Genomic DNA, 57,671 nt, shown 5'->3' on the forward strand with positions numbered 1-57,671 from the left:
GTTCCACGCGGGCATCGGCTCGCGCGCAAGAGTTCGCTGGGTCCCGCCGATCTGCGAGGCGAACGCTTTATTTCATTTCCGCAGAGCTTCGATGCGCGTAGCGTGATCGACAGGGTCTTCGTNGACGCGGGGGTGACGCGCGACCTCGTGATCGAGGCGCAGCTTTCACAGGCAATTGTCGCGCTGGTGGCGAACGGTGCAGGGGTAGCGCTGATCGACCCGGTCACTGCCGCGTACGCGAGTGCGCGGGTTGTGGTGAAGATGTTCACGCCGGCGATGGCGGATCACTTCTATATCGTGACCAACCCATCGCAGCCATTGTCCGTCGTGGCCGAGAAATTCTGCCAGGACATGCGCGACGCGTTTGTGAGTCTGACGGGGCAGCACCGGTAAAGCCGTAGGGACCCGTAAAGCCGTCGAAACTGGTGAAGCGCGGCCACGACGTGATGGATGAGATGGTGCGCGAAGCATGCCCCAGCACGACTCGGCCCCACAATGTGTGAAACCGGCCGGTTCTTCAAGGGCTATCGGCGACAATCCTACCTACCAGGACGGACGACAATTCCAGGTGCTGCGCTCGCGTGATCGGATGCGGCCCAGTTTGCTCGAGCTAATCGAGCTTCGGTGTGTCGGCCGAAGGTCCGGAGTCACGCTCGGGTGCTCCGTGTGCGATTTTTCGTGATGGGATAGTCATCGCCCCGACTCCAGCGACGACACAAACCAGCCCCAACCACGCGGACCCGGATAGCGATTCCCCAAGAAACGCAATGCTTATCGCGACGCCAATGGGAACCCGCAGATAAGCTTGCGCCGTTGTACCGACCGAACCTAGCGTTTGCACAAGCCGAAAGTAAATGACGAATGCCATTGCTGTCGAAAAGATCGCGAGCGCCGCAAGCGCCATGAGAGACCGCAACGAAGGATGGAGTGTCCAGGGGCGGTCAACCACAAGACTGAGAGGAACAAGCAGGACCGCACCCACGATGAGCGAACCCGCAGCGGGAGCAGCCGGGGAAAGTCCCTTGAACGACCGACCGTAGATCGCCGCTGCTGCATAGCAAACCGTTGCTGCGACAATCGCCAATTGCGGAATAAGCTGCCTGCCAAGTCCCTCGAATGCGCTGACGCCAACAACCAGACATATGCCGGCAATGCCCACAACGACGCCGAACAACTTGCGAGGCGTAATTTGTTCATGGCGAGTAATCAGCCACGTTGCGAGAAACGCCATTACAGGCGAAGCTGAGTTCAGGATTGTCGCCAGCCCGGCTTCGACCGAACGCTCGGCCCACGCGATAAGCGTGAACGGAACAACGCTGTTCAACAAGGCTTGCACAAAGAATCGACGCCACACAGCCGAATCACGCGGCATGGGAATGCGCTGCGCGGTCATCCACAGCACAAGGAGCGAACCCGCAATAAGCGTTCTCGCCGCGATGAGCGTGAGCGGAGGAATAGTAGTGACGCCGATCCGGATGAATGTGTAAGAGGCTCCCCACAGTGTCGAAAGTGCCAGAAGCAGGATCAAGTCCAGAGACGGATTCGATCCACGTACATTCATTGCTCGTGCTGTAGGCAATTTGTTTTCGCCGTGAGGGGGCACAGTTCCCGGACTACGCGACACATGCCGGGCGGAATGTTGGGATTATGAAGGCGCCCCGGCGCGAATGTTTCAGGGTGAGCTGAAACGTGGATGCCCCCTGCGAAAACCAGATATTGACGCTGCGGGACGCGCCCAGTCTTGCACTGAGTTTGTCGGCGAGCCGCTCGAGTACCCTTTGTGAGCGACTTCAAACACGATACGCTGTGCGAACGGTGGCCCGCGGTGCTCCCTAAGCGCCGGTCATGTTGCTTAAACGATTTCAATTGCCAGGGCCGTGGCCTCACCACCACCGATGCACAGACTCGCGATGCCTCGCCTCTCGCCGCGCTGGCGGAGCGCGCTCAGCAGCGTCACGATGAGGCGCGCGCCCGTCGCGCCGATCGGATGACCTAGCGCGCAAGAACCTCCGTGTACGTTCACGCGCTCGTGCGCAAGCGCTAGTTCGCGCATGGCGGCCATGACGACCACGGCAAATGCCTCGTTGATTTCCCACAGGTCTACATCGGCCGCGTGCCACCCCACCTTGGCTAGCAGCTTCTGGATCGCACCCACGGGCGCAGTAGTGAACCAGGCCGGCTCCTGAGAATGTGTGGCGTGTCCGCGGATAACGGCCAGCGGTGATATACCACGCTCGTACGCGGCAGACTGGCGCATCAGCACCACGGCCGCTGCACCATCGGAGATCGAGGCCGAACTCGCCGCCGTGACTGTGCCGTCCTTTCCAAAGGCGGGTTTGAGGCTGGGGATCCTGGTCAGGTCTGCCTTCGCTGGCGCTTCGTCCTCGTCGACGAGTTTTTCGCCGCTGCGGCCCGGCACTGTCACGGGTGTGATCTCCCACCGCAACAAGCCGTCACGCTGCGCCTGTTGCGCGCGCAGCGTGGAAGTGGAAGCAAAGGCGTCCTGTGCATCGCGCGTGAAACCGAAATGGCGCGCACAGTCCTCGGCGAAGGTGCCCATAAGGCGGCCACGGGAGGCGAGGTCGTAGTGATCCTCAAGTCCGTCGAAGAACATGTGGTCCAGAACCTGGCCGTGTCCAAGGCGCTGGCCGGAGCGGGCCTTAGGCAACAGATAGGGCGCGTTACTCATGGATTCCATGCCGCCGGCCACTATCACCTGTTGGCTCCCAGTCAGCAGGAGGTCGTGCGCAAGCATCGTTGCCTTCATACCGGAGCCGCAGACCTTATTGATCGTGGTGCACCCCGCCGAAAACGGCAAACCGGCTCTCAGCGCCGCTTGACGTGCGGGTGCCTGCCCCAGGCCGGCGGGCAGCACGCAGCCCATGAGTATTTCGTCTACCGCTTCTGGCCGCAACCCTGCGCGATCGAAAGCGGCGCGAATGGCGCTGGCGCCGAGCTGCGGAGCGGTCAGCGACGCAAAGTCGCCCTGGAAGCCGCCTAGCGCCGTGCGGGCGGCACCGACGATAACGACGGGATCATCCGAGATCGAAGAGATAGGCATGCGAGTCTCCATCTGCCGCTCCACGGCGGCGTTGCGAGGGGTGGGGAAGTCTGGTGGTCCAGAAATCATCGGAGCGCTTGCGGAGTCGGCGATTCGCCGAAATCAAGCAAGGCGGTGCCCGGAGTAACGACGTGCACTCGAGACGTTGAGTTCACCTAGCCGCCATACGGATGCCGCCATCAAGGCGGATCACCTCACCGTTGAGGTAGGTGTTTTCAAGGATGTGCACCACGAGGCCCGCAAATTCTTCTGGCCGGCCAAGGCGCGCGGGAAAGGGGACCATCTTGCCAAGGGCGTCTTGTACCTCGGTGGGCATGCCTTTGAGCATCGGCGTCTCCATGATTCCAGGCGCGACCGCAAGCACGCGAATACCATGGCGGGCCAGTTCCCTCGCGATAGGCAGCGTCATCGCGACGACGCCGCCTTTGGACGCAGCATAGCCCGCTTGCCCAATCTGGCCATCGAAGGCGGCGACTGAAGCGGTATTGATGATCACCCCTCGCTCGCCATCGGTCTCGGGCGTGTTTCTGGCCATGCAGGCTGCGGCCAGCCGTACCATGTTGAAAGCGCCGACCAGGTTGACCTGAACGGTGCGTGCGAAACTCTCCAGCCGGTGCGGGCCTTCGCGTCCGAGCACTTTCTCTGCAGGGGCAACGCCTGCGCAATTGATCAGCCCATGCAATGCGCCGACGGTGTCGCAAAACGCGTTCAACGCACGCTCGGCGCTCGTCGCGTCGGATATGTCAGCCTTGGCGAAGTGCGCATTGCCGCCGAGTTCCGCCGCGAGCGCAGTACCGGCGTCCTGGTCCAGGTCTACAAGCAGCACGGAAGCGCCGCCCTCCACCAGACGACGCGCCGTCGCGGCGCCCAGCCCTGAGCCGCCACCCGTGACGACGAATCCCTTATGTTGAATCTGCACTGCTGTCTCCCAAAACTAATGATCCGGACGCGCAACGGCGCGGCCGTGCTTCACCGGAAGCTCTGAATTTCAGAGCCGGGGATGCCCTTTGCACGGGTCATATGATGTGGCCGCCACGCTGTATCGCCGTGGCCGGCAATCCACACTGGCGAAGATGAACTGAGTGGCCATGGTAAGCGGCAGACGAGCGTGCGCACATGCCCATCGACCTCTTGATGCGTGGGCCCGCCGGACATGTTGGGCGGGCATGGGGCGCCCGCCCCCGTTCTTCGGCCGATGACTGTCCGCATTCGGTCGGATAAGAGGTTTCGCTTGTGCCCGGCAGCGATTAACATCCGTACACCTTCTGTAGATGAGCCTGACCATGAATGACGCTCAAGACAAGGGCACAACGTCGATAAGCCTGGTGCGTGAGGCAATTCTCGTGGCGACGCAACGGAATCTCGATGTGTCGGCCGTCCTTCAGCACGCTGGAATCGCCGCAGAATTGCTGGATGCGCCGAGGGCCCGTGTGCCGGCGTTGGCCTTTTCGCGCCTGTGGGCGGCTCTGGCCGATTTGATGGACGACGAATTCTTTGGTCTCGACAGCCACGCGCTGCGCCGGGGTAGCTACGCTCTGATGTGTCACGCGGTGCTGCATGCGGACAATCTGGAACACGCGCTGCGTCGCATGCTGAAGTTCCTGCGTGCCGTTCTCGACGACATTCACGGTGAATTGCGCTGCGAAGGCGAGCATGCAGTGATCGTCCTGCATGACGATGGGCGTACACGCCGGCTCTTTGCCTACGGGACGTGGTTCATCCTCGTGCACGGTTTTGCATGCTGGCTCGCGCGCCGACGGATTCCACTGATTGAGATGAGATTTCGCGCGTCCGCACCGAGCGATGACAGCGACTACCGTATGCGCTTCTGCGAGAATGTCACATTCTCCGCAGAGGAGACGCTGATCCGGTTCGACCGCAGTTTCCTTGGCCTCAAACTGTCCGGGACGGAAGCGAGCCTGCGTGTATTCCTGGAGAATGCACCAGCCAATATCCTGGTCAAGTATCGCAATGAATCGAGCACTACGGCCCTGGTCAGGCGCCGGCTAAGAAACCAGGCACCGGACGATTGGCCCGACCTCGACGCGCTATCGCGATTACTGAATCTATCTGCGGCCACGCTGCAACGCCGTCTGCTGGCCGAAGGCACGAACTACCGGCAACTCAAAGACGAATTGCGCCGTGACATCGCCATCGAGTTGTTTTCCAGCAGTTCTCTCACTGTCGCTGAAGTGGCGGCACGCACTGGTTTTCAGGAAACCAGTGCTTTTCACAGGGCGTTCAGGAAGTGGACGGGGGTCAGCCCGGGAATGTACCGCCACGGCAGGCCGGACTCTTGACGTTTGCACCCGTACTGGTGCCAAAGCGAAATTCCAGCGTCCCGCCCCTTGTACGTCTAAGCGATCGAAACGCTCGATCCTCGTTTTCAAACGCGCGTTGCGCTAAAGCATAGTCGCCGAGGCCAGGCAAAGCCGAGCCGTGCAACCGATCAATCGCATATAGCCGGCGCCGAAGCGGCGTTCCGCTCATCCTCACATGAATTGCCGGGGAATGGGCAGCCTGCACGCGAAGCGGAACGAACGCCCCGCGTGTCCACACACCTCATGCAAACTGAGGTCGGCGGGCATGGATTGGTGCCCCAGCCAGGCTGACACTGCAATCGCGTTCGGCAAATCAGGACAAGCCTCGCGCCTGGTTGCGCAGAGTAGCCGGTGTCGGCTCCTCGAGAGCCCCGCACCTGATAACCACCGCAAAGTAAGTGATTGCATATTTGGCAGCAGTTTTCCTTCCAACCCGTCATCAGATGAGCGCCGAGACAGAAGAATTGCCCTCGATTAGCAGCGCATTGCGGTAGCAAAAAATACATGGAGACGAGAATGAGAACCCGGTTCAGAAGCCGCCGAAGCCCGGCTATTGTGATTGGTATATTCGCAGCATCGGCCATTACCCTATCCGGTTGCGGCGGCAATGACGCGGCGCCGCCAAACGCCACCGCCATGACGCCAGCCGCAAAGTGCAGTGCGTTGGCTGGTATGACTGTTCCTGCCAGCGCTATCGGGTTGTCGACGACGGGTGCCACTGTCGTGTCCGCGACGCTCGTTACCGATACCGATTCTGCTAACATCAATGGTGAGTACTGCAAAGTGCTCGGCACTATTCATCCGGTCGATTTCAATGCGCCCGACATTCGGGCGGAGGTCGACCTTCCCACTAACTTCAATGGAAAAGCGATCCACTTTGGTGGCGGGGGATTTGACGGCACTATTGCCTATACTGAGGGTTCGCCCCTTGATGGGTTCATGGGAGGGAAAGAGCCCGGGGGTGTCAGTACGCCGCTGCGCAGGGGTTACGTAACGGTGGGAAGCGACAGCGGGCATGAGGGAAATGCCTTCGACGGTTCGTTTGCAACAAACGATGAGGCTCTCGCCAACTATGCTGGCGACCACATCAAGAAGACTCACGATTTTGCAGCCTACGTTGCAAAGGCACGATATGGCTCGGGCTACACGCACAGTTACTTTATCGGCGGCTCGAGCGGCGGACGACAAGGTCTGATTGCGGCACAGCGGTTCCCGCAAGACTACGACGGCATCATTTCGACCTTTCCCGCGTCGGGAATAACTGGGCTATGGCTCCAGATGGGCAGGATCTCGCAATCTTTGCTGGCACCTGGAGGATACATCACGCCGGCAAAAGGCAAGGTCGTTCTCGCTGCCGTCATGAAGCAATGCGACGGTCTGGATGGCGTCGCCGACGGCATTATCAGTAACCCCGCAGCATGCGTGTTCGATCCCGCAGTGATTCGCTGCCCCAGCGGGGGCGACGCCGGTGATAGTTGCTTGTCAGACGCGCAGATCAATACGATGACCACCGCTGGCACGCCGCTTGACCTTGGTTTCAATCTGGCAAACGGAATTCAAAATTTTCCGGCATATAACGCGTTCTCCGGGGCGGACTTCTGGACCATCGGCATAGCTTGGGGCGCATCAGCCGCCGATGCGGTGATAGAGCCGGGGGTGATCGGCGAGAGCGCATTTTTTTACACGTTCCCGAACGACATGCTGCGGTTTGCGGTCGCTCGCGACGCTGCGTCGAGCATTCTGAACTTTAATCCTGCGAACCCGGGACCATTAACCTCGCGCGTCCAGGCGGTAAGCGCGCTCATGGACAGCACCGGCACTGATTTGAGTCAATTCCAGAGCCGCGGCGGCAAGATCATCCTCCAGCACGGGCAATCCGACCAGCTTATCCCCGCGCAATTGTCGATTGATTACTATAACCGGCTGGTATCCCGATTCGGGCAGGGGCCACTTAGCCAATTTCTGAAGTTCTACCTGGTTCCGGGCGCGGCACACGGCGCCGGCGGACAATTCAATGGTTCATATGACGGTCTGACGGCGTTGGACAACTGGGTGACGAAAGGAATCGAGCCCAAAAATCTGACTATCACCGACCTGACTCCGGCAACAGCCGGACGTACGAGACCCTTGTGCGAATATCCACAGTGGCCCAAATACATCGGTGGTGACCAGAATCTGGCGGCGAGCTTCTCGTGCTCGAATTAGTCCGGCTCGCGGTGCGCTAATCGGTGTGCCGGGCGGTGCTCTTCCGCCCGGAATTGCCGGTGCCGATGCGACCGGGTCCGCACGTTTCCGCCCGATGTAAATCACCCCGATAACGATCTGCAACGGCACACCCGGCTCCGCTATATCACCGAGCTTTCCCGCAGCGTCGATCTTTACGCCCCTGACCCAGAGCAATAAACGAATAGCCAGTGCAATGCGGACAGTCGCAACGTTCGCGTAGTTTGTCCCACGGAATGCGGGAATCCGTCGTTACGAGAAGCGATTTTTCCGACGGCAAATCAGGGCGCTCGCCTAACAGAGTCTGGGTTGCCGCCGGTAGCGTAACGCCGCAAAGATGAGTGTTCTGTTACCTCATTCAGATTGAAGTTCACGGACATGGACTGCCGGCCGCGTCCGCCTGACACTGGTTGCAGCACGACGGCAACGGTCGGTCGGGGCGCAATTGGGCCGCACCGTCGACGGCGCGCTCAGATCGCGCGGATTTCATGCGCGACATTAAACCCAGGAGACGACATGAACCAGATAGACGTGTACTCACTCGCCGGTCAGGCCAGATTCAATCGATTTCATACCCTTGTCCTGTTCTGGTGTGTCTTGATGTTGATACTCGACGGCTATGATCTTGCCGTCGTCGGCGCCGCGTTGCCGTCGATCATGAAAGACATGAACATCGGCGCGACCAGCGCGGGCATCATGGCCGGCTCGACGCTATTTGGCGTGATGCTCGGGGCCATTTTCCTCGGCACGCTGGCTGACCGTTTTGGACGCCCCATGATGATGTGCGTTTGCGTGGCCCTGTTCAGTCTTTTCACTGCGGCCGCCGGGTTGACGAGCGATCCCATCAGTTTCAGCGTTACGCGCTTCGTCGCCGGTTTGGGCATTGGCGGAGTGTTGCCGATTGTCACCGCGCAGATGGCGGAGTTCTCGCCCAATGCCTTGCGTACCCGATTGGTCACGCTGGTGTTCGCAGGCTATTCGATTGGCGGAATTCTGGTGGCGCTGACTGCAAAGCAGCTTATCAATAGCTACGGCTGGCAGTCTGTCTTTTTTGCCGCGGGCCTGCCTGTCCTGCTGATCCCATTCATCATCAAAACTATGCCTCATTCGATGACATTTCTGCTCAAAAGCGGCCGGCACGATGAATTGCGGACAGTGATGAAGCGGTTGGTGCCCGACTATCCGTTGAGCGGTCGAGAGCAGTTTGCGGGAGCTTCATCAGCCAAAGCCAAAGACGCTTCGGTGCAATTACTCTTCCAGGATGGTCGGGGTTTCAGTACCACGATGATCTGGGTCGCGTTCATGACAGGCCTCTTCATGGTCTACGCGCTCAGTTCGTGGTTGACCAAGCTGATGGCCATGGCCGGATATAGCCTCGGCTCGGCTTTGAACTTCGTGATTGTTTTCAACGTCGGCGCTATCGTCGGTGCGATCTTCGGTGGTTGGCTTAGCGACAAGGTCAACATCAAGCGGGTGCTGATTGCGTTTTACGTCGTCGGGGCAGTTGCGCTGTCACTGATGGGCTACACGAAGTCGACCGTATCGTTGTTTGTTGTTGTATTTGTTGTCGGCGCATCGACGCTGGGTACGCAACTGCTTGCCTACGCTTATGCGGGTGACTTCTATCCTCATGCAATCCGGTCTACCGGTGTTGGCTTTGCTTCTGGCGTGGGCCGGATCGGCGCGATTGTGGCTCCGGTGCTCATTGGTTGGCTCGTGTCCCTGAAGCTGCCGCTGGAACAGAACTTCATGGCAATCGGCCTGGCCGGTCTCATCGGCGCGGCGGCGGTGACGCTGATCAACCAGACACGTGCCGACTCGCATCGCTCAAACAGTGCGCCTGTTGCCGCGGTTCAGGGTAGCGCAGGGCGCTGAGCTGCTGCCATCACAGCTGGGCGGCGGAGATTCTTGCGAATAACGCCGCTCGTATGAGCTCAACCTCGACAAATGCCACGTGGCTCAGTGCAAAGCAACTTTCAACGCCGGCATCGAAATGAACCGTCTATCTCCTTCTCCCTTGAACTCGTTTGGCGACGTGGCCCGAGCCGTCGATTGGGCACTCGTCACACGGCGCAGCGTCCGTGCTTTCCTGCCCACGCAGGTTCCTCGCGAGCAGATCGAGGCCATCCTCGACGTGGCTCGTTTCAGCGCAACTGGCGTCAACATTCAGCCCTGGCATGTGCATGTCGTGACTGGCGCAATGAAATCCCGCCTTTCTGCCGCCATCAACGAAATCAATGACGATCCAGGCCGTAGCTCCGAGCTGGACGAGCCTTACGATTACTATCCGCGCGAATGGATTGCACCCTATGTGGATCGTCGGCGTGCGGTTGGCTGGAACCTGTATGGCTTGCTCGGCATCGAGAAGGGGGACAAAGAGCGGATGCACGTGCAGCACGGTCGCAACTACAACTTCTTTGATGCACCCGTGGGCCTGTTCTTTACGGTTGACCGGGTCATGCGTGAAGGGAGTCTGCTCGACACGGGGATGTTTCTGCAAAGCGTCATGATCGCCGCCCGGGCGCGAGGCCTCGACACCTGCCCGCAGGCGGCGTTCAACAAGTTCCACCGTGTCATCGCGAAAGAGCTGTCCATTCCCGACAACCAGATGTTGGTCTGCGGAATGAGTCTGGGTTATGCCGATCACAACTGCATCGAAAACACTCTGGTAACAGAGCGCATTCGTGTACGCGATTTCACTACTTTTTATAATGAATGAACGGAGACAAAGTCATGAGTGCAACGGCCTATTCTCGAGGACTTGAGAAGAACGCGGCAAACCACGTTCCATTGACGCCCTTGACCTTTCTCGATCGAACCGCCGACGTTTATCCGGATCGGACCGCGATCATTCATGGCGACTTCCGGCAGACGTGGGCGAAAACGCGTGAGCGTTGCTATCGCTTCGCGTCGGCGCTCGTTCGGCTGGGGATCGAACCGGGCGACACGGTGTCGATCATCGCGCCCAACACCCCGGCCATGCTTGAGGCCCACTTCGGCGTCCCTCTCTCGGGGGCCGTTCTCAATGCCATTAATTGCCGCCTTGATGCTGACGGCATCGCCTTCATTCTGCGCCACGGAGAATGCAAGCTCTTGCTGGTGGACCGCGAATTGGCCCCGCTCGTCGAGAAAGCATTGCGGTCGGTTCCCAACCCACCGCGCGTGATCGACATCAACGATCACGAAGCGCCCGACGGTCCCGCCATCGGCGAGACTGACTATGAGTCGCTGCTGGCGAGCGGTGATCCCGCATTTGCAGGCCGCCGGCCGGTTGACGAGTGGACGCCGATCGCCTTGAACTACACCTCGGGCACCACTGGGGATCCGAAAGGCGTTGTTCCGAGCCACCGTGGCACCTATCTGATGAGCCTGCTGCAAATGACGAACTGGCCGCTCCCACGTTGGCCGATTTACCTGTGGACGCTTCCTATGTTCCATGCGAACGGCTGGTGCTTCACGTGGGCGATTACGGCCGCGGCGGGAACGCATGTCTGTTTGCGCAAGGTGAATGCCGCGAACATTCTCTCCGCCATTGTCGAACATGGCGTCGATCATTTTTGTGCGGCGCCGATCGTGCTCTCAGGCATTGCGAGCATGCCTCAATCGGAACGGCAGGCGCTGCCGCGTCGTGTGCGGGTGCTTACCGCCGGTTCGCCAGCGCCAGCAGCGATTCTGGAAGCCGTTGGCGCAATGGGTTTCGATGTCGACCATGTGTTTGGAATTACCGAGATTTCCGGTACCCCGATCAGCTGTGCATGGCACGACGAGTGGGACGCGTTCTCGCCGGAGCAACAAGGAAAGTTAAAAGCGCGGCAAGGTGTGCGTGCAGCGGCGTTCGAGAGCATGTCGGTCGCTGATCTTGCGACGCTCGAACCAGTGCCTGCTGATAGCGCGTCTTGCGGCGAAGTTCTAGTCCGGGGCAATACCGTAATGATGGGGTACTTCAAGAATGCCGACGCAACGGCAAAAGCTTTCGCCGGCGGTTGGTTTCATACCGGTGATCTTGCGGTCGTTCATCCAGACGGCTATATCCAGATCACGGACCGCTCCAAGGACGTCATCATCTCGGGTGGAGAAAACATTTCGTCCGTCGAGGTGGAGGAGGTGATTTATCGCATGTCGGGCGTGCTTAACGCGGCCGTGGTCGCTCAGCCGGATGACAAATGGGGCGAAACGCCTTGTGCTTTCATCGAACTGAGACCCGATGCCGCTAACGTCACGGAGCAGGATGTCATCTTGTTCTGCCGGGAGCGATTGGCGCATTTCAAATGCCCTCGTCGGGTGATTTTCGGCGAATTGCCGAAGACTGCCACAGGCAAGATCCAGAAGTTCCGTCTCCGGGAGCAAGCGGGCAGCCAGGTAGCGATCACGAGGCTGGCGGGATGACGCTGTCGGTCCGCTTGACGACCTCTGCGCTGTCTCGAAGACGATGTCGGCCTGCAATCGTCGAGAACGACGATGCGGACTGGTCCTTTGGACACGACCGCGCATGGTTCATCACCTGAGACTGACACCGCGTCGGCAGTTGGGCGAAGTTCTATCAGACGCAACCATCCTGAGGTTCGGCAGTAATTCCCGTCCGGGCTCTAGCGCGGTCACAGGTGGAAGCGCTTTTGCTGGTTGTCCTCTGAAGAATATGGAAACTGTCCGTTGCGGTCTCGCTCGAGTAACGATAGGTGCCAGCCCCAGGAGCCCACGGACATCGGCAGACGTCGAACAAACCTCCAGACTTGTCGTCATCCAAGCGCCAACTTCGGTGCGGCGCTTCGGGCGATGTCGCGCTATCGAACTCCCCGATTTCCCGGAAACATTCGCTACGCTAGCAGGGTTACTGAACTTGCCAGCGCCTCTCTGAACACCGCTGGCGTTGATTGTGGGCGCCAACAGCAAGGAAGCAAAGAGGGCAATCGACGACGGAGAGCAAAGGGGCGCTGCGCGCGCTCGAAGATGACAAGCTTGTAATGCGCTCGTCAGCGTTGGGTCAGTGCCCATTGCCCACAATCCGTTCAACCCTTCACGAATCGCAACGGAGGGAACCCGGGCCGCGCTCATCGTGAATGTGGCCGCAACTCACAGACAGGTGAATGATCATGAAAGCACTGCTCAACGTTGTCCTCGTTTCCTGCGCACTGGCCGCGCCCGCGCTTTCTTTCGCGCAAACCGTCCATCAGCCGGTGACGCGTGCGGAAGTCCGCGCCGATCTCGTACAGTTTGAAATGGCCGGATATCGTCCGGTCGCGTCGGACGCGCAGTATCCCGCGGACATTCAGACCGCCGAGGCGAAGGTGTCCGCCGCACAGACTGCTACGTACGCGACGTCGGTAGGAGGAGTGTCGATGAACGGCTCGTCGCAAGCAGGCGCGCCGGCATCGGTGGACGGTGCCGGGCACATTTACTTCGGACATTGAGCCGCGTTTGCGGTGTCGTGTGCAACCGCCGGGCGGGCAAAGAATGCGTTTCCCGCGATGCGGGCCGCCCGGGTTGTCGCTGGTTGCCGGTGCTTGCGGCCGGTAACCGGAAAGCAATGTTCGACGGCTTCTTAACGAGGCTTTACCACTGCTGATGGACAAACGGCGCGATCTTTTGCAGATACAGCGCGCGAAGGACTTCCATGGCCGAATCTGTCAGGGGCGGCAGTTCGCTCGCCTCAGCGTTTGCCTTGGCTTGCGCTGCGTTCTTCGCCCCTGGGATGACAGTCGTCACGCCATCGTTCATGAGAATCCAGCGAAGCGCGAACTGCGCCATCGTGGCGTTTTGCGGGACCAGTGAGCGGATTTCGTCGACGGCTTCCAGAGCGACGTCATAAGGAACGCCGGCAAACGTCTCGCCTTTGTCGAAGGCCTCGCCGTTACGATTGAAAAGGCGATGGTCATTGGCCGCAAACGTCGTCTCGCGCGTCATTTTTCCGGTGAGCAGGCCCGACGCAAGAGGCACCCGGACGATAACGGCGACTCCTCGCTCACGAGCTTCCTGAATGAAGCGGGCAGGCCTTTGCCTGAAAATGTTGTAGATGATCTGTACCGATTTCACGCCCGGATATTCGATCGCTTTCAGACCTTCTTCGACTTTCTCGACCGACACACCGTAGCTGCTGATCTTTCCCGCTGCGACCATGCGGTCCATTGCATCGAAAACCTCTGGCCGGTAATACACCTCGGTCGGTGGACAATGAAGCTGGACGAGATCGAGCCGCTCCATCTCCAGGTTCTTCAAGGACCGGTCGACAAAAGCATTCAGATTCGCTGCGGTGTAGCCTTGCGCCACGTGCGGGTCCAGTCGCCGACCAGCCTTGGTCGCAACGAAGGGTCGCGGTCCTGAGCGTTCCTTCAGCACGTCCGCGATGATCCGCTCCGAGCGGCCGTCGCCGTAAACGTCCGCGGTGTCAATGAAGGTCGTACCGCTATCGAGCGCTGCGTGCAGAGCCGCCTTTGCATCGCTCTCGGCGACGTCGCCCCATGAACCTCCAATGGCCCACGCGCCAAAGCCGATTTCAGAGACGCTCTTTTCTGCGTGTCCGAACTTCCGTTCTTTCATCTTGATTCTCCGTTCATGGCATGAGTTGTCCGCCGTTGACCTCGATGATCTGCCCCGTGATGTACCCCGACATGGCGGGAGACGCGAGGAACAGGAACGCCCCGACGCACTCCTGCGGCAGGCCTTCTCTGCCCATCGGCACCGTGGCGGTCTGCGACGCCCAGATTTCCGGCGGCGTGTATTTGTCGTGGAACGGCGTCTGTATGAGTCCGGGTGCTACCGCGTTGACCCGGATTCCGTCGTTTACAAATTCTTTTGCGTGGCCACGGGTCAAACTGCTGACGAAGCTTTTTGACGCCGCGTAAAGCACCGCTCCTGCGCCGCCGCCGGTACGTGCGGCAACGGACGAGGTATTGATGACGTAACCACGTGATTCCTTCAGAAAGGGATGGGCAGCCGAGGTTGCTTCCCAAACCGACCTTGCGTTCAGATTGACGACGCGTTCGAAGTGGCTGGCCGAGGCGCCTATAGATGCCAGCCGACCTAACATGGCGCCGGCGTTATTGATGAGCCCATTGAGCCCGCCTAGCAGTTGCGCCGCTTCCTTCACAACTCTCGATGCTTCGCCCGGCTCGCTGACGTCGCCCTGGACAAGATGAATGCGCTCCGGCCACTCCGCACGCAGCGCTTGCGCAGCCGCTTCGCTCTCGTTGAAATGCGCGACCACGTGCGCGCCTTGAGCGGCAAATGCGCGAACAACAGCCGCTCCAATTCCAGTCGACCCGCCCGTGACGAGAACTCTCGTATCTTTCAGATCGCCGATCTGTATTTGTTCAAGTCCATGCATGGAATTTCCTCCGAATGGATAAACATGAGCGGGGCATACGCCGCAGCGCTCCGGGTTCTCGACGAAGAAAATGATTACATACCGTAGAATGAAGCGGATTCACTGGAACGATGAACGGCATTCATCATGGCAAAGAACGACCGGATCGATTTTGCGGACTTAAGGCTGTTTCTTGCGATAGTCAGGTGCCGGAGTTTCCGGCTGGCTGCGATTGAACTCGGGCAGACGCCGTCTGCAGTCAGTCACGCGATGCGGCGGCTGGAAGACCGCCTCGGCGCAAAACTGCTGAACCGGACGAGCAGGGCGGTTTCGCCCACGGAGGCGGGGCTCGATCTCGCTTCCCGGCTGGAAGAAGGCTTCAATCAGATCGGTTCGGCTCTCGAGAGTTTTGAAGCGCCCGGTACCGCGCGACTCGGCTCTTTACGTCTGAATGTTTTCGCGGATGCCGCCCACTTGCTGATCGCACCGGCATTGCCGGAATTCGCACGCCTGTGTCCCGAAGTGCAGCTTACCGTGGTGGTCGATAACCGGCCGATCGACATCGTTGCAGAAGGATACGACGCCGGCATTCGCTACGGTCATCACGTTCCCGAAGACATGGTTGCAGTGCCGCTTACCGGCCCGCAGCGATGGGTGATGGCCGCGTCGCCCGCATACCTGAAGAAACACGGCACTCCTCGTCACGTCAGCGAACTGGCCGATCACAACTGCCTTCAGCTTTTGCTCGGTGACAATTCGAGCTACCGTTGGGAATTGAGCGTAGCAGGTAAAACAACCCCGATCCGAGTGCCCGGGTCGATCACGATCAACGATACTGCCACTACGATTAGCGCGTGCAAGGCGGGAATGGGCATAGCGTATCTGCTCGAGGCTCGAATCGCCGATGAACTGGCGCGGCGTACCCTGAGGGTTGTGCTCGCCGACCATGCGTGCGCTGAGGACCCACTCCACATGTACTACAGTGGTCGTCGATACAACCACCCGGCGTTGCTTAGCTTGATCAATATCATCCGGAAACAGCAGTCACTCGCGAAGATTTCAAGGTCGCGCGAGTAAGCCGGACCGGGGCCGCTAATTGCTGCGCTGAAGGGGCGCTCAGCTTACACGGTACTCACGCAAGTGCGCTGCGTCCGCAATGCACTTAGCACGGCGTCCACGACCCGCTCGACGCCGGGCCAGTTTTTTTCGTGTTGGCCTTCGATATAGACCTCCGGTGACACGCTCTTGTAGTGTTCCGGGTAGCCCCAGATCGCATCGTGAACCGTTGGCCTCGTGATGCTGCCGCCGAGCACTGCGACCGTTGGCCGGTGGAACGCAGCAGCCACATGCATCAGCATCGAGGAGTTTGTCAGGACGGCATTTGCATTTTCGGCGAGCGCAAAGACCGTTCGCATCGGCACGTCGCCGGTGACCGAACGCACTGGGACATTGGGTCCCGCGGCGACGATCGCTTCATTGGCGCGCGCCTTGTCGGCCTCGCTACCAACTATAAGAATCTCGCAGCGGTCGCCGGACCGTTGCAATGTGGACGCAATCTGCGAGAGCGCTGCCCCAAACTGCCGGGGATCCCAAGCCTTGGTGGGAACACCCGCTCCGACGCCGACCAGCACTCGCCATGTCGAGCCCGCTTCCGGGGAGTGATTTGTCCAGATCCTCTTGGCGCTTGCTCGTTCGGCTGCCGTGAGGAAAAGCTGAGGTCGAGCGTCGGGCAGCTCCGTTGCGCCGAGCAGCTCAGCTTGCGCGAGCGCGGCGCGGCCGGATTGGCGGCGCGCAAAGTCAATGTAAGCGTGACACCCGCTGTGGCCGCCGCGATAGCCGCGCACGCCGATGCGATATCGCACACCAAGCCGCATCATCAGAAGCGCCCCCATATAACTGCCGAGGACGTCGATTCCGACGTCAAACCCGCCCCGCTTGCGCAGCGCGGCGACCTGCGGCGATTTCAGCAGGAAACGCACGACGTCACCGGGTGAGCGGTTCTCGACGATCTTGTTGTTCCATGGTGCGTCGATCTCGACGATTTCATCGACGAACGGATTGTTTTCCAGAATCGGACGCCCCCAACTGCCGATGCCGGCAACGATTCGGGTGGCCGGGAAGCGTTTTTTGAGCGCCTCGAAGATCGGTGTCGCACTCAGCAATTCCCCAAAATCGTTCGGTCGAAGGACAAGAATTTCACGCGGCGTACTGCGACGAGGGTCATGCCGGGACGGGGTCAAGCGGCCAATCATCCAGACCGGGAATTCAGTAAGCAAGCTTTTCCATTCCATTGCATATCCACGAGATGAGGTGAGTGCCGAGCCGCGCGCAGCGACGCACCGAGTGTGCATGGAAGGAGGTGCCCGGTCTGTGGGCCGCCATACGAAACTGGCGCGTCGCGAGCGCTCGCCGGTATGGCGCGTTCGCGAGCTCGCAGCTTTCCGTCGCCGGTGTTGAGCCCGGCGGACTTCAGTTCACGGGTTTTCTTCCTGACGCAACGTCAAGACGCGTACACCGTTTTGGGCTTGCCCTCTTGCAGCACCAGGCCGGTTCGCGGCTTTCCCCAATGCAGCACCTGAGGAGGCTCGTGCATTTCGCGTCCGATGCCGTGTCCGCAATACTTCTCTTACGACGTGGCGCCCGACTGGGCGAAGAACGCTGCCTCCCTGAGGCCAACGGCACGACAATGACCAACGCCCTCGGTTTCCCGAAGCCGCGCAACTGCACGCAACGCATGGTCAACGATCGAAGAAAACGGCCAGGGCTGGTCATCTTGCCTCGATGCCAAACTTCCTCGTGCCGCGACTCAACATCGCTATCGGCGGTATCAGTGCAACGGCGTCAGGCAGAGCATCAAGCGCTCTCAGACGGTGACAACCCGAAGCAATAGCCACCTGACAAGACTCGCTGTACCGTGGCTCAGTAGCCGCCGAATCTGCGTCCCCCGAGCGGGAACGACGCGACAGCGACGTCGAGGGCTCAAACGGCCAATGACCCGCCGTCCACGAACAATTCAACGCCCGCGATATAGCTGCTCTCGCTCGACGCCAAAAAGAGCACGGCGCGCGCGACTTCATCCGGCTGGCCCAGACGCCCCAGCGGCACCAGCTGGTTCAGCATATCTTCGACCCCCGGCCGCGCATCGAGGTAGCTTCGCATCGGGCTAGTCTCGGTCCCGCCCGGCGAGACCACGTTCACGCGAATGCCTCGCTCTTTCAGGTCGGTCGTCCAGCTTCGCGCAAACGACCGCACAGCCGCCTTGCTTGCGTTGTAGAGCGACTGGCCAGGAAAGCCTTTGCTGCCAGCCACCGAGCCATTGAGGACGACAGCGCTACCCGACGAAAGCAGCGGCAAGGCCTTCTGCACAGTGAAGAGCATGCCGCGCACGTTGAGGCCGAAAAGCCTGTCGAAACCCTCCTCGTCAATAGTGCCCAGCGGACGCGGTTCCACTTCGGCAACGCCTGCATTTGCGAAGACCACGTCGAGCCTGCCCTGATCGCGCTGGATGCGCTCATACAGTCGATCAAGGTCGGCGAGGTTACTCGCGTCCCCCCGAACGCCCACGGAACCATTGCCGATTTCTTGTATTGCCTCGTCCAGTCGACTTTGCCTGCGCCCCGTAATGTAGACTCGCGCGCCTTCCTTTGCGAAAAGCCTGGCGCTCGCAAGGCCAATGCCCTCGCTGCCGCCGGTGATCGCCACAACCTTGTTCTCGAATCGCTTTGCCATATGCTCCCCTTTGTGTAAGTGGATGATTGCTCCACTTAGTATATGGAGGCATTATCCACTTATCAACAGAAATCAAGGCAAAGATGAACAGAAAGTGTTCTACGACCGACGAAGCACCGCTGCGCGCCGATGCAGCCCGGAACCGGGAACGCATTCTCGACGCGGCGGAAGCGCTATTTCTCGAACGCGGCGCCGAGGTTTCGCTTGACGATATCGCGAGGCGCGCCAACGTTGGTATCGGCACGCTCTACCGCCGTTTCCCGACGCGCGACGCGCTCCTCGCCGCGGCCAGTGATGCGCGCCTGCTGTCGCTTGCCGAAGCAAGCCGCGCACGCGATGGCAAGCTCGAACCGATCGCTTCCATACGCGCCTTCGTCAAAGAGCTCGTGAACCACGCGAACCACTATCGCGGGCTAGCTGCGTTGCTCGGAACGGTTTTGCAGGAAGGGACTCCTGGCTGCCGCGCCGGCAGGGAAGAAGGACGCCGGCTGCTCGAGCGGGCCCAAAAGGCGGGGGCGGTTCGAAAGGACGTCTCCATCGACGATCTCGTGTGTGTAGTGACGGCGATCGCTCTCGCCGTCGAGCAAGGCGGCGCAACCAGGTCGCGCGTCACCCACCTGGTTGACCTCTTCTTCGACGGCATGGGCAATACCTGAGCGCGGCACCAGCGACGTCCTGACGGTAGATCATGCTCTTCAGGCTGCCGTGCGGAGCTGAGCTGCAACGGCGCACGATGCGAGTTCATGCATGCGGTTGATAGCATGTCTGGGAGGCGCGCGAGCACGTAGCGTAGATGCGCCTCAGGATCGATGCCGTTGAGTTTTGCGGTGGCAAAGGCTGTAGACCGGGGCGGCACGTTCGCCGCCGGAGTCTGCGCCAGGGAACACATAGTTGCGGGGTCAACCGCCACCCGCGTAACGGGCGCTCGACTGGTTGATTGTCGACCTCCAACTGCCCGTCATCGCAATAGCGTGTGAGCGCTTTCCATCGTTTCAACGCATATAGGATCGCCTGACTCGTGTCCGCAGCAAGGAACCGGCGGCGCTACATTTCAGTTCCAGGTAACTGGGTACGCAGACCAGCGCTGACAGTTGCATTGTTCACTCAGGGGAGCTGGTGGCTCACGCGAGCGCAGCACACAAGCCCGCTTCACTCGATGAGCACCAGGGCCACGCGGTCCCGCATCGAAGATCAGTCGGCGGGCAGGTTCGACCGTGCTGGTTCGTTGGCCATGCCCTCGGCGAGCTTGCCCATCAGGCGCACCAGCTCATCGAGGTCCTTGCGAGACCAATCGTGGAACAGGCTTAGCGCCATAGTCTCGCGGGCGGCATCGAGGGCGTCGGTTGCCGACTTTCCTCGCGGAGTGATAATCGCCTCGCGCACGCGCTTGTCCGCCGAACCGGCGCGACGCTTGACGAGGCCGAGTTCTTCCAGTCGCGCGACCTGGCGACTGACCGTAGTGTAATCGCGGCCAACCCTCGCTGCGAGATCGACGACCCCGATCGGTCCCTTGCGCTCGACGAAGACGAGCAGAGGAAAGAGCGCACGCTCAAGCGTCAAACCCGCCAATGCCAGTAACTCCTCGTCCCTTTCCGGCCGGTTCATCACGGAGACGATTTCGAGCAGCGATGCATGCAGGGAGGGAAGCAGCGCCTTAATATGTGCATTATGCACTTTATTTGTTGACACCAGTCGAGTCCTCGTTAATATGTGCATTATACACATTGGAGGTTCGAATGAAGGATCAAAGCCTGTCGGCAGTCCTGATTTGCGGTGCCGGCGCCGCCGGCCTGACCCTCGCCATCGACCTGGCGAGACGAGGCGTGCCGTTCCGGCTGATCGACAAACTGGACCGTCCGTTCGCGGGCTCGCGCGGCAAGGGCATCCAGCCGCGATCACAAGAAGTATTCGAGGACCTCGGGGTGCTCGACCGGCTTGTTGCCGCTGGCGGCGTCTACCCGCCGCCGCGTACATATAACGATGACGGCAGTTACACCGATACGCCCTTCGAAATCGAACCGCCGACGCCGGCCGAGCCGTACCATATACCCCTCATGCTCCCGCAGTTCCTGACCGAGCGACTGCTGCGCGAGCGCCTCGCCGAGCTTGGCGGCCGCGTCGAGTTCGGCTGCGAACTGGTCGGCCTCGAGCAGGATGAGGACGGCGTCGTCGCGCGTCTTGTCAGTCGTGCCGGTGAGGAGATGATCCAGGTTCCGTATCTGGTAGCGGCCGACGGTGGACGCAGCTTCATTCGCAACGCGCTCGGCATTGACTTTCCCGGCAAAACGCTGGGAGTGCGTGCGATGGTGGCTGATGTCGATCTGGTAGGGCTGAACCGCGACGCGTGGCATCAGTTTCATGCCGGCGACATGCGGCGGTTGATGTCGGTCTGCCCGCTCGCCGGGACCGATCTATTCCAGATTCAAGCCGCAATCTCGCCGGAAGGCGAAGTGGACCTCTCCATCGACGCGCTCAACGCCATGGTGTCGGAGCGATCCGGACGCGTCGATATCCATGTTCAGTCGGTGTCGTGGGCCTCGGCGTATTCGATGAGCGCCCGCCTGGCGGACCGCTACCGCGTCCGTCGCATATTCCTGATCGGCGATGCCGCGCATGTCCACCCACCCACTGGCGGTCAGGGACTCAATACGAGCGTTCAGGATGCTTATAACCTCGGCTGGAAGCTGGCGGCGGTGCTAGGCGGCGCTCCCGATAGGCTACTCGATACATACGAGCAAGAGAGACGGCCGGTGGCGCAAGAGATGCTGGGCCTCTCAACCCGGCTGCTCGAAGCGCAGAAGCGCGGCTCTATGCGCCGCGGACGCGAAGTCCATCAGCTCGACATCGGTTATCCAGAGTCGGCGCTCACCTTCGAGCCGTCATCACGGCCCGGCATCCTGCTCGCGGGCGACCGGGCGCCGGACGCGCCGCTGCGTGGGGCGGCTGGTTGTCCCCGACGCCTGTTCGATCTGTTCGCCGGTGCGCACTGGAGCCTCATTGGCTATGAAACGACCCGCGAAATCGTAGCCCCCCGAAGCAACCTCCACATCCATCACGTCGGAGCCGGACACGAGCTTTCAGACGACGGCGGCCATCTGCGCGACGCCTATGACCTTGCACCTGGCGAGTGGGTGCTGGTTCGGCCTGATGGTTATGTCGGCGCGATCTTCCGCTCCGACGAAGCCGTTGCGCTCGAAAGCTATCTCGGGGAGGTCGGCTTGGTGTGTCGACCGAACCGTCATGGCTAAGCCGGCGACAGTATGCGCAGATGTCCGTGCCGGCAAGGTTGGGCGCCGTGAAGCCCTGCGCACCCACGGGCTGTCAAACCTGTTGCAGATGTGGTCACCGCAATATGACCGGGGACGTGAACGAGGAGGTTGCTGCGGCCAGCGTGGTGCCGGAGTATGAGGCGAAGATTGCTGCGCTCGAAAGGAACGTCGGGCAACTGACGATGAAAGTTGACCTCCTCGAAAAAACGCCGCGCCTGCATCTCGTGATGCGACAACGAGAGCTTATCGATCAAGGTGCTGCGCTCAGCCCTTCAGCGTAGCCCCGAACCGGTCTGTCCAAGCGTGTCGCTCACGAGCCGCCTGAACCACCGATGTCCGGCATCGTTGTGATGCCGCGCGTGCCAGAACTGCTGCACCGTGAGATCGGGCAGGGCGATCGGCAACGGGAACACATCGACGTTCGCGAGCCGCGCGAACAGTTCCGCGAGTTCATCCGGCACAGCGGCAACGAAATCCGATGTCGCGACGAGACTCGGCACCGCGAGCAGATAGGGGACGTCGACACCCACCTTCAGCTTCGCGCCCAGCCGCCGCAATTCTTTTTCAAGCAGTTGATTCGTCAGCGCCAGCGTGCCCGCGACGACATGCTTGCGCGCAACGAACTCATCGAGCGACATGCGGACCTTCCGCCGTCGCGTGCCGCCCTTTACGATGCCGACGAGCGAGCGCCGGAACAGCGGCTGCTGATGCAGGTTCTCGCCCATTTTGCCGAGATAGCCGACCGCGAGATCGAGCGCGCCGTCCTGCAGCGCGCCGGCGAGTTCGAGCGAAGGCAACTGGATCGGCTTCAACACGGCGTTCGGCGCCCGCTCTCGCAGCGCCGCCAGCAGACGCGGCAGCAGCACGATCACGCCCATGTCGCTGAGACACACGGAAAACGCGCGCGTGGTGGTCGCGGCATCGAAGGCCTTCGCGCTCCAGATCTCTTCCTGCACCACCGTGAGCACATGCGCGACGCCCTCGACGAGCCGCTCGCCCACAGGCGTCGGCGCCATCACGGAGCCCGCGCGCACGAACAGATCGTCCCCAAAAAGCGTACGCAGTTTTCCTAGCGCGTGGCTCACGGCGGGCTGTGTGAGCCCGAGACGGTCGGCGGCGCGCGACACGCTCCGCTCTTCGTCGAGCGCCTGCAGCACGTACAGAAAGTTCAGGTCGGGCGTCTGCATGTATGAATCGAATTCATTCCGGATATGAAAGTCATTGTATAGATTTATACAGTCAACGCGTTTAACTTCGCATCAGGCTTCACTAAAAACAGGAGACGGAAGTGCTGGATTGCGAAGTCATCATCGTGGGCGGGGGCCCCGTCGGGCTGTTTCTCGCCGCCGAACTCGGGCAGCGCGGCGTGAGCGTCGAACTGTTCGATGCGAAGCCTGGGACCAGTCGCCATCCCGCCGCCAACGCCAACAGCGCACGGACGATGGAGCACTTCCGGCGCATCGGCATTGCGTCGAAGGTGCGCTCGCTCGGCTTGCCCGCGGACTATGCGCCGGACGTCGCGTACTTCACGTCGATCGCGGGCCACGAGCTGGCGCGGCTGCATCAGCCCGCCTCGCGCGATGCCATCGAATGGGCCAAGGGGCACGCCTTCACCTGGCCGACGCCGGAGCCGCCGCATCGCTGCTCGCAGCTCTATGTGGAGCCCGTGCTCCTCGATGCGGCGCTCAAGGCCGGATGCGGCGTGCACTTCGCGTCACGCGTCCTGGACTTGTCGCAAGGCGGTGATTCGGTCACCGCCACGGTGGAACTCGATGCCACCGACACGCGTCCCGCTGCGACGCGCACCGTGACGGCGCGCTATCTGATCGGCTGCGACGGCCCGCGCAGCTTCGTGCGCAAATCGCTCGGCATTCGTCTGGAAGGCATGGCCGGTGAGAAGCGCGAGTTCATGGGCGGGCAGATGGACGCGGTCTATTTCTACGCGCCGGAGATCTATCGCCGCAGCGCGCACGCTCCCGCCTGGCAGTACTGGACCTTCAGTCCGCGGCAGCGCGCGCTCATCATCGCGGTCGATGGAGCGGGTCATTTCATCATGAATGTGCAGTTGCGCGACGGCGAAGTGGCCGACGACGACACCGTGAGCCGTCGCATCGCCGAGGCGATCGGCGCGGACATTCCGTTCGTCGTGAAGAGCAGTTCGACGTGGACGGCGGGCTTCGCTCTGGTTGCGGAGCGCTTCGTGGACCAGCGCGTCTTTCTCGCCGGCGACGCCGCGCATCTGTTTACGCCGACGGGCGGCCTCGGCTACAACACGGGCATCGACGACGCAGCGAATCTCGCGTGGAAGCTCGAAGCGATGGTGAAGGGCTTCGCGGGCGCTGCGCTCGGCGCGAGCTACGAAGCCGAGCGCCGCCCCGCTGCCTTGCGCAACACGGCGTTCGCGCGCGGTTTCGCCGACGGCATCGGGCACGTGCGCCTTCCGGCCGTCGCTTACGAAGCGGGCGCGGCAGGCGATGCGGCGCGCGCGGCCATCGGCGATTACCTCGCGTTTCATGCGACGGGCGAGTTCGTCATTCCGGGCGTGCATCTCGGCACCCGCTACGAAGCGTCGCCGCTCGTCAGGACCGAAGAGGGCGCGCCGCCGCCTGACTCCGCGAACCTCTATCTGCCGAGCGCGCGCGCCGGACATCGCGCGCCGCACGTCTGGCTCGCCGATGGCCGCTCGCTCTACGACCGCTTCGGCCAAGGTTTCACGCTGCTCTGCACGAGCGCGAGCGGCGCGTCTTTCGATCACGAAGCCGTGCAGCGCGCCGCGCGCGCGTTCGTGCAACTCGCCGTCGTGCGCATCGACGAACCCGGGGTCGCGCGGGCCTACGACGCCGCGTATGTGCTGATCCGGCCGGACCAGCACGTCGCGTGGCGCGGCAACGCGCTCGATGGCGAATTCGAGGCAGCGGCCTGGCGTACCGCCGGGCACGCGCAGCCAGAGACGGAAGCGGCGCTTGCCGCGCAATAGCCGCAGCGACGCATACGCCATAAAAAACACACTGGAGACGACAATATGCAAGCGCAATCCGTTGCACCCCGAAGTATCGCCGACGCCTCGAAGGCGTCGCCGCTACAGGTGCTCACGCTCTTACTCTGCTTTCTCGTCGTCGCGGCCGATGGCTTCGATGTCGCGTCGGTCGGCTATGTCGCGCCGCTGCTGAAGTCCGAATGGTCGCTCACGCCGGCGCAGCTCGGTCCGATCTTCGGCGCGGGCCTGTTCGGTCTCACGGTCGGCAGCTTTCTTTTCGGGCCGCTCGCGGACCGGATCGGGCGCAAGCGCGTCATCACGATCTCGCTGGTCCTGTTCGGCATCGGCAGCCTCGCATGCGCCTATGCGCCGTCGGCGGGATGGCTCGTCGCGCTGCGCTTTCTGACCGGCGCGGGACTCGGCGGCGCGATGCCCAACTCGATCACGCTCTCGTCCGAGTTCAGCCCGCCGCGCGGCCGCGCGATGCTCGTCACGCTGATGTTCTGCGGCTTCACGCTCGGTCTCGCGGGCGGCGGCGCGGTCGCGTCGCTGCTCCTGCCGGGCTTCGGATGGCAAGGCGTGTTCGTATTCGGCGGCGTGTTCCCGCTGCTGCTCGCGCCTGTCATCTGGTTGTGGCTGCCCGAGTCGATCCGTTTCATGGCGGGCAAGCCGCGCTATGCGAAGGAAGCGCGCCGCGTGATGGAGCGCCTGACCGGCGACGCCGACACGCCCTTCGAAGCCGTCGCGCCCGAAGACGCGAAGCGCGGAGACCGGCAAGAAAGCGCGGTCGGCGTGCTGTTCTCCGCGCAGTATCGCGCGGGCACGCTGCTGCTGTGGCTCGCGTTCTTCTGCACGCTCTGGGTCTACTACCAGGTGAGCAGCTGGCTGCCGACGGTCATCACGAGCGCGGGCATCGACGCATCCCACGCGGCGCGCGTCGGCGCGATGCTGCCGCTCGGCGGCACGGTCGGCTCGCTCGTCAACGCACGGCTCATGGACCGCATGAATCCGTTCTTCGTGCTGACCGGCTCGTATGCGATCGCGGCGTTCGCGATTGCGCTGATCGGCTTCGCGATCGGCGATCCGCTGCTCGTCTACATCACCGTGTTCATGGCCGGCTTCGGGCTCTCGGGCGCACAGACCGGGGCGAACGTGCTGGTCGCCGGTTTCTATACGACCTCGGCGCGCGCGACCGGCGTGAGCTGGGCGCTCGGCGTCGGGCGCATCGGCTCGATCATCGGCTCGATGACGGGCGGCGTGCTGCTCGTTGCGTTTCACTCGCTGACGACGGCGTTCGCGGTGTTCGCCGCGCCGGTCGTCATCGCCGGACTGGCGATGCTCGTGAATGGCTGGATGTATCGCGTGAGGAACGCCTCGCAGGCGTGACTGCACAACTCAGTTTCTCTGCAAAAAAGGATCAAGACATGCGGCTGGTGAATTTCATGAACGATGGACGCGCCACGCTCGGCGTGCGCGATGGCGACGACGTGCGCGTGCTCGGCAGCGAGCCGCTGGAATCCGTGCTGGCGCGCGGCGTCGATCTGGTCGAATGGGCGCGTGCGAACGCCACCGAAGAGAAGCTGCCGATGGCGGGCCTGCAACTGCTGCCGCCGCTGCAGCGTCCGCCGAAGATCCTGTGCGTGGGCCTCAACTTCGCCGATCACACGAAGGAAAGCAACTACGAGCAGCCGGCGTACCCGACGCTCTTCCTGCGCGTGAACACGAGCCTCGTCGCGCACGATCAGCCGATGATCCGGCCGGCCGTCGCCGACTCAGAAGGGCTCGACTTCGAAGGCGAGATCGCGGTCGTGCTCGGCAAAGGCGGCCGTCATATCGCGAAGGACGATGCGCTCGATTGCGTCGCGGGCTATGCGCTCTTCAACGACGGCTCGGTGCGCGAGTATCAGTTCAAGACGCCGCAATGGACCGTCGGCAAGAATTTCGACGCGACCGGCGCGTTCGGTCCGGATCTCATCACGCCCGACGAGCTTCCTGAGGGCATCAAGGGATTGCTGCTGGAAACGCGCGTGAACGGCAAGGTGGTGCAGTCCGCGAACACCGACGAGATGGTCTTCGACGTGGCCTCGCTCATCAGCATCATCAGCGAGGCGATCACGCTCGAGCCGGGCGACGTGATCGTGTCAGGCACGCCGTCGGGTATCGGCTGGGCGCGCACGCCCAGGCTCCTGATGAAGGCGGGCGACGTTTGCGAAGTGAGCGTCGAGCGCATGGGCACGCTGCGCAACGTCATCGCGGACGAGCAGCCGCGCTGAGACATGGAGGCCGACATGGCAGAACCGAGACCGTCACCGCCGCATGCGAGTGTGCATTCGATCGATCACTTCGCGCTCAACGTTCCCTCGATCGCCGATGCGGAGCGTTTCTACACCGCGTTCGGGCTCGATGTCGCGCGTGGGGACGCGGGCGAGCTCGAACTGCGCGCCGCGGATGGCCGGCGCTGGGCGCGCATTCTTCCCGCGGCGGGCAAGTCGCTCGCGTACCTGAGCTTCAACTGCTTCGACTATGATCTCGACACGCTGCGCGCTCAGACGCGTGCGGCTGGGGCAGGGTTCGTCGCGGGAGACGGCATCGGCTTCTGGTTCCACGATCCCGACGGCAATCTGATTCAGGTAAAGGCGGGACCGAAGACCAGCCCATCATCAAAGACGCCGCACGGGATCGAAGGAACGCCGGCGGACCGGCGCGGCAACTGCGCGCGATCCGCCGTGAAGCAGGTCCGTCCGAACCGGCTCTCGCACGTACTGCTGTTCTCGCCCGACGTGCCGCGCGCGCTCGACTTCTACAGCGCAGCGCTGGGCCTGCGTCTTTCCGACAGATCGCTCGACATCATCGCGTTCACGCATGCGCCGCACGGCAGCGATCATCACCTCGTCGCGTTCGCGAAGAGCAGCGCGCGCGGCTGGCATCACGCGGCGTGGGACGTGGACGACGTGAACCGCGTCGGCGAAGGGGCCGCGCAGATGGCCGCCGCCGGCTTCGCGAAAGGCTGGGGCACGGGACGCCATGTGCTCGGCTCGAACTACTTCCACTACGTCGAAGATCCCTGGGGCTCGTTCTGCGAGTACTCGGCAGACATCGACTTCATCTCGGCGGGACACACGTGGGCGGCCGGCGATTTCGCGCCGGAGGATTCGCTTTACCTGTGGGGACCGCCCGTGCCCGACAACTTCATACGCAACACCGAGGCGTGAAGCCTCTCGCATCACGACAAAACGAAAACAGGACGGAGACATGAAGCAAAAGATGATGGCGGCGGCGGGCGCGCTCGCGCTCAGCTGCGGCGCGCACGCGCAGAGCAGCGTCACGCTCTACGGGATTCTCGACACCGGCATCGAGCTCGTCACGCATGCCGGACCCACCGACAACAAGGTCGTGCGCATGCCGGGCATCACCGGTTCGGTGCCGTCCCGCTGGGGACTGCGCGGCACCGAGGATCTCGGCGGCGGGTACGTGGCGATCTTCACACTGGAGAACGGCTTCAACGTGCGCTCCGGCGACATGAATCAGGGCGGGCGGCTCTTCGGCCGTCAGGCGTGGGTTGGCGTGTCGAGCCGCTTCGGCACGCTGAGCTTCGGGCGCCAGTACACGATGAGCTACTGGGCCATCGTCGATGCCGATCAGCTCGGGCCGGATATCTACGGCGGCGTCGGCTCGATCGATTCGTACATTCCCAATGCGCGCAGCGACAACACAGTCGCGTACAAGGGCACCTTCAGCGGCGTCACGATCGGCGGAACGTATGCGTTCGGCCGCGATTCCGCCGGCACCGGCAACTCGCCCGGACAGGGCACCTGCGCCGGCGCGATTCCCGGCGACTTCAACGCATGCCGACAGTGGTCGGTGCTCCTGCGCTATGACGCGAGCGCATTCGGCGTCGCGGCATCGTACGACGAGCAGCGCGGCGGTCCGGGCGCGGCGGCCAACATTTTCAACGGCACGACGCCGATTCCCCTGACCAACAGCCGCGACAAGGACGCCCGCACGCAAATCAACGGCTATTTCAAGGTCGGCCAGCTGAAGGTGGGCGGCGGCTGGCTCGGACGGCGCGTGGAAACCCTGTCGCCGGCGCTCGCCGATGTGCGTACCGACATCTTCTATCTCACAGGCACGTACTATGTGACGCCGACCGTGGTGCTCGATGGCGGCGTCTATCGCACGATCGACACGCATCAGGACACGCGCGCGACGCTCACCGCACTGCGCGGCACCTATCTGCTCTCCAAGCGCACGGCGGTGTATCTGCAGAGCGGCTACGTGTTCAATAGCGCGAAGGCGCGCTACACGCTGAGCCAGGGCGGCCCGGGCACGACGCCGAACGCGGGCGTGAGTCAGCTCGGCGTGATGGCCGGCATACGGCATTCGTTCTGACGGCTACCACGACACAGGAGACAGTATGAATCGAACCTCGGATCGTTGGATGCGAAGCCGGGCGGCGCTGCTCGCCGTGGCGGGCATCGTGAGCGCATGTGGCGGCAACGACGACGCGCCCGATCCTGCGACGCAAACCCTCGACAATCACGTGACCATCGCGTCGGGCAAGCTGAGCGGGAATGCCGCCGATGCATCGGGCGTCGTGAGCTTCAGGGGCATACCATACGCGGCCGCGCCCGTCGGAAATCTGCGCTGGAAGGAGCCGCGGCCCGCGCCTGCGTGGAGCGATATGCGCGACGCCACGAAGTTCGGCGCGAAATGCTGGGCCGCAGCCCCCTTCGGCGGCGCGATTGCGACCGATGGCGTCAGCGAGGACTGTCTGTTCCTGAACGTCTGGAGCAGCGCGAAGACGCGCGGCGCGAAGCTTCCCGTCATGGTCTATATCCACGGCGGAGGCTTCCAGTTCGGCACGGGTTCCAGCGATTCGCTCGACGGCACCTCGCTCGCGAAGAAGGGCGTGGTCGTCGTCACGATCAACTATCGACTGGGCGTGCTCGGACATCTGTCCCGTCCCGATCTCGACGCCGAATCGGGCGGCCATAAGTCGGGCATGTACGGCATCGAGGATCAGATCGCGGCGTTGAGATGGGTGAAGACGAACATCGCGGCGTTCGGCGGCGACCCCGGCAACGTGACTGTATTCGGCGAATCGGCGGGCGCCCATGCAATCGGTCTGCTGATGGCGTCGCCACTGGCGTCGGGTCTCTTTCATAAGGCGATCGGCGAGAGCGGTGCGTTCTGGGAAAGCGAGCACGGCGAGATGAAGCCCTATGCGGATGCGCAAGCAATGGGCATCGCGCTCGGCAATCGGCTCGGCGCGACCACGCTCGATCAGTTGCGCGCGATACCCGCGCAGCAGTTGCAGAGCGCGACGAACTGGACCTTCGCGACCGATCCTGGCCTGACGAACTTCTCGCCGCTCGTCGACGGTTATGTGCTGCCTGAAAATCCTTACGTGCGTTTCATGAACGGGCGGCAGAACGACGTGCCGATTCTCGTCGGCTGGAACAGCGACGAAGCAGCTGCATTCGCCAACCGCGCGTTGCCGCATCAGACGGTACAGGCGTTCACCGATGCCGCCGCCCGCGAGTTCGGCGCGGCGAACCTTCCGGCCTTCCTGCAGGCGTATCCGGCGGGCTCGCCCGAGCAGGCGGCGAAGTCCGCGCTGGCGCTGATCGGCGATCAGGTGATCAAGTATCAGACGTGGGGCTGGGCCACGCAGCAATTGCGCACAGGGCGTTCGCCCGTGTATGTCTACCACTTCGAGCAGGCCTCGGCGTACAACCCCGTCGCGACTCACGCGACGGAGGTGCCCTATGTCTTCGGCAACCTAGCGCCCGCGAACGGCGTGGGTCCAGGCAGTCAGGATCTCACCGTGTCCGACGCGATGCAGTCCTACTGGACGAACTTCGCCCGCACCGGCGATCCAAACGCGTCCGGCCTGCCTCAGTGGCCGCGCTATGCGGGCTCGGGAAGCCAGACGATGCGCCTCGGCGCCGTCATGCAGGCGGGTGCCGAGGAGGGGACGGCGCGATATCGGTTTCTCGACAGTTTCAGGGTCGATGGGGTGATCGCAGTTAGTGCGCCTTGAGCGTGGTAGAGCGCGGCATCGGGCCAACAGCACGGTCCGGTTCCGTTCGGGGGCGTTCAACCGGCGGCAGGACGTCGGCGAGCTGATCGCCGCTGGCATCGCCGGGTGCGTCGAGAAGCCGGATTGGGCGGACGCGCTTTTCAGGCGGGCGGGGTCTACGTGCCGCGCTTGTTCTTCTATGCGAGTCCGCAGCCGGCCGCCGACGCACACGAGCGCACAAGCGCCCCAAACGCCGATATTGATGCGCAGGCGCATCTTACGCCGCGGCAGATCGATGTGCTCGAGCTGGACGTGGCCGAGGCCACGGTCAGGACACATCTCACGACGATCTTCAAGACGCTCAATGTTGGAAGCCGCGGGGAAGCGAGCGGCTACCATCACGCACGGCCAGGCTTTCGATCTGCTCGAATCATGTCGATCGACGCCGATGCCCGCGGCTCGCCTTCGCATGGAGCCTGGCGGTGCCTGGCATTACGCGCTGGATGCCGGTCGTCTTCCCGAAAAAACCGCGAACTGGCGGAGGGAAGTTCTAAGAGGGCGACTGAATAGCAAGGGGCGCAAGTAGCGGATCACGACCGGTGTTAGAGGCCCGTGGACCTGCGTCACTTTCTTAAACGCGAAGGGAGAAAGTTTCAACGTTCGCTTCAAGCGACGGCTCGCCAATAAAAAACCCCTGTCCGTCGATGTCAGGCAGAGTTTGGGCCCAGCGATACTGCTCCACAGTTTCGAGACCCGTCAGCACTACGCGTTTCCCATGATTCTGTGCCAACCGCACGAGAGACTCAATCATTCTTCGCGATTCGTCGTTGACGAGGACATGCTCCATGAGCGATCGGTCAAATTTCACTATGTCCACCGGCAACTGCTGGAGGAGAGTAAATGAATTGAAACCGGCCCCACAGCCATCGAGAGCTACGCGCGCGCCTGTACTTCGCACGGCCTGGATTGCATCGACAAGCCAGTCTAGTTGACCGGGATGAACTACGTCGGTAAGTTCTATCTCGAAGTTTGCCGGGCACACGCGAAGTGACGTAAGCATCGCCTCGATTTTGCCTGGCAGATCTTTTTGACCTAGTTCGACGGCGGACAGGTTTATGGAAAGACCGAGCGTGTTGTGGCCTGCCGCTCTCCATTGTGCAAGTGTCTGCGACGCCCGGACTAGAAGCCTGTCTGTGAAACGACCTGCAAGATGCGAATCTTCCATCACGCTCACGAAATGCATAGGCTCGAGCACGTCGCCCCGTGGATGTTGCCACCTGATCAAACATTCGAAACCGCAGAGCCTGTTGTTCTGCAAATTGACCTTCGGTTGAAGAACGAAAAAGAATTCGTCTTGCGCTAGTCCGCGCTCCACGTCTTTAAAAACAGAACAAGCAGGCATGTGCATTATCTAAACTGGTAGCATTGATTTTTACATTGTTGGCCGATACTGAGGGAGCGGCTATAGTCGCGCGCTAGTGCAATGCTCCTTGCACTTCACGAACCTGTGATTAATCTCCCCGAGCCAGGTAATCTGGTCTTATAAGGGAGTCCTGATAGTAAGTCAAGTTTAAAAAACTATTTAACTGAATCACCGCTTATTATTTAACGAGACCAAAACGTCGCGCTTTGCCGTTAGGTGAACTATCCTGGTGCAGGCCGGTTCTGGCGTGTCGAGGGGACGAGCCGGACGTCCCACGTATTGCGCCAACGGTGCATCCGTTCGCAAACGAGGGCGGCTTGGTTGCGGATCCGTCGGCATTCGTCACAATTGTTGACATTTGCCGTACGCGTGCAGTCCTAGACCCTCCGTACAATCATCTCGCGGTAAAGTAGTATCCGCCGCGCATATTCCGGACCATCACGGCATCGGGATGCGGGAGAACGATTTTTCCGGAGAACGTTTTGGGCAATTTTCAGAAACGAGATCACCGTTGTGTATCTATTCAATTGCGGTTTTTTGTCTCTGGCGCGACACAGGCGGCGCGGGAAAAAGCGACGTAAAATCCATTGAATTTTAATGGCAAAAAATATCAAGCGATTGAAAATAATGGAAGCAACAAACGACAATGAATCAAGGGCGCGAGAACGCAAGTTGCCTGGTCAAGATTGCTTGCCGGTTTAGCCACGCTGGAAGACGTATTTATCGATTTGTAGCGAATTTATGCTTGAGAAGACGTCCGGAGTGGATTGGACACTGGTTGTGTTTTCTTATTGTGCTTCTATCGCTATGCCTTGGGGTTTGTGTAACCCCTTTTTTTCACCGCCTGGATCTGCAGTTGTTCGACGTTGAATCTAAATTTGCCCACCGTGTCCTGGCAAAGAAGATCGTTGTAGTCGCAGTCGATGAACGGACAATCGACGCCATAGGTCAATGGCCATTAAGCGCGGCGACACAAGCGGATCTGATCGATCGATTGACGGACAGCAGGGTGTCCGCAGTGGGCTTCGACTTTATGCCTCGAGCCGCTGGCGACTCTGCCGGCAGTGTAGCGCTCGGCAATGCGATGAGACGGAACGGAAAGATAGTGACGAAGTTGCTACCCGCGGAATACTGCGATGATCACAAGGGAAGTTTCGCCACCAGGGGAACGTTGGCCGGTAATGCGGCGGGCCAAACGGAAGTTGATCGCGACCTCGATGGCCTTGTACGAAGCTTCCCATTGTTCGGGCAAGGCGTGTGCCCGCGTTGGCATATGTCCGCGCTTGTGGCTGCGCTGGCAGGGTTCACCGGGCCTTCGTCTGCACTGTATAGGGCCGCCTCCGCGACCAGTCGGTCTAATAGATTCAACGCCTACCTGCCGCTCGACAATGTGCCCACATACGAAAAATATTCGTACGTCGATGTTCTCCGTGGGCAGGTGCCGGAGAAGGCTCTCGAGGGCCGCATCGTACTCGTCGGCGTAACGGCCGAGGCTCTCGCGGCACATCTGGCGACACCGGCGGTTCGGAATCCCGCAATAGCTGGAGTCGAGTTCATCGCTGAGGCTGTTAATGCGTTGATGACATCTTCGCTCATCTGCATGGCTGAGCCGTGGTGGCAGGTGGTGTTCAGTGAGGCTTTTGTACTACTCGTATGTCTGGCAGTTTACGTGCGTGGTCCCCGTGGCGGCTTCGCCATTACTGTTCTTCTGGCCGTATCGGTCATAGCTGCTTCAATCGTCCTTTTGACTTTCTGGCACATCTACCTGTCGCCCTATGCAGGCCTGCTGACCTGCCTGCTGGCGTACCCGTTATGGTCCTGGCGGCGACAAGAGGCACTTTTGCGGTTTTTGTGCGTGGAAGCTGGCAAGGCAGCATGGGAACCATCGCTGGCGGATCGGCACACACCGGATGAAGTCTTTGGGGACTTCATCCAGCGCCAATTGACTGTGGCAGGGTCGCTCTTTGAACGCGCACACCGGCAGCGTATCTTCGTTTCGAAATGGGTTGATAGCCTCCCGGAAGCGACGCTCGTCACAGATGGGGACGGTTATATAATTCTTTCGAACGAGCGAGTCAAAACATTGTGTGAGGACTCCCAACTGAAACGTTTTGACTGGGAATCGGTAGAGGGCCGCCATGTCTCAGACGTGCTTTTTGAAATCACAGCATCCCATAGGGCGATAGAGTTTGCGTCTCAGGCACTTGAGCTGTTCGCGTTGTGGACATCCGGGCACGATCTCCCCGCATCCGACGAAGCGAGGTTCTCGCAAGGATTCGAAGTAACAAGTGCGCGTGGCGGACGGTCCTTGCTGATCAAGTGCGCCCATATCAAGCCGTCTGCCCAACTTCAGGCTGCATTGATCTTTCATCTGGCAGATCTGTCGTCCGTGCGCAAAGCTGAGCGCCAGCGCGATACCGCGCTTCGCTTCGTATCGCATGACATGCGCGCGCCTCAGGCGGCTATTCTCGCGCTGGTTGAGCAGATGCAGCAAGAGCCGCCGCGTTTCACCACGCGACAGTTCGCGACTTTGGTAGGTCAATACGCAACCACTGCGCTGGGCCTCGCGGACGATTTCCTCTTTCTTGCACGGGCGGAGAGCCTGCCGCTCAAGCTGACGCGCATCGACCCTGCGCTGGTGCTCGGGGATGCGGTCGACGACCTTTGGCCACAAGCGTCGTCCAGGTCCATGGCCGTTAACCTGGCAGCAGAACCCGGAACAAGTGTCATTGCCGACGTACAGCTTTTGCGCCGTGCGTTTTCGAATCTGATTGGAAACGCCATAAAATTTAGCCCGAAATTCTCCACGGTCGATGTGCGACTGGCGCAGACCGATCGGCATTTGCAAATATCGGTAACCGACCGCGGCATTGGCATACCGGCGCACAAGAGTCAAAACCTCTTTAGCGAATTCAGCAGGCTGGACGAGGGCGACCCAAGAGCTGGACACGGCTTAGGGCTTGCCTTTGTGAAAACGGTAATTGATTCACTGGGAGGCAAAATCGAAGTGAATTCGGCAATAGGACAAGGGACAACCTTCATAGTGTTTTTACCGAAAGTGGAAAGCGGGGGCGGTCACTGACTGGTGCTGTACGTTGCACACCTCGTCGAGCGTCTTCATCTGGCTAATTGCATGGGCATACCGCGTTGCACGCCCGCTCAGATAAACGATGCCGATTGCATCGGGCCGTCTATGCGGCGGCGGTGGGGTTCGCAAAAAGTTCAAACATATTTTTTGTTTCTATTCTAGTATGGCTTCCGGTGTCGACAGCGTCATATCAGCAAAAGTTACGCGATCGGGGAAGGCGCCGACTCTATTCAATCTTGAGAAAAAGTAGGCCATGTCGCTCGGAGCACATATGCGCATTCTTGTTGTGGAGGACGATTCTGTTCAGGCTGAACTCGTCTTGGTCGCGTTGAGTTCGCTCAGCCATACCGTTGTGATCGCTGATGATGGAGAGAGGGCCATTCACTTACTGCAGTCCCAGCATTTTGACGCTGTTGTGCTTGATTGGCATCTTCCTAAATTAAGCGGCATTGATGTTCTGCGCTGGATCGGTAGCCGCACATCGAGTTACGGAGTACTCTTTTTGACAAGCCGCGTGGCTGAGATGGACGTTGTGCGGGCGCTCGAGGCGGGCGCTGATGACTACCTTGTCAAACCGTTCCGTACGGAGGAACTCGCCGCGCGGGTGAACGCGTTACTACGGCGTGTGGCACGAACCGGGGGACCGGGAGAACGCATGTGCGTCGGTAGTTATGTTCTCGATCCAGTTGCACGTAGCATTACGCTGCGAAGCGCCAAAATTGAATTGACAACAAAAGAGTTCCAACTAGTGGAGACGTTGTTTGCCAACCTCGGCAAGATCATTTCCAGAGACTTGCTGGCTATGACCGCGTGGAAAAGGGAACTTAGCGTTCAATCGCGTTCGTTGGACACGCACATCTACAGAATCCGGCAAAAACTCAAGCTATGCCCGGAAAACGGACTTCGATTGTCGTCGATTTATACGCTCGGGTATCGCCTGGAATTTGTGCCCCCGGTTTCGTCTTTGCCGGCGGTTGAGAGCGAGCTTGCTGCCTTCGGACAATGCAGCCTTACCGACCAATCCGTGGCAAGCAGTGATTTTGCCGGTGCATTGTTACAAGCGGGATGACGCGTGCTCAAGTAGCGGCAGAGTCGGCGTCTGTTACTTCCTCGCAGGTCCTTTGTAGTTCAAAAAAGTTCAGATTCTTCACTTCCCATTCGTGCCAATATGGCGTGCGTTGGGCCTGGCGGGAACGTGCTGGAAACCGCTGATCAGCTTCGCCTCAAGACGGTTCGATCGTAGCTTTCTGGATGCCGATGTCGAATGCCCGGCTTATGACAGATTGCGGCGATCGCCTGAACCGGGCTGCCCCGATCGACGCCCTCGAACTCGACAACCAGGCAGCATCCCAATCGACCAAAGGATTCGACATGCTACGCACGCTGATACACGGCAACAACAAAGGCGTTCACGCAGAACTCGGTGCGCTGCTGAATCGCCCACCTTTTCATCCTCGCTTCGACGATCCAGATCGCATCGCGCAGCATCGCCGTACATACGCGCAGCTTAAAGCCATCAACGACTGGGCGGGGTCTGGTTCAGCCCTGCTAGACGACAGGGAGCGTTTCTTCAGCATGCTGTCGTTCGCGGCAACGGTCAATCCATCACTCTTTAGCGCGGCGCAATCGCATTACGGCGTCAGTCTGACGTCGGTCAAGATGCTTGGGCGACCCTCCCCAGCGCTCGACATTGTCATCGATGAGCTTGATCGACTCGACTCCGTTGCGACCATCCTGATAACCGAAATCGGCGTGGCGTGCAGTCATATGAGCGTAGAGACACGCGCGGAATACGATCCATTGAACGACGATTTTGTGATCACAACGCCACATAGAGGGGCCTGTAAGTTCATGGGCAACATCTCGCTCGATGGTTCTGCAAAGACTGCGATAGTCTACGCACAGCTTTGGGCCGGTGGACAAAAGCATGGGCTGTTTCCATTTGTTGTGCCCATCCGCGACCGCGAGCGCGTATTTGACGGCATTCACATCAAAGCGCTTCCCGGCCCAACGACGCTAGATCTCGACTACAGCGTCATGTCGTTCGACGGTGTTCGGGTGCCACGTACACACTGGCTCCAGGACAGCGCGACTCTGGATCGGGAGGGTAAATTCGACGATCCGCTCAAAGGATCCGACGCGCGCCTGGTAAGGTCGTTAGCGATCAGCACGAACGCCTCAACTGCTACGTCCGTTGCGGCGGCGTCGGCCGCGAGGGCCTGCGTGTGGACGGCCCTCCGGTATGCTTCTCACCGGAAGACTCACGCGCGGCTTGGAACCGATAGAACGCTCATAGAGTTCCGCAATCAGCAAGGTCTGCTTCTGACTGCCCTGGCTGAGGCGTATGTCGTCAGCAGCTTCGCACGCAAACTCGTTGTGCAACAGAGCGTGGAGCGCACGGCGGACGAAATTGCCACCGTGCCGTGGGCGGCTGTGAATCGCCTGGCAGCACTTACCAAGGCGATCTGCGTGTCGGGCGCGGGTGATGTGGTTCGTCATTGCCGCAATGCAAGCGGTAGTCACGGTTGCCTCGGTGTGAATCGGTACGGTAGCTACCAGGATCTCACGGATGCATACACATGGGCCGGCGGCGATAATCAACTGATACTCATTGAGATTGGACGTCAACTTGCGTCAGCCCCACTCGACTTTCCGGATGACGCGGCTATCCCTGATGTAATTGATAGCGTCAACGCGATACAGCGCCTTGCCCGTTTTGAAGAGCGTCGACAATACGAGCGCGTTACAGCCGGGCTTACCCCTGCACAGCTCGGGGATGCAGACTTTTCCACCACGTGGGAGCCTCGTCTTCCTGCCCTGCTTGACCTGGCCCGAGTGCATGGTGCCCGCCTGGCCCTCGACGGCTTGCTTTCGCACGACGCTGACGGAGCCGAAGGTGAAGCGTTGCTCGCACTCGCAAAAATTTATGCGATCAATCATTTCGGTAGCTCACTGCCTTATGCAGCGCGTGACCGGATGGCTTTCAGCGCCTACGACGTGATCATCACGCATCTCGACAAGTTGTTGGACGCGTTCGAATTGACCACGGACATGGTCCCTGTGCCAATGGCACAAGAAGACTACGTCAGCGCGTATGCCGGCGGGCTACCGATTGCCAATCTGTAGGCAGCGCTGCGCCCAACAATCCAACTTGATTAAACGGTGACGATCGTCTGTGCACTTGCAGCAGGGATCGTCGCGCTTAATCTGCTCGCTATGAGCCTGAATGTTCGAGGCCAAGCGGTGAGAGAGAACGCAAATGGCCCGTGAGCCGCGCGACTCGCGTCTGCCAACTGGCAAGTTATCTTTAACAAAAGCGTCGTCTCTTGAGCATGCGTGAACGCTGACCCCTGCATATGGGTCGTGCGGGTCGACCTTTTCCAATCTAACGACTCAGGTGTGGCAATCATGGAATTCAGCGCTTTCACTGGTCAAGCCTTCTTCGAAGATCCCTATCCCACCTATGGGACGTTGCGATCAAAAGGTCCGCTCGTGCGGGTAGCGCCGAATGCATTGATGTCGGGGCATTATGATGTTGTTGAAACACTCATGCATGATCGCCGAACCGGCATGGATTTCATTGAAAGTGTTCGTGTTCGCTATGGCGAAGAGGTGGCGAAGTCGCCCCTAATGCATGGCTTCAACAAGATGTTCCTGTTGCTCAACCCTCCGGTACATACCCGGCTGCGGGGCTTGATGATGAAAACATTCAACGCCCGGCAAATCGAACGTTTCAGAGACATCGCTTCAGCGACAGCGCATCGCCTTGTGGATGCGTTCGAGAGCCGGCGCCATGCCGACCTTACTGCTGAATTCGCCTTTCCTTTGCCGGTTGAGATCATCTGCCGAATGCTTGATGTACCCGTGCAGCTTGCTCGTTCACTTGGAGGGGCAGCCAATAAAATAGCGAAGGTATTCGATCTGGCTCCAATGGACGCCAAAGACCTGGACGCTGCGAGTGAGGCGTTCGCTTCGCTTCAAGAGTTTTTCGGCGGCATGGTGAGCGCACGGCGCGATAATCCGGGTACTGATCTCATTTCGCTGCTTATCTCGGTAGAGGAGGGTGGAGAAACGTTGACTTCCGAGGAGATCGTGTCGAACGTGATACTACTTTTCCTCGCCGGTCACGAAACAACAACCAATATGATCGGCAATATGCTGATTGCGCTGCACCGCCACCCCGATCAGCTGGAAATGCTGAAAAGCGAACCTGACCGTATTCCCAGAGCGGTTGTAGAGTGTCTTCGGTATGATGGATCTGTACAATTGACGCTGCGCGCCACACTGACTGATATCGAGGTGGCCGGCATTCCTGTCCCGCGTGGCACTGCATTATTTCTACTACTAGGATCTGCAAATCGCGACCCGGGTAAGTTCACGGAACCGGATCGACTTAACATCAATCGCGACGAGGGCCGGGTATTGACATTCGGTGCGGGCATTCATCACTGCCTCGGCCAGCGGCTGGCGTTGCTGGAACTCGAGACGGCATTGCGCGTCTTGCTCGAACGCTTGCCTGCATTGAAATTAACCAATCTTGAGACTTTAAACTGGAACCGTCGAGGCAACCTTCGCGGCGTCGACATGCTGACTGCAGTGTGGTGATGCACAACGATGGGCGGTCTCTGATGGGACTGAGCTGTCTGTCTTCATTCGCGCCTGCTGTGCACAAACTGCGAGCGTCGACTACTTTCCTCATTATGTCAGCATCGCCATGTCCCATCAGGCGCAAGCCGTACCGGATGCAATGTAGGCGGGCGGTAACTTCAAGCCATGTCATGACCACCACTCGACCACGGCGCATATCCGCTCACCTGTACTCATCAAGATCCGCTATGATCATCTACGCTTGTGTGCCTGCGCAGAGCTTCAACCTTGAACCGCACCACGCGCGGCGATATAGTCGATTGCCTGTTGCACCGTCGTGATTTTCCCGGCTTCTTCGTCTGGGATTTCGCCGCGGAATTCGTCCTCTAGCGCCATGACGAACTCCACCGTGTCGAGCGAATCCGCACTGAGGTCGGCGACGAAGGACGCACTGCTTTTCATCTGGGCAGTGGACACACCGAGCTGCTTTGCGACGACATCCTGCACATGCTGCGCCAACTGTTCCATAACGCTCCTCACAGACAGATTCTCAGTCGCACCGCTGACGTGACGCAGGAGAAGCCATCGAACTTCACGCCTGGCTGCGGCGCGGCTCCTCTCCGGACACAGCCGGCCTTGCACCTGAGCGCTGCGCTAACGATGTCACCAGAACCACTGCGTCTCCGTCCACCACTACTCGGCCATTCACTTCACAGACCGTTTCGAGCACGACTCGCCTTTGTCGGGCCAGTACCTCCTTGACGGTGATGTTCGCGCACACCGTTTCCCCAAGCCGCACAGGCCTTCTAAAATTGAGTCTCTGCGAGACATAGATCGACCCGGGACCCGGCAAGCGCCCGGCGATTGCGGCCGATATCACCGCAGCGGATAACATACCGTGCGCAATACGTCCGCCAAACGGCGTCTGCTTGGCATACTCTTCGTTCAGGTGAACAGGGTTCGTGTCGCCACTTGCACCGGCGAACAGGAGGACTTCCTGCTCGGAGAGCGTTTTTGTAAAACGCGAGCTCATGCCCACCATCAAGTCTTCAATATCGTAGCCACCGATAGCGTTCAATGTCCTCTCCGCGGTTTTTTGCTGTTTCGCTTTGGCGCACGCGCAGCGTCATCGCGTTGCGCGATCTATCGTCCGTTCGCGGCGGCGGTTGCTTCGTTGACGTTCGCGTCGCTAAAGAATTCCGCCACCCGGTATGCAGAAGCTGGCTGCACAATCGAATTGTGGTCGTCGTTGAATACGCCTACGCTTACGGAGCCACGGGTCAGTCGCCGCAGATGGGGAATTAGCTCATTGCGTGTCCGACCGTTGCTGCCTCTCGCCGCTAGCGCGTAACTAATCGGCGCTTCGATCGTTGAAGGGCAATGCGCAATTAGTGCGACGACGTTCGACGCGTAAAGGCGCGTGAGGCGCGCAAAGTCGGCGGGATCCATGCGTTCGCGCAGACAGTCCAAGCCAAGGTCCTTGTTCAGCAGATCGAGAAAGCGCGCATCGAGGTGCAGCGAGTCGATAGCCCCGGGCGTCGGCGCTCCACCCCGGATGCCTACGACGTTCTTCATTTTCAGTGAAAACTCGCCCGTGGGTAGCGGACTGTCGATCATCAGGAGGGGCGGAGAAACTCGCCCCGCCTGCTCCCAGTGAGCCGCCATCTCGTGCGCGACAAGGCCACCGAATGACCAGCCTCCGAGCCGGTCTGGGAGCCTTCCGAGCACACGCTCAAGTTCGCTGCAATACAGGCTTGCGAGCTCTGCCAACGTCCGATGTGTTCTCAGGTGAGGGAGGTCCGACTCGGGATGCCTCAAGCCGACTACAGTCGGATCGCCTGGCCACGCGGCCGTTAGTTCCTGGTAGCAGAACACATCCCCGCCCACCGGATGAACCAGTGCGATGATTTCTCCAGTTCCTTTGCGCAGCATGACTGCAATTGACTGACCGTCGAGATCGCCGTCACAGCCGTGGGCGGTCAGGGTCGCCGTGTTCGGCGCCGCTTGAGGAAAGTCCGTCGACGCAGCCTTTGCTTTGCCGCCGAAGAACGTAGCAAGCCCGGCGATGGAAACGCCCCTTGTAAGCAATGACACAGGCAGAGCCCGGCCAAACGTTCGCTGCAACCGCGCCCGCAGTTCGGTTAGCGCGAGTGAGTCGAAGCCCAGTGCAACGAGGGACTCATTGTCATCGAACACCAAGGGGCCCGTTGCTATGGAGTTGGCGATCTGGCGGATCACGTCGATCGCATGCGCATTCGAAGCGCGCCAGCGTGCGTGCGCTTCATCGGTTGTCGCGGATGTCGCAGGCCCCTTGGCAATGACATCGTTCGACTGTGGATGTGCAGCAGGCGGACTGCGCCCGTCCGATGTCCGCGCCTCGGTGAAATTCGCGTTTTCTGCCACGAAAGGGAGCTCCAGATGCGTTCTCTCAAACGGATAAGTCGGCACCTGTGCTGGCTGAGGAGGATCGCCATAGAGTGCTGCCCAGTTGTGCATGAACCCGATGCTGTAGAGCTTTGCGCACGCATGAGCAAAGCCGGTGGGTTCCGGGCTTTCGTCTGCGTCAGGCGAATCAGCCAAAGACGAAATGGCCTGGTCCCATTTCTTCGTGGCGGCGCGGGCCAGGTTCGAAAGCGCGGCGCCTGGTCCCACCTCGAGAAAAATGCAATCCTGGTCCGCGAGCTGATTCAGGGCATCCGCGAAAACAACGGGTCGCTCGACGAGGTCTAGCCAATGTTCGACGCTGGCAATATCGTCGGCCGCTGTCTTTCCGGTCAGCGTCGAGATAAGCTGAATCGTCGGCGGCTCGAAATGCAACCCGGACAAAGCCGCAGCGAACCCGGTTCTCATTGAAGAAAGGAGCGGCGTATGGCCGGGCGTGTTATAGGTGTTCAGCCGCGATACTCGCCGGCCCATAGCCATCATCTTCGCCTCGGCTTTGGCGACGGCCTCGGCGGTTCCACTCAGCACTGTCTGTTCCGGGCCATTGATGCCGGCAATGAACAGGTCCGAGCCGAACTCGAACAGGCCGTGCAGTTCTTTCACGCTCGCAGCCGTTGCCAGCATCGCGCCAGGAGGAGTCTGGGTGTCGAACAGCCGGCCTCTCGCCTCGACAGCCTTCAGACCATCTTCGACCGACATCACGCCCGCGATCACCGCTGCAACGTGTTCGCCGAGTGAATGGCCGATTACAACGTCCGGGCGCTGTCCCAGCTCCATCCATACTTTCGCAAGCGAATACAGGAACACGAAGTGGGCGAGCTGACCGTGCCGGTGCCTGACTATCTCCGGATGCTCGCCCTTGATGGCTGATAACACTTCTGTGGCGAGTGTCGGATCGAGGCGTTTGAGGCACTCGTTGACGAACCGGTTGAATAGGCGGTTGTCCTTGTAGAGTCCTGCACCAATTCCGGGTTTCCACGCTCCCTGGCCGGGGAACAGGAATACCAGGCGGCGACGCTGGCCTTTCGGGACCTCGGCGGCATGCCATGTACCGGTAGGTTCGGCATTGATAAAGTCATCGAGTGCCTGCACAAGCTCCCCGCGCATCGCGCCGACCAGCGCGACACGGTGATTCCAATGATCGCGCCGCACGCTCGCCGTATAGCAGATGTCGCGCACCGCTGCGCCGCCGTCATTCAACAGTTGCCGATAGGCTTTGGCAAGCTGTACGCATCCGTCATGCGATTGGGCGGACAACGTCAGCACCCGGTCGCGGGAGGCGTACGCAATGGCATTCGGCACAGGTGGTCGCGCAAGCAGCAAATGAACATTGGTGCCACTGATACCGAATCCACTGACGCCTACCAGTGGCTCTTCGCCCAGAAGTGTCTCACTGGCTTGCGGCACGTTGATCTGGCTTCCCTCCCAACGAAAGCGCGGGTTGGGTTCCGAGAAGTTGGCCTGTGCCGGTACGCGGCGGCGACGCAAAACCAGTATCGCCTTGATGAGCCCCGCCATGCCGGCGGCCGACTCCAGATGGCCGATCTGCGCTTTCACCGATCCGACCAGTAAGGGCCTGGTTCTTCGCACGTCCTTCGAATAGACGTTGCGTAACGCGGTCAGTTCGATCGGATCCCCCAAAGGCGTGCCTGTGCCATGTGCCTCGACATAGGCGATTGATTCGGGCCTGGCGTTGGCCCGCTGCAGCGCCGACCTGATTACGCGTTCCTGCGCGGCTCCGTTTGGTGCGGTCAGGCCATTACTCGGTCCGTCATTGTTGATCGCAGACCCGGCCAGTATGGCATCGATCCGGTCGCCGTCGCTGAGCGCATCCTCGAGTCGCTTCATCACAATCACGCCACCGCCTTCGCCCCGCATGTATCCGTTTGCCCCGGCGTCAAACGGCCGGCACGTCTCGGAGCGCGACATCGCTTGCAGCCGCGCGACAGTAATGGTCCCTTCCGGCCCAAGGATCAGGTTGACGCCACCGGCTATCGTAATGTCGCAATCACCTGAATGCAGGCTTTGTGCCGCGAGATGGACCGCGGTAAGCGACGACGAGCATGCCGTATCGACAAATATCGCCGGGCCGTGAACTCCGAGAAAGTAGGCGATGCGACCCGCGAGAATTGCCTTGTTCGAACCGAGCCCGGAGTAGGTCGTGATCTTGCTCGAATCGCCAGACCAGACCGTACGTCGCCCGTAGTCAACCTCGCCGCTGGCCAGGAACAGCCCGACATTCTGTCCGCGAATCTCCGAAGGTACGATCCCGGCGTTCTCCAGCGCGCTCCAGCACAGTTCAAGCATCCATCGTTGCTGAGGATCCATCTCCAGCGCCTCGGCGCGAGAAATGCGAAAGAAGTCGGCATCGAATTCGAAAGCACCATTCACGTAGCCGGCCTGGCGCGAGTAGGTCGTGCCAGGCGCATCCGGGTCTGAATTGTAGAAAGGCGCGATGTCAAAACGTTCTGGCGGCGTATCGCGAATTGCCGAGCGACCCGAATCGAGCAGGTCCCAATACGACTCCGGCGAATCCGCGTTGCCTGGAAAACGAAATGCTGTACCGGTAATCGCGATGCGCCAATCGGACTGCTTAGCCGCTTGCATACCTTCCCCGAACGGATCAGATGGATGAAATAGCACGCGCTCATTCACCACGCGAGCGCTGCAAATGGATAGTCAATGCAAATGCGCGACGGGCGCCGCTATTGCGGATACCCGATGGTTCGCGGATGCGCCGGTCAGCGCTTGCCGTGGGGCAGAGTGATCTGCCGTCCGGTTTCCTTGCTTTGCGCATTGACCAGAACCGCCATGTTGCCCGGCGCATGTTCGTTGAGCCTCATCTTTTGATGAGCTTGAGGAAGCTCGTCCCACGTGAACACTTCCGACAGGCAGGGGTCGATCTTTCCGCTGATTACAAGTCGATTGGCTTCTGCCGCCTGCTTGAGACTCGCGAAGTGACTGCCCTGAATGCGCTTCTGGCGCATCCATACATAACGGGCGTCGCACGTCAGGTCGTAACCGCTTGTGGCGGCGCAAAACACCACCATGCCTCCGCGTTTGACCACAAAACACGAAACGGGAAAGGTATTACGGCCTGGATGCTCGAAGACCATGTCCACATCGCGTTTCTCACCACACGCTTTCCAGACTGCCTTTCCGAACGAGCGCACCGCATCGATGTAGTCCGCGTACTCAGGCGAAGTCATTGAGGGTGGAGAACCCCAGCACTTGAACTCCGAGCGATTGATTACGCCGCAAGCGCCCAGGCTCCTGACATACTGCGCTCTCGATTCGTCGGAGACCACCGCAACTGGCTTTGCGCCGGCCAGTGCGGCGAGCTGGATCGCCATGGTGCCAAGGCCTCCCGCAGCGCCCCATATCAGGACCGATTGGCCGGGCCCCAACACGTGCGGACGGTGACCGAATAGCATCCGGTAAGCGGTGGCAAGCGTGAGTGTGTAGCAGGCGCTCTCGGCCCAGGTAAGATGTTCTGGACGCGGCAAGAGCTGAGTCGCCTGGACACGCGCGAACTGTGCGAAGGATCCATGCGATGTTTCGTATCCCCAGATGCGCTGCGTTGGCGACAGCATCGGGTCGCCGCCATTACATTCCTCGTCGTCGCCATCCACCTGAGAGCAGTGCGCGACGACTTCGTCCCCGACTTTCCAGCGTCGCACGTTCCGGCCCACTGCCCACACTATGCCCGACGCGTCAGAGCCCGCGATATGGTAGGGGTCCTTATGCAGATCAAGCACCGAGAAGGGTTGGCCCATGGCAGCCCAAACCCCGTTGTAGTTAACGCCTGCTGCCATGACGAGCACGAGAACATCGTCGTCACCGATCTCGGGGACCGGGACAATTTCACGAACGAACGCGTTCATGGGTTCGCCATGTCGGTCGCGCCGGATCGTCCAGGCGTGCATCATTTTTGGAATCGTGCCCAGAGGGATACGCGCGCCGACGTCGAAGATTTGCGGCGCATCGTTTCTGGTAACAGTCTCCCGATCCAATAGCTGTTCTGTCATGCATGCTCCCGATTACATGTCGCAAAGCGGCACGGGCCGAGTGAGGTGACGAGGCACGCCGCTAGCAAGGAGTTGCCAGCATAGAACGAGTAACGCGGCTAACAAAAGTCAACTTTTGTGACATCTTGAACCGCTTTAAAAGTTCACAAAAATTCAAAATCGGCATCGCTTGGTCGTGCGAGCATGGTGACGATGTTGACTTAGTGAAGGCTGCTTGAGCGAGCCTTCGCTAGCTACGAACATTGGCTGATGGCGATGATAGGGCTAGAGAAAAGGAAATGATCTCACTGTCGGAGTCATCAGCCGTTTGTTCGATTTACCATTCAGCGTCAGCACAAACGTTAGTGCGTGGACATCGTCACGGAGAGTCTGCGCAGGGATGGTGGCAGCCGTTCGACTGTTGCGGCAGCTACATTCTGGCGATCTGACGTTCTCCAGACCGGCGTTGCGCTCAGCAACCAGTGTCCATACGAACAGGAATACTGAACATTACCCGCGCCCGTGGTGCGCGCCATGATCATGCAGATCGAGTTGAAAGGGGTGTTTCATGTCGCAAGATCCGCTTGTTAGTCAAGATCGCTGTTTCTCTGATCTGCTGGAGCAACGTGCAAAGGCACATCCTGGCAGGACGGCGTACATTGCCGTCGGTTCTGACGGGGCCGAAACTGTCAGGCTTACGTACGGTGAGCTGCACCGAAAGGTCGAACTGTACTCGGCCGCGCTCACGGCGCGACGAATCGGTGGATCGCGTGCGCTGATGCTGTTCGAACCGGGCCTCGCGTTCGTGGTTGCCTTCCTCGGCTGCCTGCGCGCCGGCGTCGTGGCGATTCCTGCGAACATTGCAAAGCCTGGCCGCACCAGTTGGGACAGGCTGATTGCAATCGTGCGCGATTCCGGTGCCGCATGCATCCTGACGGAGCAGGCATCCACGTCGAAAATGAGCGGCTGGTTCTCCACCGCTCCGGATCTGTCCGCGCTTGATATTCTTTGTCTCGAAGACAGCCGTGATAAGCCAGTCGCGTCGCGCGACCGGCCGTCACAAGATACCCCTGCGTTCTTGCAATACACATCGGGGTCGACCGGCAACCCGAAGGGCACGGTCATCACGTTCGGCAACCTCGCTGCAAACGCGGCGATAACTGGCCCCGCTACCGGCATTGATTTCGATGCGCGCGTCGTGACATGGCTGCCGCCATACCACGACCTCGGACTGATCGGCAATATCTTGCAGACGCTTTGGGCAGGTGCCGAATGCGTGCTAATGCCGCCAGTGTCGTTCGTGCAAAATCCTGCACGCTGGCTCGAAACAATCGACCGGTATCGTGCCACGGTCAGCATGGCGCCAAACTTCGCCTACGAACTCTGCGTGCGGCGTATCCCCGCCGCACGTCGGCGCGAGTTCGAGCTGTCGAGCTGGAAAGTCGCCTTCAATGCCGCGGAACCGATCCGGGCAACGGCGATTCATCGGTTCCAGGAAGCGTATCGCGATAGCGGCTTCAAGGCGCAAAGCATGCAGACCGCCTACGGGCTCGCCGAGGCGACCCTGGTGGTGTCCGCCGGCGATCCGCAAGCCAGTCCCGTCACGTTGACGGTCGATTCACATGCGCTCGACCAAGGCAAACTACTGCTGAGTACCGATCCGAATCGAAGCCGCGAGATTGTAAGTTCTGGTTTCGTGCGGCCGCCTCAGAAAGTTCGCATCGTGAATCCAGAGAGTTTCGACTCATGCGCGGCGGACGAGATCGGCGAAATCTGGGTCAGCGGTCCATGTGTTGCGAGCGGTTACTGGGGACGCGATGAGGAAACTGAGCGGACCTTCCGCGCGCATACCGCAGACGGCGATGGACCTTACCTGCGCACGGGAGACCTTGGCATTCTCTACGACAGCCAGCTTTACGTGACTGGGCGCATCAAGGAAGTCATTATTGTCAGAGGTCGCAAGATCTACCCGCAAGACATCGAAGCGACAGTGCAGCGCGCGCATGATGCTTTGCGACCTGCAGGCGGCGCGGCGTTTGCTGTCGAGACGGGCGAGGGCGAATCCATTGTTGTCGTGCAGGAAGTGGAGCGGGCAATGCTCGCGACGGTCAACCGCCAGGAATTGGTTTCACTCATTTCGGAAGCGGTATTTCTCGAACATGACCTTGCAATCGCCGATGTCGTGCTGGTTAAGCCAGAAGTGGTGCCAAAGACATCGAGCGGCAAGATTCAGCGGGTGCTGTGCCGCGACCTTTACTCGCGCGGCGATCTGGATCTTATCGTCCAAGGTCGTTCGAATCGCACAAACCCTCTCGCTGACAAAAATGTCCACCCCGATGTGACGCGTTCGGACTACCGAACCGAGCAGGCTGGTGCCTCTGTTCCGCGCAGCGTCTCTTCCCCGGCATCGGCTTCCCCGGCGACCCCGGCGACCCCGGCGGTCGTCGAGGAAGTCGTGCCGGTGTCAGTCCATTCGATCGCCGCGTTGTTGGAAGCGTGGCTTGTCGCGAACGAACTGAAAGTGCCGTCCGAACCCAGACAAACGTTCGCGGAGCTTGGCGTCGATTCCATAGGAGTGGTGGAACTTGCCGACTTCCTGCAAGAACGGTTGCAGGTCGAAATCGATCACACCGTCGTCTACGATTACCCCACGCCCGATATGCTTGCCGACTTTCTGTTCTCGAAGTACTTCACCCCCAGCTCGCTCCCGCATGAGCAGCTTGAACAGCAGGGCGTAGACGAGAATCAGGAGATACCTGGCTGGTAGGATCTACGGCATTACGCGCAGGCGAGGAGGATCAGCGGTGGGGCAAATGTTGCCAGCCGCTGATACTTTCCTGTTCGGCCGCGTACGCACGTAAGGAAGGTGGATCGCATTCGAAGGCTCAATTTCTTTTGTCCCTTCCGCTCTAGGCTGCGGTCATTCCGCCGTCAATGGTAAGGGTAGTTCCAGTGATGAAAGCCGACGCATCGCTTGCGAGGAAAGTGACGGCCTCGGCCATCTCTTCAAGAGTGCCGAGCCTCCCCACGGGGAGTAAAGATGTGACGACCTTTGCAAGTTCCGGGTCGTCGAGATACTGTGCAGTCAGATCGGTTTTGACAAATGCCGGGCATATCGCATTGACCCGGATTTTATGGCTCGCGTATTCAAGTGCCGCGGCTTTCGTGATGCCGATAACGGCATGTTTCGATGCGTGGTATGAACAGGCGCCAAACGCCGAGCCGACGAGACCGTAGGCCGATGACATGTTGATGATCGATCCGCCGCCTGCTTTGAGTATCTCCGGAATCTCATACTTCATCGAAAGGAACGTGCCTTTAAGGTTGATCCCTATCACCTGATCCCACGCATGTTCATCGGTCTCTGCAACAGGCTTTCCAGTAATCTGGATGCCGGCGTTGTTGAACGCAATGTCGAGCTTGCCAAAAGATGCGACTGCTTCCGCTACTGCGTTAGCGCAGTCGTGCGCGCTCGTGACGTCTGTTCTTACGAAGATCGCTTCGCCATCGATGTCGTTGATCTCGCGGACCACTTGCCGCCCTTCGTCTTCACGCCGCGCCGCGATGACGACTTTGGCGCCTTCTTTTGCAAACAATAAAGCAGTTGCTTTACCGATTCCCGATGTTCCGCCAGTCACGAGTGCAACCTTCCCCTTCAGTCTTGACACAATCCACTCCTAACTTTGGCCTTCACTAGTATGAGTCGCACGCTGAACCTTATGTCTGGCAGCGCATCTGGCTGATGATCACCTGGCGCGACAATCAGTGAAACGATGACGCGCAGATAGATTCTATTGACAACGATGGCCCGTGCGACACAGTTCACAAAAGTTCATATTCTCCTCGACGCTCCTCGCAATGCTAAGCGCGGCCGCCACTGTCTAAGCGCTAATGCGGCCACAGTACGCCACACCTAACGGATGGTGGAAACTACTCACTTCATGGGCGGTTGAGCCATCTCCGCGGCGGTGCAAAGCCCGGTTCACAAAAATTCAAACATTGGCGTTTCCTATCCCGGGATAATTTATGCTCCCGCACTGGACCAGGCGGGTAAAGCTTCCGGTTGCTGTGACAAGCGCGGCACGTCCGGAGTTACGAACCCGTATTAGACGGCAGTGCTAACGGCCAGCAACTGAAGTGTCTGGTAGTGGTCGACGAGTACACGCGTAAGTGCCTGACGATTGAAGTTGTGGGACCGATCAGATGGAAGGGCATCCTCAAAGTCTTGTCGCAACTGGCCCGCGTTTACTGCGCGCAAGGCTGGAAGAGTTGCAGGGAAGGCGAAGAGCGACGCTATGTTCCAGTCTTTTGCGCGCATCCGTGCAAGTAGAACGAGCGCTCTCGGAAGACCTGTAAGCGCAGTTGCCCCAACGTTCATTCGCAAGCATCCGATCTGTGCGTTCGCCGATTGTCCGCGAGTACCATGAGCGCCGCGAGCGTGGGTCCTTTCGCACGAGCCAATCCGTGGTAGTACACGGCCGGCTCGCCGGAGGGCTTACCGGAAGCCAGGCTGGCCGATTTGTGAGGGCTTTTGCGGAACCCGGCGCATGCGGCCCGTATTGAATCCCATGGCGCCGAGCCGGTCGAGCATCTCCTTGTAGGTGGTCTGGTCAATCTCCGGATCGCGCGCCAGCATCCACACCATGTTGCCGTCCGCCATGCAGCGGATCGTATAGCGATAGTCGGGATCGACATAGGCGGTGACGACCACCACTTCGAACGGCCAGATCAGTCCCACTCGCCACTTCGTGTTGCCGGTGCCAGGCATCACCTTGGCGACGAATTGGCTTCCGCTGACGGGCTGATCGAAGTCGTGGCGTCGGCCGAGGTATTTGTCTTCGATTGTTCCGTCGGCACGCAGTGTCCACTCGTCGTAGTCACCCACATAATCGTGTTCGCTGAGGAACGGCGTGTTGGCGATCACGTACCAGCGCCCCATGTATCGTGCGAGGTCGAGCGGCGCGCCGGCGGTGCACGCAGAGCCGCCCGCCTGCAGGCTGGGTGCGGGCGTTGGCGCGTAGGCGCATGCGCTGAGCAAGGTCGCGAGTGCGGCGATGTATGCCATCGATCTGCGCATGATGCTTTCCTGATTGAAACGACTGCCCGAATAGTCCTGGCTGCGCGCAGCCCCCGCCAACTGCCGGCGCCCGTCGCGCCCGGGGCGTGCGACGCTGGCCGCAAACGCAAGTCACACAACTCCTACCGCACGACCTCAACGACTACAAGCGATTCGCGCGCCGCTGATTTAAATTCAGCAGGCGTGGTCTCAATAATGTACTCAACAAGGCCGCTGAACAACCTTCAGTCACCGTTGCACACAGACCGAGGAGCACGCGATGACCGGCACTAGCATTCCCCTTAGGGCGCTTGTCGACAAATGGCTCGCGCCGACGCGCTCGGTCCCCGCGCGCATCACTCAGGTCGGGCGCTTCGGCAGCCACGGCGTGCGCTACGTCCGCCTCGAAGGTCTGGTATCGACGGGCCCATTGAGCATTGTGTTCTTTCGGCATGGCAGCGGCGCATGGGACGTCTTCCCGCCGGTGCCGCCTTCGGCCGCAATGGGCACGCGGCTCTTCGCCGCCTGACTGGCCCTATGCTCGCATTCGCCGGACCAGCACGGTTGATGCAAGTCAAGCATGCGACGGCGCGAGCATCGCGACGGTGGCTATCGCAATGCTGGCCGCGTGCGCGGCGAGCGCGAGCCGCATGCTATGGATTTCGCTCACCGCGCTTGATGGCCGCTGCCCGATTACACCTACCGTCGTCCCGAACCACTCTACGAATTCGCCATTTCTGCTGCAAAGCGGGAGCGCCCTAGCGTGCGTGGTCGGCAACGCGCGGCCGCGCGATCGCCCTGGGGGATACCGCGGCCAGGGCAGCCAACCGCCCGCAAGATTCAAATGCAGCTCAACTGCGGTTTTCTTTCGCGACGCGTTGTTTAGCTCCGGTCGACTCTTTGTTTAGTCGAATTCCGATATCGGTGCATACCGTGCACAGAAAGGGGCATGAAAATTCGCACGTGGTGGAGCAATCCATCTAATGCCGCACCTAGTGCAAGATTCAAACAATCTCATCAAAAAAAGTTTGACGACCGATTTTGATTTGTTATTGTCCCAGTCCATTGAGCGCCTCATAACAGCCGGCGCCTGGTCGCGAGATAGATAAGATCTCCGCACGCTTTTCCCGCTCGAGCACAATCGTGCGTCCGTCATTCGGCCGCCGTCCTCGCTCGCGCTTGAACTTCGTGCCGCGTCCAGGTCGCAGCCGATGTAGGTGACGGCTCGACGGTCCAGCGTTGCATGCACCGGGTGGCAGGCTCGTCGCAGAACCACGAAACAAGATTTGCATATATCAAACAAATTTTGACTCGGCGATTCTGGCTTGCTATGTTTCAGCCACCCAAAGCGCCGCCCGCCGCGCCTGACAGCGCTTGCGGGGCAGCGCAACCGAACTGGCGACATGGGTGTTCGAATGCTTTCTATTGCCTGACAGAATTGACTGAACATCTGAGAGCCGAGCGCGGGTAACGACCTTCGTCGCATCCCCGACCCAGTATCATTAAGTTAGGCATCCGAAGTAGTTTTGCGGTCGAAGTGCGTGGCGCGACAAAGCCATTGTGAAGTGCAGGTCATGGCCAGGTTTTGCCATGACTGAAATGTTCCAGAAAGAAAAGTCCTTTCATTTTGTTAAGTAATTAGGATTGCTTATATGCGGTCGCTTTAATGACCGTTCTAAATCCGTTCTACGGAATGAGTAAAAGCGAATTAACGATTTTGGACATGTTTTGCACTTATGCGGGGCATGAGCGGTAAATCGTGGTGCGTCGTCGTTGTAAAAAGGCGGAGAAGTTCATAAGACTTCTCTTTGCACAACAAGTGTGGTCTTTACTGACAGGCGAGAAGGGGAAAATGAAACACAGGGCATTGGCGTTGGCCATCAGAAGAATGGTTTGGGCAGAACTCGCATTGTCCGCGGCGATCGCCGCGCCGGCGCTTGCGCAAAGCCAACCGACCGGCAGCACCGCGGCGGCCACGGCGTCGGAGGCCACTCCCGCTGCGCCGGCGGTAGCCGACCCGGGCAACGTCACGAAGATGCAGCGCGTGGAAGTCACCGGCTCGCTGATCCGCACGTCGGACAAAGTCGGCAATACCGAGGTGCAAACCATCACGCCCAAGGAAATCGAGCAAAGCGGATACACGACCGTGGCCGATTTTCTGCGCGGCACGTCGGCCAATTCGGGCAGCAGTTGGGGGCAGACCACAATGAACAGTTCGGCCCAGGGCGGTGGCGGCATCGCGCTGCGCGGCCTGAGCGAAAAATACACGCTGGTGCTCGTCGACGGGCAGCGCGTGGCGAACTACGGCAAGGCGGTCAACTTCACGGACACGTTCTTCGATGTGAATTCGATTCCGCTGAACATGGTGGACCACATCGATATCGTGAAGACGGGCGCGGTGTCCGTCTATGGATCGGACGCGATTGCGGGCGTGGTCAACATCATCACGAAGAAGAATTTTCAGGGCTTGCAGATCGACGGCCAGCTCGGCAAGGCGCAGCATCCGGGCGATGCGCAGGGCAACTTCGGCGTGCTCGGCGGCTTCGGCGATCTGAATGCGGATCGCTTCAACGTGACGGCTGCGGCGAGCTATTACCGCGACAGCGGCTCTTCGCTGGCGGACCGGTCGATGACGGCCAACCAGGACTTCAGCCAGTTCCCCGGCGGCCTCGCGGGTCCGCTCGGTCCGAACCAGCAGTCGTACTGGACTGCGCCCGACGGCACCCAGACTGCCCTTAGCCCATGTCCGCCCGGCAGCGTCTCGGCAAACGGCGGCGCAACCTGCAAATCGAATCCGGCGAGCACGACATCGCTGGTTCCGTCGACGACCCGTCTGAACGCGAAGGTGCACGGCACCTTCAAGATCAACGACGACGTGCAGGCCTACGCCGATTTGTGGGTGAGCCGCAACGAGACAGTCCAGAACGAAGGTCCGGCTGCGCTTGCGAGCACGACGAACGCGTTCAACCCGGCAACCGGCTCGGCGCTGCCGCTGTCGCGCACGGTCCCCGCGACGAACCCGTTCAACCCGTTCGGCGCGCCCGCGCAGATCAACTACACATTCCCGAATACCGTTTCGGCGGATACGGTGTCCACCTTCTGGCGCGCAATGACGGGCGTGAAGGGCTCCTTCACCACGCAGAAGTTCGGCGACTGGGACTGGTCCGCGGACTACGGCCACTCGCAGAGCACCGTGGACACCACCTACAGGAACGTGCTGAATGTGGCGGGCGTCGAGAACATTCTGCAAAACGGCGGCTATAACTTCTCGAATCCGTCTGCCACGCCGAACGGGCTGAACGGCGTGTTCCAGAACGACTACGAGCAGGCAATCTCGAAGCTCGACAGCGTGACGGCGAAAACCTCCACGGGCAATCTGTTCAACCTGCCGGGCGGACCGGTCGGCGTCGGCTTCGGTACGGAATTCCGTCACGAGAGCTCGATCATCAACTCGCGCACCTACAGCGCGCTCGGCGTGACCGCGCCGGCCAACGTGCAGACCGTCGACGGCGAGCGCAACGTGGCCGCCGTCTATTACCAGATCGACATTCCGATCATCCGCAACCTGACGTTCACGCAGGCGGGCCGTTACGACCACTATAGCGATTTCGGCGGGGCCTTCTCGCCGAGTTTCGCGCTGCGCTTCCAGCCGGTCCAGGCGCTCACGACTTTCGCGTCGTACAGTCGCGGTTTCCGTGCGCCGACGCTTGTCGAGAACTCGCAGGCAACCTACCTCGCGCACCAGAATCTGGTGGACCCGTACGACCCGAGCGGCGCGCCGACCAAGCACTTCACGACCGAGCAGGTCAACGGCAATCCGGACCTCTCGCCGGAGCGGACCAAGAACTACAACATTGGCTTCCAGCTTTCGCCGGACTCGTCGACGGATATCGGCGCGGCGTTCTACAAGATTCACATCGACGGAGTGATCGGCACCAACGATCCGAATGCGGTGATGAACGCGAACGACCCGTCGACGGTGATTCGCAATGCCGACGGCACCGTTGCCTACATCAAGGAACAGTTCGTCAATCTCGGCTCGCTCGACACCGACGGCTTCGACATGAACTTCCGCAAGTCGGTCGCCACGAAGTTCGGTACGTTCACGCTGGCGGGCGACTGGGCTTATGTGTGGCACTTCAAGCTCAATAGCCCCGGCGCGCCGACCCAGGACTTCGCCGGCAACAACCTTGCGCTGCTGCAGCCGTTCGGCGCGAGCAATCCGCGCTGGAAGGGCAATACGAGCCTGAGCTGGGATTACCGCAAGCTCACAACCACGCTCACGTGGCAGTACACCGGCCCGTATACCAACGCGGTAGCGGACGAATTCGGCGACGGCGGCACCTTGTCGGTGGCTTCGTATAGCCAGTTCAACCTGATGGCCACGTATCGCGGCTTCAAGCACTGGACCATCTACGGCGGCATCAACAACATCTTCGATCGGAAGCCGCCGTTCGACGTGGAGTGGCAGGCCACGCCGGATATCACCGGCTATGACCAGTCGCTTTACACGAACATCGGCCGCTTCTTCCAGGTCGGTGCGACTTATCGCTTCTGAGTCGCGCAATGGCTGTTTGCACAACGCAGTCTGTTTAGTCGGTCGGCCGCTTCGGCTCCCGGTCTTCGGGACCGCAGCGGCTCGACATTGTTAGAGACGTAACTGGAGTTCCCCGTGCTCAATACCCTTATCAATTATTCGGTTCAATCGATGGGCCTGATTCCGATTCTGGCCTTCATCTTCCTGCTGGGCATCTCGATCATCGTCGAGCGCTTCATGTTCTTCTCGCGAGCGGTCAAGGCGGGCAAGACGCTCGAACACGATCTGAAGATGGTCGAGCCGGCCAATCTGTCCGACGCGCAGAAAGTCGCCGAGCACTATGGGCAAACGGTGCAGGGCGAACTCGTCAAAAGCGCGCTGAAGGTGCGTGGCAAGCCCGAAGCAGTGGTCGAGCGGGAACTGGAGGAAACCATCATGTTCCAGATGCCGCGGCTCGACCGCAATCTGTGGATTCTCGACACGGCGGTGACGCTCGGACCGTTGCTCGGGCTGCTGGGCACGATTATCGGTATGGTCGAGTCGTTCAATGTGCTCGGCACGAGCGGCACGGCGAACCCGAACGGCGTGACGGGCGGCATTGGCCATGCGCTGACCGCCACGGCCTGCGGCCTGACCATCGCCATTGTCTGCGTGATCTTCCTGAACTACTTCAACAAGCGCATCCGGATGACGGTCAACCAGTTCGACCTGATCAAGTCGCTGCTCGTATCGCGCTTCGCCGCCTGAGCGGCCGCTTCCAAGGAGAAGGATCATGCGTAACCATCGCAGCCATTACCTGGGCGCGGAAGAAAAGGCGCGCATCGAGATCATTCCGATGATCGACATCATGATGTTCCTGCTGGTGTTCTTCATGCTTGCCACGCTGAAGATGATCCAGGGCGCGGGCATCAAGCTGGATCTGCCGCAATCGAGCACGGCCGAGCAGTTGCAGCAGACGGTGAAAGTGTCGATTGGCGTCACCAAGACCGACGAGATCTATCTCGACGCGAAGCCGGTGACGCCGACCGAGCTCACCGCCCATCTGCAAGGGCTCGTACATGATTCGAAGAAGGTCGACGTGGCGATCGCAGGCGACGAGGGCACGAGCTACAAGAACATCGTCAAGGTAATGGACCTGGTGCGTGCAGCGGGCATCAGCTCGGTTGCCCTCGCCACCAATCCGACGACATGAGCTCTCCGGTACTCGATATGACAGACCCGCAAAGCCGTCTGAACGGCGCCCTCTGGGCGTCGTCCCATCCGGCGCAGCACGGCCGCATGTCCATGAAGACCGCGGTGGGTATTGCGCTCGTCGTCGAGCTGCTGATCGTCGCCGGGCTCTCGCAGGTGAGTTTCAAACAGGAGCCGCCGCCCCCGCGCAAGATCATGGAAGTGACGATGGCGCCGCCGCCACCGCCTCCGCCGCCGGAGGTGAAGAAGCTCGAACCTCCGCCCGCGCCTACGCCGGTGAAGCCACCGCCTAAGCCGCAACCCAGACCGTTGCCGGTGCAGAAGCCTCCTCCGGCGATGCCGTCGGCGACGCCCAAGCCCGCCAATATCGCGCCCGCTGCGAATCCGAGCGCGAATGCGCCCGCGCTCGCCACCGCCAACGCGACGCCCGGTCCCGCC

The 57,671-nt window shown here is 60.4% G+C and carries 43 protein-coding genes and 2 pseudogenes (1 of these 45 running past the window's edge); 27 read left to right on the forward strand and 18 right to left on the reverse strand.

Features of this window, described 5'->3' with window-relative positions; translation table 11 throughout:
• Positions 1–393: LysR substrate-binding domain-containing protein (locus F757_RS0126875; protein ID WP_027214086.1), on the forward strand; the 393-nt coding region annotated here is incomplete at its 5' end.
• Positions 394–610: 217 nt separating this feature from the next.
• On the opposite strand, the gene F757_RS0126880 is transcribed toward F757_RS0126875, so the two are convergent.
• From F757_RS0126880 to F757_RS0126890, 3 genes are all read right to left on the reverse strand, one after another.
• The gene (locus tag F757_RS0126880; protein ID WP_051376875.1) at positions 611–1,561 is read right to left on the reverse strand and encodes a DMT family transporter; all 951 of its coding nucleotides are present in this window, start codon (positions 1,559–1,561) and stop codon (positions 611–613) included.
• A 291-nt stretch (positions 1,562–1,852) separates the two neighbouring features.
• Positions 1,853–3,061, reverse strand: a complete 1,209-nt coding sequence (locus tag F757_RS0126885; protein WP_027214088.1) for an acetyl-CoA C-acyltransferase — start codon at positions 3,059–3,061, stop codon at positions 1,853–1,855.
• Between the two features lie 151 nt (positions 3,062–3,212).
• Entirely contained in the window at positions 3,213–3,980 is a 768-nt protein-coding gene (locus tag F757_RS0126890) for a 3-hydroxyacyl-CoA dehydrogenase (RefSeq protein WP_027214089.1), read from the reverse strand.
• A gap of 364 nt (positions 3,981–4,344) precedes the next feature.
• Here F757_RS0126890 and F757_RS0126895 point away from each other — a divergent pair, with 364 nt between their 5' ends.
• From F757_RS0126895 to F757_RS0126920, 6 genes are all read left to right on the forward strand, one after another.
• On the forward strand, positions 4,345–5,361 hold the full coding sequence (locus F757_RS0126895; RefSeq protein ID WP_027214090.1) for an AraC family transcriptional regulator: 1,017 nt from the start codon (positions 4,345–4,347) through the stop codon (positions 5,359–5,361).
• A gap of 537 nt (positions 5,362–5,898) precedes the next feature.
• On the forward strand, positions 5,899–7,587 hold the full coding sequence (locus F757_RS0126900) for a tannase/feruloyl esterase family alpha/beta hydrolase (RefSeq protein ID WP_027214091.1): 1,689 nt from the start codon (positions 5,899–5,901) through the stop codon (positions 7,585–7,587).
• Between the two features lie 534 nt (positions 7,588–8,121).
• Positions 8,122–9,480, forward strand: coding sequence for an MFS transporter (locus F757_RS0126905; RefSeq protein WP_027214092.1), 1,359 nt, complete (start codon positions 8,122–8,124; stop codon positions 9,478–9,480).
• A 118-nt stretch (positions 9,481–9,598) separates the two neighbouring features.
• Positions 9,599–10,324, forward strand: coding sequence for a nitroreductase (locus F757_RS0126910; RefSeq protein WP_027214093.1), 726 nt, complete (start codon positions 9,599–9,601; stop codon positions 10,322–10,324).
• A 14-nt stretch (positions 10,325–10,338) separates the two neighbouring features.
• Complete coding sequence (locus F757_RS0126915; RefSeq protein WP_027214094.1) at positions 10,339–11,991, forward strand: AMP-binding protein; 1,653 nt, start codon at positions 10,339–10,341, stop codon at positions 11,989–11,991.
• Between the two features lie 704 nt (positions 11,992–12,695).
• Positions 12,696–13,013 carry a DUF4148 domain-containing protein gene (locus F757_RS0126920; RefSeq protein WP_027214095.1) on the forward strand — a complete coding sequence of 106 codons (318 nt, stop codon included), beginning with the start codon at positions 12,696–12,698 and terminating at the stop codon, positions 13,011–13,013.
• 142 nt (positions 13,014–13,155) lie between these two features.
• On the opposite strand, the gene F757_RS0126925 is transcribed toward F757_RS0126920, so the two are convergent.
• Together F757_RS0126925 and F757_RS0126930 are read right to left on the reverse strand one after the other, a co-directional pair.
• Complete coding sequence (locus F757_RS0126925; protein WP_027214096.1) at positions 13,156–14,139, reverse strand: aldo/keto reductase; 984 nt, start codon at positions 14,137–14,139, stop codon at positions 13,156–13,158.
• Positions 14,140–14,152: 13 nt separating this feature from the next.
• On the reverse strand, positions 14,153–14,926 hold the full coding sequence (locus F757_RS0126930) for an SDR family NAD(P)-dependent oxidoreductase (RefSeq protein ID WP_027214097.1): 774 nt from the start codon (positions 14,924–14,926) through the stop codon (positions 14,153–14,155).
• A 126-nt stretch (positions 14,927–15,052) separates the two neighbouring features.
• Between F757_RS0126930 and F757_RS0126935 the strand changes: the two genes are divergently transcribed.
• The gene (locus F757_RS0126935) at positions 15,053–15,982 is read left to right on the forward strand and encodes a LysR family transcriptional regulator (RefSeq protein ID WP_027214098.1); all 930 of its coding nucleotides are present in this window, start codon (positions 15,053–15,055) and stop codon (positions 15,980–15,982) included.
• A 44-nt stretch (positions 15,983–16,026) separates the two neighbouring features.
• On the opposite strand, the gene F757_RS0126940 is transcribed toward F757_RS0126935, so the two are convergent.
• The 3 genes and pseudogenes from F757_RS0126940 to F757_RS0126945 form a co-directional block, all read right to left on the reverse strand.
• Complete coding sequence (locus F757_RS0126940; RefSeq protein ID WP_027214099.1) at positions 16,027–17,196, reverse strand: glycosyltransferase family 9 protein; 1,170 nt, start codon at positions 17,194–17,196, stop codon at positions 16,027–16,029.
• A 221-nt stretch (positions 17,197–17,417) separates the two neighbouring features.
• A pseudogene (locus tag F757_RS36695) lies at positions 17,418–17,528 on the reverse strand (type I methionyl aminopeptidase); the annotation flags it as partial.
• A 356-nt stretch (positions 17,529–17,884) separates the two neighbouring features.
• Positions 17,885–18,634 (reverse strand): SDR family oxidoreductase, encoded by a 750-nt coding sequence (locus F757_RS0126945; RefSeq protein ID WP_027214100.1) that lies wholly within the window; start codon positions 18,632–18,634, stop codon positions 17,885–17,887.
• 26 nt (positions 18,635–18,660) lie between these two features.
• Here F757_RS0126945 and F757_RS0126950 point away from each other — a divergent pair, with 26 nt between their 5' ends.
• Entirely contained in the window at positions 18,661–19,290 is a 630-nt protein-coding gene (locus F757_RS0126950) for a TetR/AcrR family transcriptional regulator (protein WP_442856662.1), read from the forward strand.
• Positions 19,291–19,329: 39 nt separating this feature from the next.
• On the opposite strand, the pseudogene F757_RS35460 reads toward F757_RS0126950, so the two are convergent.
• Together F757_RS35460 and F757_RS0126955 are read right to left on the reverse strand one after the other, a co-directional pair.
• Positions 19,330–19,660 (reverse strand): annotated as a pseudogene (locus tag F757_RS35460) (transposase domain-containing protein); the annotation flags it as partial.
• 165 nt (positions 19,661–19,825) lie between these two features.
• Positions 19,826–20,323, reverse strand: a complete 498-nt coding sequence (locus F757_RS0126955; protein ID WP_027214102.1) for a MarR family winged helix-turn-helix transcriptional regulator — start codon at positions 20,321–20,323, stop codon at positions 19,826–19,828.
• 47 nt (positions 20,324–20,370) lie between these two features.
• Here F757_RS0126955 and F757_RS0126960 point away from each other — a divergent pair, with 47 nt between their 5' ends.
• Positions 20,371–21,882 carry an FAD-dependent oxidoreductase gene (locus F757_RS0126960; RefSeq protein WP_027214103.1) on the forward strand — a complete coding sequence of 504 codons (1,512 nt, stop codon included), beginning with the start codon at positions 20,371–20,373 and terminating at the stop codon, positions 21,880–21,882.
• A gap of 116 nt (positions 21,883–21,998) precedes the next feature.
• Positions 21,999–22,184, forward strand: coding sequence for a hypothetical protein (locus tag F757_RS35925; protein ID WP_156923744.1), 186 nt, complete (start codon positions 21,999–22,001; stop codon positions 22,182–22,184).
• Here the strand turns inward: F757_RS35925 and F757_RS0126970 are convergent.
• On the reverse strand, positions 22,176–23,090 hold the full coding sequence (locus tag F757_RS0126970) for a LysR family transcriptional regulator (protein WP_027214104.1): 915 nt from the start codon (positions 23,088–23,090) through the stop codon (positions 22,176–22,178). The genes F757_RS35925 and F757_RS0126970 overlap by 9 nt on opposite strands.
• Before the next feature lie 101 nt (positions 23,091–23,191).
• Between F757_RS0126970 and F757_RS0126975 the strand changes: the two genes are divergently transcribed.
• Genes F757_RS0126975 through F757_RS34180 form a run of 6 tightly spaced genes read left to right on the forward strand, consistent with a single transcriptional unit; the run spans position 23,192 to position 30,923 of the window.
• A complete protein-coding gene (locus F757_RS0126975; RefSeq protein ID WP_027214105.1) occupies positions 23,192–24,880 on the forward strand; it encodes an FAD-dependent monooxygenase in 1,689 nt (562 codons plus the stop codon).
• Between the two features lie 45 nt (positions 24,881–24,925).
• Positions 24,926–26,266, forward strand: coding sequence for an MFS transporter (locus F757_RS0126980; RefSeq protein ID WP_027214106.1), 1,341 nt, complete (start codon positions 24,926–24,928; stop codon positions 26,264–26,266).
• Between the two features lie 38 nt (positions 26,267–26,304).
• A complete protein-coding gene (locus F757_RS0126985; protein WP_027214107.1) occupies positions 26,305–27,153 on the forward strand; it encodes a fumarylacetoacetate hydrolase family protein in 849 nt (282 codons plus the stop codon).
• A gap of 15 nt (positions 27,154–27,168) precedes the next feature.
• A complete protein-coding gene (locus tag F757_RS0126990) occupies positions 27,169–28,092 on the forward strand; it encodes a VOC family protein (protein ID WP_027214108.1) in 924 nt (307 codons plus the stop codon).
• A 40-nt stretch (positions 28,093–28,132) separates the two neighbouring features.
• A complete protein-coding gene (locus tag F757_RS0126995) occupies positions 28,133–29,269 on the forward strand; it encodes a porin (protein WP_027214109.1) in 1,137 nt (378 codons plus the stop codon).
• Between the two features lie 25 nt (positions 29,270–29,294).
• Positions 29,295–30,923 carry a carboxylesterase/lipase family protein gene (locus F757_RS34180; protein ID WP_156923746.1) on the forward strand — a complete coding sequence of 543 codons (1,629 nt, stop codon included), beginning with the start codon at positions 29,295–29,297 and terminating at the stop codon, positions 30,921–30,923.
• Between the two features lie 610 nt (positions 30,924–31,533).
• Here F757_RS34180 and F757_RS34185 read toward each other — a convergent pair.
• Positions 31,534–32,304, reverse strand: a complete 771-nt coding sequence (locus tag F757_RS34185; protein ID WP_232221467.1) for an EAL domain-containing protein — start codon at positions 32,302–32,304, stop codon at positions 31,534–31,536.
• Positions 32,305–32,971: 667 nt separating this feature from the next.
• Between F757_RS34185 and F757_RS34190 the strand changes: the two genes are divergently transcribed.
• The 4 genes from F757_RS34190 to F757_RS0127025 all read left to right on the forward strand — a co-directional run bounded on the left by F757_RS34190 (position 32,972) and on the right by F757_RS0127025 (position 40,018).
• A complete protein-coding gene (locus F757_RS34190) occupies positions 32,972–35,407 on the forward strand; it encodes a CHASE2 domain-containing protein (protein WP_084531051.1) in 2,436 nt (811 codons plus the stop codon).
• Between the two features lie 277 nt (positions 35,408–35,684).
• Entirely contained in the window at positions 35,685–36,482 is a 798-nt protein-coding gene (locus F757_RS0127015) for a response regulator transcription factor (protein ID WP_027214110.1), read from the forward strand.
• Between the two features lie 188 nt (positions 36,483–36,670).
• Entirely contained in the window at positions 36,671–38,539 is a 1,869-nt protein-coding gene (locus F757_RS0127020) for an acyl-CoA dehydrogenase family protein (RefSeq protein WP_232221468.1), read from the forward strand.
• A gap of 282 nt (positions 38,540–38,821) precedes the next feature.
• Positions 38,822–40,018: a cytochrome P450 gene (locus tag F757_RS0127025; RefSeq protein WP_027214112.1), complete on the forward strand. Its 1,197-nt coding sequence runs from the start codon at positions 38,822–38,824 to the stop codon at positions 40,016–40,018.
• A gap of 264 nt (positions 40,019–40,282) precedes the next feature.
• Here the strand turns inward: F757_RS0127025 and acpP are convergent, their stop codons facing one another.
• The 4 genes from acpP to ccrA all read right to left on the reverse strand — a co-directional run bounded on the left by acpP (position 40,283) and on the right by ccrA (position 46,470).
• Positions 40,283–40,528: an acyl carrier protein gene (gene acpP / locus F757_RS0127030; protein ID WP_027214113.1), complete on the reverse strand. Its 246-nt coding sequence runs from the start codon at positions 40,526–40,528 to the stop codon at positions 40,283–40,285.
• A 64-nt stretch (positions 40,529–40,592) separates the two neighbouring features.
• The gene (locus F757_RS0127035) at positions 40,593–41,078 is read right to left on the reverse strand and encodes a MaoC family dehydratase (protein WP_027214114.1); all 486 of its coding nucleotides are present in this window, start codon (positions 41,076–41,078) and stop codon (positions 40,593–40,595) included.
• A gap of 65 nt (positions 41,079–41,143) precedes the next feature.
• Positions 41,144–45,049: a type I polyketide synthase gene (locus tag F757_RS0127040; protein WP_027214115.1), complete on the reverse strand. Its 3,906-nt coding sequence runs from the start codon at positions 45,047–45,049 to the stop codon at positions 41,144–41,146.
• 134 nt (positions 45,050–45,183) lie between these two features.
• Positions 45,184–46,470 (reverse strand): crotonyl-CoA carboxylase/reductase, encoded by a 1,287-nt coding sequence (ccrA, locus tag F757_RS0127045; protein WP_035467488.1) that lies wholly within the window; start codon positions 46,468–46,470, stop codon positions 45,184–45,186.
• 547 nt (positions 46,471–47,017) lie between these two features.
• On the opposite strand from ccrA, the gene F757_RS34195 reads away from it, so the two are divergent.
• Positions 47,018–49,216 (forward strand): AMP-binding protein, encoded by a 2,199-nt coding sequence (locus F757_RS34195; RefSeq protein WP_051376879.1) that lies wholly within the window; start codon positions 47,018–47,020, stop codon positions 49,214–49,216.
• Between the two features lie 142 nt (positions 49,217–49,358).
• Here the strand turns inward: F757_RS34195 and F757_RS0127055 are convergent, their stop codons facing one another.
• Complete coding sequence (locus F757_RS0127055; RefSeq protein ID WP_027214117.1) at positions 49,359–50,117, reverse strand: glucose 1-dehydrogenase; 759 nt, start codon at positions 50,115–50,117, stop codon at positions 49,359–49,361.
• Between the two features lie 827 nt (positions 50,118–50,944).
• On the reverse strand, positions 50,945–51,526 hold the full coding sequence (locus F757_RS0127060) for a lipocalin family protein (protein WP_027214118.1): 582 nt from the start codon (positions 51,524–51,526) through the stop codon (positions 50,945–50,947).
• A 259-nt stretch (positions 51,527–51,785) separates the two neighbouring features.
• Here F757_RS0127060 and F757_RS0127065 point away from each other — a divergent pair, with 259 nt between their 5' ends.
• From F757_RS0127065 to F757_RS0127090, 5 genes are all read left to right on the forward strand, one after another.
• Positions 51,786–52,034 carry a hypothetical protein gene (locus tag F757_RS0127065; RefSeq protein WP_027214119.1) on the forward strand — a complete coding sequence of 83 codons (249 nt, stop codon included), beginning with the start codon at positions 51,786–51,788 and terminating at the stop codon, positions 52,032–52,034.
• Between the two features lie 1,323 nt (positions 52,035–53,357).
• Complete coding sequence (locus tag F757_RS0127075) at positions 53,358–56,063, forward strand: TonB-dependent receptor (protein ID WP_027214120.1); 2,706 nt, start codon at positions 53,358–53,360, stop codon at positions 56,061–56,063.
• A gap of 114 nt (positions 56,064–56,177) precedes the next feature.
• A complete protein-coding gene (locus F757_RS0127080) occupies positions 56,178–56,789 on the forward strand; it encodes a MotA/TolQ/ExbB proton channel family protein (RefSeq protein ID WP_013343245.1) in 612 nt (203 codons plus the stop codon).
• 25 nt (positions 56,790–56,814) lie between these two features.
• Complete coding sequence (locus tag F757_RS0127085) at positions 56,815–57,234, forward strand: ExbD/TolR family protein (protein WP_006051605.1); 420 nt, start codon at positions 56,815–56,817, stop codon at positions 57,232–57,234.
• Positions 57,231–57,671: the 5' portion of an energy transducer TonB gene (locus F757_RS0127090; RefSeq protein WP_027214121.1), read on the forward strand. Its footprint extends 327 nt past the window's final position; only the first 441 of its 768 coding nucleotides appear in the window; it begins with the start codon at positions 57,231–57,233; the stop codon falls past the right edge of the window. The genes F757_RS0127085 and F757_RS0127090 overlap by 4 nt, the downstream gene beginning before the upstream one ends.

Origin of the sequence: Burkholderia sp. WSM2232 (assembly GCF_000472545.1) — a bacterium.
Lineage (GTDB): Bacteria > Pseudomonadota > Gammaproteobacteria > Burkholderiales > Burkholderiaceae > Paraburkholderia.

What these genes read in the sequence shown, in the direction of transcription:
- F757_RS0126880 (WP_051376875.1), bottom strand. Translation starts at nt 1,561, where the DNA reads ATGAATGTACGTGGATCGAATCCGTCTCTGGACTTGATCCTGCTTCTG.
- F757_RS0126885 (WP_027214088.1), bottom strand. Translation starts at nt 3,061, where the DNA reads ATGCCTATCTCTTCGATCTCGGATGATCCCGTCGTTATCGTCGGTGCC.
- F757_RS0126895 (WP_027214090.1), top strand. Translation starts at nt 4,345, where the DNA reads ATGAATGACGCTCAAGACAAGGGCACAACGTCGATAAGCCTGGTGCGT.
- F757_RS0126900 (WP_027214091.1), top strand. Translation starts at nt 5,899, where the DNA reads ATGAGAACCCGGTTCAGAAGCCGCCGAAGCCCGGCTATTGTGATTGGT.
- F757_RS0126905 (WP_027214092.1), top strand. Translation starts at nt 8,122, where the DNA reads ATGAACCAGATAGACGTGTACTCACTCGCCGGTCAGGCCAGATTCAAT.
- F757_RS0126910 (WP_027214093.1), top strand. Translation starts at nt 9,599, where the DNA reads ATGAACCGTCTATCTCCTTCTCCCTTGAACTCGTTTGGCGACGTGGCC.
- F757_RS0126915 (WP_027214094.1), top strand. Translation starts at nt 10,339, where the DNA reads ATGAGTGCAACGGCCTATTCTCGAGGACTTGAGAAGAACGCGGCAAAC.
- F757_RS0126920 (WP_027214095.1), top strand. Translation starts at nt 12,696, where the DNA reads ATGAAAGCACTGCTCAACGTTGTCCTCGTTTCCTGCGCACTGGCCGCG.
- F757_RS0126925 (WP_027214096.1), bottom strand. Translation starts at nt 14,139, where the DNA reads ATGAAAGAACGGAAGTTCGGACACGCAGAAAAGAGCGTCTCTGAAATC.
- F757_RS0126930 (WP_027214097.1), bottom strand. Translation starts at nt 14,926, where the DNA reads ATGCATGGACTTGAACAAATACAGATCGGCGATCTGAAAGATACGAGA.
- F757_RS0126935 (WP_027214098.1), top strand. Translation starts at nt 15,053, where the DNA reads ATGGCAAAGAACGACCGGATCGATTTTGCGGACTTAAGGCTGTTTCTT.
- F757_RS0126940 (WP_027214099.1), bottom strand. Translation starts at nt 17,196, where the DNA reads ATGGAATGGAAAAGCTTGCTTACTGAATTCCCGGTCTGGATGATTGGC.
- F757_RS0126945 (WP_027214100.1), bottom strand. Translation starts at nt 18,634, where the DNA reads ATGGCAAAGCGATTCGAGAACAAGGTTGTGGCGATCACCGGCGGCAGC.
- F757_RS0126960 (WP_027214103.1), top strand. Translation starts at nt 20,371, where the DNA reads ATGAAGGATCAAAGCCTGTCGGCAGTCCTGATTTGCGGTGCCGGCGCC.
- F757_RS0126970 (WP_027214104.1), bottom strand. Translation starts at nt 23,090, where the DNA reads ATGCAGACGCCCGACCTGAACTTTCTGTACGTGCTGCAGGCGCTCGAC.
- F757_RS0126980 (WP_027214106.1), top strand. Translation starts at nt 24,926, where the DNA reads ATGCAAGCGCAATCCGTTGCACCCCGAAGTATCGCCGACGCCTCGAAG.
- F757_RS0126985 (WP_027214107.1), top strand. Translation starts at nt 26,305, where the DNA reads ATGCGGCTGGTGAATTTCATGAACGATGGACGCGCCACGCTCGGCGTG.
- F757_RS0126990 (WP_027214108.1), top strand. Translation starts at nt 27,169, where the DNA reads ATGGCAGAACCGAGACCGTCACCGCCGCATGCGAGTGTGCATTCGATC.
- F757_RS0126995 (WP_027214109.1), top strand. Translation starts at nt 28,133, where the DNA reads ATGAAGCAAAAGATGATGGCGGCGGCGGGCGCGCTCGCGCTCAGCTGC.
- F757_RS34180 (WP_156923746.1), top strand. Translation starts at nt 29,295, where the DNA reads ATGAATCGAACCTCGGATCGTTGGATGCGAAGCCGGGCGGCGCTGCTC.
- F757_RS34185 (WP_232221467.1), bottom strand. Translation starts at nt 32,304, where the DNA reads ATGCCTGCTTGTTCTGTTTTTAAAGACGTGGAGCGCGGACTAGCGCAA.
- F757_RS34190 (WP_084531051.1), top strand. Translation starts at nt 32,972, where the DNA reads ATGAATCAAGGGCGCGAGAACGCAAGTTGCCTGGTCAAGATTGCTTGC.
- F757_RS0127015 (WP_027214110.1), top strand. Translation starts at nt 35,685, where the DNA reads ATGCGCATTCTTGTTGTGGAGGACGATTCTGTTCAGGCTGAACTCGTC.
- F757_RS0127020 (WP_232221468.1), top strand. Translation starts at nt 36,671, where the DNA reads ATGTCGAATGCCCGGCTTATGACAGATTGCGGCGATCGCCTGAACCGG.
- F757_RS0127025 (WP_027214112.1), top strand. Translation starts at nt 38,822, where the DNA reads ATGGAATTCAGCGCTTTCACTGGTCAAGCCTTCTTCGAAGATCCCTAT.
- acpP (WP_027214113.1), bottom strand. Translation starts at nt 40,528, where the DNA reads ATGGAACAGTTGGCGCAGCATGTGCAGGATGTCGTCGCAAAGCAGCTC.
- F757_RS0127040 (WP_027214115.1), bottom strand. Translation starts at nt 45,049, where the DNA reads ATGCAAGCGGCTAAGCAGTCCGATTGGCGCATCGCGATTACCGGTACA.
- ccrA (WP_035467488.1), bottom strand. Translation starts at nt 46,470, where the DNA reads ATGACAGAACAGCTATTGGATCGGGAGACTGTTACCAGAAACGATGCG.
- F757_RS34195 (WP_051376879.1), top strand. Translation starts at nt 47,018, where the DNA reads ATGTCGCAAGATCCGCTTGTTAGTCAAGATCGCTGTTTCTCTGATCTG.
- F757_RS0127060 (WP_027214118.1), bottom strand. Translation starts at nt 51,526, where the DNA reads ATGCGCAGATCGATGGCATACATCGCCGCACTCGCGACCTTGCTCAGC.
- F757_RS0127065 (WP_027214119.1), top strand. Translation starts at nt 51,786, where the DNA reads ATGACCGGCACTAGCATTCCCCTTAGGGCGCTTGTCGACAAATGGCTC.
- F757_RS0127075 (WP_027214120.1), top strand. Translation starts at nt 53,358, where the DNA reads ATGAAACACAGGGCATTGGCGTTGGCCATCAGAAGAATGGTTTGGGCA.
- F757_RS0127085 (WP_006051605.1), top strand. Translation starts at nt 56,815, where the DNA reads ATGCGTAACCATCGCAGCCATTACCTGGGCGCGGAAGAAAAGGCGCGC.